This is a genomic window from Schaedlerella sp., assembly GCF_056796775.1.
This window is the reverse complement of record NZ_JBQIKP010000036.1, coordinates 1-51,118: the sequence shown is the minus strand read 5'-3', so window position 1 is coordinate 51,118 and position 51,118 is coordinate 1. Positions and strand designations below refer to the sequence as shown.

Genomic DNA, 51,118 nt, shown 5'->3' with positions numbered 1-51,118 from the left:
GACCGCTTTGCGGAGATTGTGGAAGATATAAATATGTTTCGTGAGACAGCACTGAGAGAATTACTGCCGTTGGTACAGGTAGCGGAAGCACTGGCACAAAGTATGATGTGACAACGACTAATCCGCCATATATGTCAGTAAGTAATGGTGGAGCAAAACTTATAAAATATGTGCAAAAGAATTACGAAGAAGGAAAAGCTGATTTTTTTGCTGTTTTTATTCAGCGATGCTTGCGAATGACTAAAACTAAAGGCTATGCAGCTTTGATTACTCAGCACGCTTGGATGTTTTTGGGCAGCTTTGAAAAATTGCGTACCTATTTATCGGCATATAATATTACGAGTATGGCACATTTAGGAGCACGAGCTTTTGAAGAAATAAGCGGAGAGGTTGTTCAAACGACAAGTTTTGTTATAAACAATTCATACCTTTCCGATTTCAAGGGAGTTTATGTTCGTCTTGTAAGTGGAATAAGTCAAACTGAAAAAGAAGAAATCTTTTTATCTGGAAAGGAACGATATTCAGCAAAAGAAGAAAACTATGAAAAAATACCAGGAAAAACAATAGCTTATTGGACGAGTAAAGAAATGTTAGCAGCGTTTGACAATAAAATTCTTTATGATGTAGCTCGTCCAAGACAGGGAATGGCAACGACAAATAATGATTTGTTTTTAAGATTTTGGCACGAGATTCCTTTTGGGAAAATGGGGATTGGTTGCACATCTCAGGAAAATGCTCTGGAAACACATAAGAAATGGTTTCCGGTTACAAAAGGCGGAAGTTTTAGACGATGGTACGGAAATTTTGATTATGTCGTTAATTATGAAAATTCAGGAAAAACAATTTGTGACTATATAGATAATACACCTGGTGTTAGGGTTAAGTCTAACGGACGCATTATCAATAGGGATTTGTATTTTCATGAAGGAATGACCTGGTCTACAATAGCATCTGGTCCTTTTGGTATGCGCTATGTACCTTCTGGATTCATATTTGAAACAAAAGGCTCTATGTGTTTTACAAGCAAGGAGTTACTTCCATATTTACTTGGACTGTATAATACACCTGTAATTCAGTGCTTTTTGCAAATGGTATCACCAACATTAGATTATCATGAGGGTCCCCTTGGAAAAACACCGGTTATAATAAAGACTAACGAGGAAATAGAGCAGTTAGTAGAAAGAAATATTGGCCTATCTCGCAATGATTGGGATTCCTTTGAAACATCATGGGACTTCCAGCATCACCCACTGCTTCGTGAAGTTCCTACTATTTCCGGAGCCTTTGACCAGTGGCAGGCTGAATGTGACGACCGCTTTAACCAGTTGAAAGCCAACGAGGAAGAACTGAACCGTATTTTCATTGACATTTATGGCTTGCAGGACGAGCTGACACCAGAGGTCGAGGATAAAGATGTAACCGTCCGCAAGGCAGACCTTGGGCGTGATATTCGCTCTTTCATTTCTTATGCTGTTGGCTGTATGTTTGGTCGCTACTCTTTGGATGTGGACGGTCTTGCTTACGCTGGCGGTGAATGGGACAAGGTGAATTCCTCCGAAGGAGGAAGAGAAGGCTCCCTGGGATGTGCCAGCAAGTATGCGTCTTTCCCTGCCGATAAGGATAACATTCTCCCGATTTGCGACGATGAATATTTTGAGGATGATATTGTGGGTCTGTTCGTAGAGTTTGTGAAAACGGTCTATGGTGCAGAGACATTGGATGAAAATCTGAAATTCATTGCTGATGCACTGGGTGGCAAAGGACAGCCGAAAGATGTGATTCGCAATTACTTCCTTAACGATTTTTACGCCGACCATTGCAAGATTTACCAGAAACGCCCGATTTACTGGCTGTTTGACAGTGGTAAAAAGAACGGCTTCAAGGCACTGATTTATATGCACCGCTATCAGCCGGACATCATTGCCCGTATCCGTACCGATTATGTGCATGAACAGCAGGCTCGTTATCGTACAGCTATTGCCGATCTGGAACAGCGTATAGCCAATGCTTCCACAGGCGAACGTGTGAAACTAAATAAAAAGCTGACTGCTTTGCAGGCTCAAGATACCGAGATCCGTACCTATGAGGAAAAGATTCACCACCTTGCCGATCAGATGATTTCCATTGATCTGGATGATGGCGTAAAGAAGAACTATGCAATTTTTCAAGATGTTTTGGCTAAAATAAAGTAAAGGAGGGCTTGCTTATGATGGCAGATGAGAACATTAAAAATCCTAATGAGCTTGAGTTTGTTGTATTTTGCATTGAAAATGTTGCGGCAAAGCTGGGCGTGGATGCAGAGCGTGTTTATCAGGCGTTTACCGAAAAGAGCGATATTCTGAACGGTTATATCGTGCCGGAATATGAAGTGTTGCATACCCAGAGCCGGGAATATATCGTAGATGACCTCCTTGATGTGATAAAGGAAAGGGCTGTGGAAATCTCATTTTCTAATGGAGAGGTTCAAAGAGAACAATCATCTGGCATGACAGCAAACCCAATTTTACTTCAGAAAAAATATTGTCGTATCATCGAGTGCTTTGCAAAACAGCAGGGACTTTCACTGGATGCGGCATTGAACTTTTTCTATCATTCTGAGGTTTATCAGTTGATTCGAGATGGTGTATCGGATATGCACTGTATGAGTGACGCGTATTTGGTGGATGAACTGGAACAGGAATATAGTCGAAATATGGAATAATAGCTTGTCAATAAATTTTGGATTCAGTGAGTCCAAAATTTAGAAACACAAAAAATAATGTGAATATCTAAACACAGGGAGGTGCTGTATGACACTACAAGAAGTGGTTGCAAGATTTAATACAACTCCATTTTTGTTTGCAGGATCTGGTATTACTCGAAGATATTACGGATTACCAGACTGGGTTGGTTAAATTTATAAAATTCATGGCTCTGTACAAAATCCAGAATCTATTGTCATTAACAAAGCGGACTATCAGAAGTTTCATGACAAAGGCAAATATCTTGCGGCCAAACTGATGACGATTTTCATGGAATATCCGATTATTTTTATGGGGTATTCTATTTCAGATTCAGATATTCAGGCAATTCTTAGCGACGTTGTGGAATGCCTGCCATTGGATAAAATAGAAATGTTACAAAAACGCTTTGTGTTTGTTGAATATAAGTCGAATTTTATTGGAAGTGAGATAGCTTCACATTCGATGGTTATACACGGTAAATTGTTGGAAATGACTAAAACCACACTCTCAGATTTTAGCTTGTTATATGATGCTTTGTCTGTGAAAAAAGCGGCTTTGCCAGTTAAATTATTGCGCAGGTTTAAAGATGAGCTTTATACTTTTGCGTTGACTCAACAACCAGGATCAACGATGCAGGTTGCTTCGCTGGAAGATGGTCGTATTGACGAAAATATGCTTGCATTGTCGATTGGTTTGGCAACGACAGGTGTATATGGTTTGGCAAGAGCAGTAAACTCTGAACAATGGTATAGAAACATTATTTTACATGATTCGTTATATTCACGCGAACAATTATTGGAGTTTGTTTATCCAGAACTTGCAAAGAAAAAGTAGATATTGTACAATATCAAAACATTTTGGAAACTATATTTAGAGAAAATATTAATATTTTGAGCTCACTGGATAGTCCTAATCGTAGCAATCTTAATAGAATGATAAGAATATATGATTTCTTTAAATATGGGCAAAAAAAGACCCCGTGATTCAAGCATCTGCAAGCAGACACCATCACGGAGGCTCGGACAGTTGGAATACAGGCAACATAGCATCTGTAAACAGACACCATCACGGATGCACTATAAACCTATGCTTATTATATAAGGGAAAATATTTTTTGTCAACGACCAGATTTTGGATAAAGAAGGGAGGAGGATCATGACCATAGAAGAAATTCTTGCAGGGGAATTGAAGAATGTAGAGTTCAAAGAAAACCTGCCAGAGAAAAGTATTAAATATATGAAATCTGTAGTTGCCTTTGCCAATGGAACCGGAGGTAAAATCATTTTCGGAATTGCTGATAAGACCAGAGAAGTGATTGGCTTTGACAAGGAAGATGTATTCAAGAAAATGGATGCCATTGCCAATGCTGTGTCGGATAGTTGTGAACCGGCAATTATTCCAGATATTACATTACGGACAATTGACGGTAAGACTGTTATTGTAGCGGAAATTTCCGAGGGCAGACAGCGACCGTATTATATCAAGGCTCTTGGTAGAGAAGGCGGGGTATATGTCCGTGTTGCCGGAACTCCCCGTCTTGCTGACGAATACATGATCAAAGAGCTGATGTTTGAAGGAAGCAACCGCTATTTCGATCAAGCTTTGTGTACTGGATTAACGATTACAGATGAAGATATTGACGCTCTTTGCAAAGCCATGAAGGAACAGGCAGTGCAAAACGCTCATAATGAGGAACAGAAAGCATCTATCAAAGATGTTGGCAGACAGCAGTTGCGTTCTTGGGGAGTTTTGATTGAGCGTGACGGAATAGATTATCCGTCCAATGCCTTTGCCATTTTGACTGGCAACGGAGGACTTCATGTCACAACACAATGTGGTGTGTTCAAAGGTACAACAAAAGCAGTATTTGTTGATCGTAGAGAATATCCCGGCCCGCTTTGGGAGCAAATAGACGAAGCATTTCAGTTTGTTCTGCGGAATATTCATCTGGGTGCGACTATTGTGGGGATTTACCGGCAGGATGTTTATGAAATTCCACCGGATGCCATTCGTGAATTAATTATCAACGCTGTGGTACATCGCAGTTATCTGGATCATGGAACGATACAGGTTGCTGTTTATGATAACCGGCTGGAAATCACTTCTCCTGGCAAATTGCCAATGGGACAGACTGTGGAACGTATGAAGGAAGGTTATTCTAAAATCAGGAATGAAGCACTTGCCCATGCGTTTTCTTATATGAATTTAATTGAGCATTGGGGAAGCGGCATCCCGAGAATTATTGGCAAAGTAAAGAAAGCCGGATTGCGGGAACCAGAATTTATTGGTGGTGAAGTTGATTTGCGTATCAACATTTATCGAGACCAGAGCAATGATACAGTTGACCTTAATGACCGGGGTAGTGATCTCAATGATCCCAATAGTGCCGATAAAGTGCCGGGTAATATTTCAAAAGTGCCGGATAGTGCCGATAAAGTGCCGGATAATACTTCAAAAGTGCCGGATAATGCTATCAAAATGCCGGATAGTGAACAGGAACAACGTATTTATAAATATGTACTGGAAAATGGTTCTATAACAACAAATAAAGTGATGGAACTTCTTAATGTGAAGCAGCGTAGAGCAAGGGTTATTTTGCAGTCGATGATTGAAAAAGATTGGCTGAAAAAAACGGGTGCAGCAAGAAGTACCATTTATTTGAAGAACACAGAGGGGAGGTAACGCAGCATGGATACCGACAAAGTAATACAAGACTTGAACCGGCGGTTTGCTGCCCCTTTGCCGGAATTTTATCAGCGTCGTATCATCTTCTGGTACGACAAAGATAAAGAATTTGAGGACAAGTTGGACGAGGTGGTCCTTGAAAATGCAAAGGTGATTGCACTGACTGGTAACAATGCGTTTTCTGTGAAAAAACTGCTTTCAGTGGATGATTTGACTACCAATTATCTGGTTTACAGTCCATTGTCTTATGACCGCCCAGATGATAACTGGCTTTTAGATATAGAGCTTTACAGCGAGGAGTTCCGGGCAGATTTGATTTCTATTTGGATGGATGAGATGGGACTTGCATCGAATCCGGCCATGAGAAAGCAGGTCAAAAATTATCGTGCCTATTTCAATGCGAAAGACCGTCGTTTGAAAATCAGCACTCAGAATAAAGTTCCGGCAACTCCGGCACAGCTGCATATGGCTGTGATGGCGGCAATCTGCGGATTGAAGGACGCACAGCCGAACCTGATTTTACGCAGTGTGTTTCGGGGAGGACTTGTTTTGAACAACAATGCAGTTTATCAGGATTTTGTAAAGTATCATGCAGACGGCGCATTCTGGGCGATGGTTCGTCAGGGATGTGGATTTGCTGAGGAAGAACCTGATCTTGGACGGCTGGCAATTCATTTGCTGCTGACTGCTGCTACCCGTACTATGCGGCAGGAATATCTTGCCGGACTGGACGGATTTATTTCCATGCCGCACCAGGCGTATTGTTACGATTTCATTTCGGAATGGTTTCATAGCAAAGATATTCAGCAGCTTTATGATGTGGCAAGATATGTGGAAGATGAAGCACGTCTGCGTCAGCGGTTTGAAAAACTGACGGTTGACGATCTGGTAGGTACAGAGTGCTTCCCGTGCATCAACGAAGTGATTTTGACAAAGCTGATGACCGAAATCAGCGACCATATCATTGATGTGGATACCATTATTTCAACCGTAGAGAAACGTAGAACCTGTGCATGGTATGAGCCATTTGAGAATTTTTATGACGGTATTTTGCAGGTTGCAAATATGCAGAGCTTCTTCAAGGAACACTCTGCCGGATTCCATACCGCAGAAGCAAAGGGCATCTGGAAGGAATACACCGAAAGCTATTATCAGATGGACACTTACTACCGTTTGTTCCACCTGAGTTTCCAAAAGAGCCTGGAGACTTCCAATATTCTGCTGGACGATCTGTTCAAGCACGTTGTTGATAAAGTGGAAGGACTTTATACTCACTGGTTCTTAGGTGAACTGGGTAACAACTGGTCGGATGTGTGTGCAGACGAACTGGCAGCCTATGGCAAGGTTCTGGAAGTACCGCAGCAGGAAGAATTTTATTGTTCTCGCATCAAAACTTCAGATACCAAGGTATTTGTGATTATTTCGGATGCTCTGCGTTATGAAGTGGCGGCAGCGATGGCAGATCAGCTTCGCAGAGAAACACAGAGTAAGGTTTCTCTTGGCAGTATGCAGAGCATCTTCCCTTCTATCACGAAGTTTGGTATGGCAGCACTGCTTCCGCATAAGGAACTGACGGTAGAACTTCGGAACGATATTTTGACTGTGCTGGCAGATGGGCAGTCTACGGCAAGCGGCTATCGTGATAAGGTCCTGAAATCAGAAGACCCGACGAGTGTAGCATTGAAATATAATGACATGATCGCCATGAAGCGGGCAGAACGGAGTGCATTGGTGAAAGGAATGGATGTAGTTTACATCTATCATGATACCATTGATGAAGCAAGCCACACTTCTGATACCGCTGTTTTTGCCGCCTGTGATAAAGCGATTTCAGAACTGAAAAATCTTGTGCGTATTATTGTAAATGAATTTGGCGGTACGAATATTTTGATTACAGCTGACCATGGATTCCTTTATACATACAGCCCGTTGACTGAGGATGACAAAGTAGGAAAAAATGAGTTTTACGATGTGGACAGGGAAAGCATAAATGATCTTAAAAAAGAAAGTGCGAAACGCTGTGTGGAGTATGGCAGACGATATGCAATCATGCAAAAAGGCGTACAGCCAAACTACTTATTGCCTGTGAAGTTCCTGGACGGGAAGTCTGACTTTGGCGGTTTTGCACCAAGAGAAAGCATTCGCATTAAGATGAATGGCGGCGGCATGAACTTTGTGCATGGCGGTATCAGCTTGCAGGAAATGGTTGTTCCGGTCATCGAGTATCACTATCTCCGCAACGATTCTATGGAGTATAAACGTAATAAGCAGAAATATGATACGAAGCCGGTAACGGTTAATCTGTTGTCAGCAAACCGTAAAATCAGTAATATGATTTTTTCTCTGAATTTCTATCAGAAGGATGCTGTTGGTGCCAACCGTGAAGCAGCTGCCTATCAGGTTTACTTTACGGATGAAGATGGCAGGCAGATTAGTGATGTTCAGAAGATTATTGCAGATAAGACAAGCGATAATGGCGCAGAGCGTACTTTCCGTTGCCAGTTTAATCTGAAATCTCTGAAATACAGCAATACTGCTGCTTATTATCTGGTCATTGCAGACGAACAGGGATTGCAGATGCCACAGCGTGAGCCATTCCAGATTGACATCGCTTTTGCGGTGGATGAGTTTGATTTCTTTAGCTAATTGTTCAGCTGGACTATGAAGTGGAAGAAATTATTCAGATTGCTTTGGAAATATTTGATAAAGGAGTATAATAAATATGTTATGGTCTATTCGCAGGGGAATTATATTCTTTGTATTCGGTATTTTTATTTTTTTGAAACCGGATTTGATATGGAAAATAACAGAATAATGGAAATCTTATCGTGCAGATGAACCCTCTGATTTGTATGCTTAAAAATTAAATCAGAACCACCCGAAAAGCCGTTGCATGGACAAAAACCCAAGCAACGGCTTTTCCTTATCTCAGCGTCGGCAGCAGGAAAGCTGATTTCCCTTTGGAAAAAACGGCTCCCACCGCGAATCATTCCAGTACTTTCACAAACGCGTCCGCCCTTGTACAGGGTCTCCACTCCTCTGCATCCGCCGGTTTCCCGGTCTTCATAAAGTTCACCCAATACTCCAGCATCTCCCGGCTCAGCTTCCGATCCTGCTCCTCAAAGGGCCGCCAGCATCGGTCCAGCGTGCCGAACATATACCAGAGTTCTGCGCAGTGGAACGCCCCCCAGTCGTCCCCCGGCAAATGCCGCTTAAAGTAATACACATAGGAAGGCTGGTTCCAGAGTTCCTCTGTTTTTTGGCTCCACTCAATGCACCCTTTGTAAAGCGTCGTCTTCTCCCCTCTTTCCAGCATTTCGGGCGTGACAAAAAGGTCATTTTCCGTAGTGCCCAGCATATACGGAATCTGCTTTACATGTCCGTTCTCCAAGCAATCCGTTGTATTTTCCGAAAATACATATCCGTCTGCAACCGGCATGAACAGGATTCCCTCCTGCTTCCCGGCGCTGTATGCTTCCGCCAGCAGTTCCAGCCGGTCTGCCGGCATGGCCCGCAGCTCCTCCAGCGAACCCGCCTTTGTCTCTTCCACAAATTCCCGGCCGATCTCCATACTCTTTTCCCAGGCACGGCCAGCAAGCGCTTCGTTGTTATGTGCCCCGCCGCTCTGGAAGATAGCCTTTGCGATCCTGTTTCCGGTTAATTCCGTAGATACAAGAAACTGTGTGCTCATGGCCCCGGCTGACTGCCCGAACACCGTAATATTGTCCGGATCTCCGCCAAATGCCTCAATATTGTCATAGACCCATTTCAGCGCTTCTATCTGATCCAGAATACCGTAATTCCCCGATACGCCATGTTCATTCTCTGCGTTCAGCCAGGGGTGTACCAAGTTCCCCCACATTCCAAGACGGTACGCAATGGTAACCAGGATCACTCCCCGCCCGCAGTATGCTTCTCCGTCAAATTCCTTTTCCCAGCTCCAGCCGCTTCCAAAGCCGCCTCCGTGCACCCAGAATGCAACCGGCAGTTTTTCTCCGGCCTGCTTCGCAGGTGTCCAGATATTCAGATAGAGCATATCTTCACTCATCTCCGGAATATACCGGGGATCATCGTAAAATTCTTTCAACAGCTTTTCCTTCCAGAAGGGAACCTCCCCTTCCGTATCATTCTCCTGCCAGCCCCGGGCACGAAACCTGTCTGCACGGTACACGCCCTCCCAGGGTTTTACGGGCCGGGGCGCCTTCCAGCGGAGTTCCCCGACCGGCGGCTCTGCATATGGGATTCCGCAAAACAGGGAATATCCCGTTTTCTCCACGCCTTCTATCACACCATATTTCGTTGTTGCCAGCTTCATATTGATTATTCCTTTCCAGGTTTTTCCTCTCAGAATTTATTTGCAGAGCTTCCTGCCGCAGGCAGCCTGCAGCCACGGCTCCGCACGTTCTCTACTGCCCCTTTAATATAGTCTCCCTGCGATCCTTGAGCGTCTGGCGGATAACTGTCATTTTCTCTTCATTCAGGTCAAAAAGCAGCATCGGGACGATCGCCGCTGCCGCCGCCACAAGGGGAACAATATTGACGCCTGTATTGATCCCGGTCAGCGCACGCTCCGTCAGGTCTGCGCCGTTGGTATACCCGAATGCCGCCATGACCATCAGCCCGATGGAACCCGCAATGGCCGCGGAGATCTTCGTCATCAGCCCGTTAAACGCAAATGCCACTCCGTCGTTGCGCACACCGGTTCTGTATTCATAATTGTCCAGTGCATCGACGATCATAGCGCCCACACATGCACTGTACCCGCCGCCAAGTCCATAGACCAGATTTGCGGCAATGGTATAAGGAATATTGGTATATGGGCCTGCAAACATCATGATCAGTCCGATAATCTGGATGATCTGTGATACAATGACCACCTTTTTCTTTCCGTACTTCCCGATCAGCGCCGGGACAAAGGGGATCAGCACCAGGCCCACCAGCCCGCTTACGGACATCAGTACAGATGCCCAGGCCATATTGCCTACACAGAACATATAATAATAGAAAGCGGTGCTTGCCCTTCCGATCTGGCTGAACATTGCGCAGAACATGTATACATAAACGCACAGCAGGTTTTTATTGGTAAAAATGGATTTTATAAATCCAAAAAAGGACGTTCCTTTTTCACCCTCTTTAGCGGCTGTGATCTCTTTTGCCTTCGCAATGTCCGGATTTTCTTTACAAAGCCGCACCATCAAAAGAACCATCGGCAGGGATACTACCGCATAGACTATGGCGGTTTTCTGATAGCCTGCTTCCTGCACGCCGTTTCCAAGCATCAGGATCAGGGGCATGGTACACATTCCCAGCACCGTACTTCCAAGTCCCCCTGCCCACATACTGGATGCGAACAGTTGGTTCAGCCGCTTCGGGTTGTCCGTCATCCGGGAAGGCAGTGCGTTAAACGGCACATTCATCACCGTATAAGCCATACCCAGCCCGATATAGGTCACATAGGCGTAGAACAGCTTTCCGCTGTCTCCGAATCCAGGCACGCTGAACGTCAGAATGGTAAAGACCACCAATGCAGCGGCACCAGCGATCATATAGGTACGATATCCTCCCACCCGGGTATATGTCTTATCCATCAGCGCCCCCATCATCGGGTCATTGATTCCGTCCCATACCTTCGCCACGAGCAGAAGCGTTGCCACCGCCGCCGCGGACAGTCCGAATACGTCGGTATAAAAATATGCCAGGTACATGTTGACCATCGTAAAGGATAGCTGGCACGCAAAATTCCCCATCCCATATGCCCCGACTTGAATCCGTCCGACATTTTCTTTTACTCTGTTTCCGGTTTCCATAAAAGAAATCCTCCTTTTCCTTTGTTTTCTTATTATTTTAAGATTTCTTTTCCCGAAAAACTAATCCTCAGCCTTTGAAAAATGTCCTTTCCTTGAAAATGCTGATGTCCGGATAGATCAGAGACGCAAAAATCATCTATATATTTGTCGATTTTTGCTGTTTTTCCTTCTCTGAACCGATAATCTGGATTTCCGGCCATCTCCGCAGACTTGTTTCTCCCTTTTTAAGGATAATCCTTGCTGAAAACCAGGATCAGCGCCATCTCGTTGGCCTCCAGCATCACATCCAGCTCCAGTATCCCTCCTGTAACCTCCTGATACAATACCTCCATCCGTGGAATGCAGATCTTCTGCAGGTATGCGATCTCCGATCGCAGCAGGTCATTGGCGTATCCCAGCTTTTTCCACTCCGCCAGAACATTGCCGGAGGCTTCCCCCACCCGGTAAATGCATATTTTTTTCTTTCCGTTTTTCATCCCCTCCAGGGCAAAGGTCAGCTCCAGCCTATGGCTGTTCCGGAATACGAACGGCAGCTCGCCGGGCGCCAGCCGGTCCTCGTCCTTGAGCTGATAACCGTAGCTGAACTGCTTCGCGTTAAATGTCAGGATCTGGACAGAGTCCCCATGCTGGGATGTGGCGATGTAGTGTTCTCCTTTTCCAAGCATCCGCTCGCCCAACTGCTTCCAAAATTCAAACGCATAGTAGGCCGGCTTCGGCAGAGCGTCCCTGGTGATCAGTCCGGTGGCGCCGATCAGCGGGGCCGCAGAATCAAAATACTGAGAGGGACAGTCGCTGATCCCCCAATAGCTCACCCGGCAGATCCTGTCCGCGACATCCACCATCTGCGTCAGCATATGGCATGCCTTTGCGCAGCTATCATTGTAAATATTCCGTTCCGAGAGAGAGGTATTCCATTCAGATACCCATACCGGTGTTTCCGGATAGCCTGCCTCTCTCATGAGCGCATAATAATTTTCCATATCCTGTTTTACAAAGTGGGTATCCGAATCAATGCTCAAAAGGCTGTACTGTTTTCCTGTCTCCTTCTTTTCATCCCATTCCACCTGGTATGGATAACTGATAAATGTCAGAAAATCCGGCCGCTCCTCCCGATCCTTCCACCAGAGGAGCTGTTCCTTTAGCACGTCCCGGCTGAGCTCAGTATTCAATCCGCTGCCCCCGATCTTCGCTTCCGGAGCATAAGTCTTGATGATGCTCCTCGTCCGCTCATATAAAAGAAAATACGGAATCTGTCCCGCGCCGGTCACCTGTTCCACGTCGTACCAGATCTCAAAGCCCCATCTGCCGACCTCCTTTGCCGTATAGCGGTCTGTCAGATGCTTCATCAGCGCTTCCAGGGCACGCTCCCACTCCTCTAGGGACAGAAAAACCGGATCTGTCCTGATCTCCTCCAGCCTTTTATCCGAACCGATACTGACGATCATCTTTTTCTGCCGCTCCGGAAGCTCAAATACCGGAACTGCGTCCTGCTCCAGCAAAAAATCCAGTACCGTATCCATTTTTTCAAAATTCATCTGTTCCGTCCCGTGGCCGGACCGTATTTTCAGCTCCGGATCAAACGGGTTGGACAGCCGGATGCATTTCACGCCCAGATTTTGTATTACCATGGCCACATGCTTCTGCACCCTTGCCTCCAGAAGATTGGCAAACATCCCGGCATTCATGCAGTACAGCGCCGAATCCCCGAAGGGACTTCCCTTCCTTGTATCGATCAAAATTCGTTTCCCCTTCGTCTCTGCCTTTTTCTTATAAGAGGCGGAATCCTTTAAATAGGCCGCCAGCCCATCCAGATCTGAAGCGTTCATTTTCTGTACCGGTGTGTTTCTTTCCTGCCGGAATTGTTTGGGACTTAAGGAAAATGCCTGCCTGAAATTTTTATTAAATACGGACAGATTGGAATATCCGCAGTCATAGGCAATCTCCGTGACGGTCTTATTGGTGGACAAAAGCTGTTCCTTTGCCTGTTCCAGACGGAGATTTCTCACATATTCCGTAAATCCGGTTCCCGTCTCCCGTTTGAAAAACCTGGAAAACGCAGATTCCGACATGTACCATCTCGCCGCTGTCTCCGCCAGATTTAACGGCTGGCCGTAAGACGTTTGGATATAGTCCATCACTTCCCCGATCTTATCACCCACCGGCGCGGTCTTTCCGGGACTTGCCGCCAGATACTGGGTTTTGATTCCCTCCCACAGCGCATAATACAGGCTTTCCACCCAGAACCCATCCGGTGCTTCCGCATATTTGCTCAAAATCGTTTCCAGGATGTAGCGGATTCTCCCATAATCCTTCTCCGGCTCTCTGACACTGTTGCATAAAAACAAAAATGGCTCCTGCTTCAGCGCGTTTTTCAGCACATAATAGTCCATATATATCTTACAGACCAGCGCGCCCTTATGGCCGCTCCAGCCGTGCGGTTCTTCCGGATTGATCAATATCACATCCTTTGGAAACGCCTGAAAATCTTCTCCCCGGATATGGATCTTGGCCTGTCCTGTCAGCACATAGATCAGTTCTGCGCTTCTGTGGGAATGGCAGGCTTCCCCGCCTGCCGATGTAATCTGTATCTTGTTCATTTCCTGTTCTCCTGACTGTTGTTTGTAACCAATTTGCGTAGCAAATTGATTGCCTTCTGAATGCAACCACTCGCACAGCAAGTGATTGCTTGCCCGCCAACTGCGAAGCAGACTTTAAATGCGGGCAATACCCGTATCATTTATTTATACGATACTTTACACTCCCCCATTGTCAAAACCAGTTTCTGCGTCGACTCGATTGCTTTCTGTCTGTATATGCTGCCCTCTGCCGGGCAGAAAATATATTATTTTCTTAGTTTATATCTTTCAGCATATCTGCGCTTTTCTCCCTGCTGCTTTTTGAGGCGAAAAATTTTATCTTTTTCCACACAAGAAAACTGCCATGACAAAAATCATAGCAGTTTTCTTGTTGCCTTCTTCACCATCTCCGGATAACCGGGATTCGGTGTGGATACCGTCACGACATCCGGTGTGGCAAAGAGGTCATAGTTACTTCTCTGCTTTTTTCTCCGTGTTACACGTGGTCAGGCGTTCTCTGACCGCCTCCATATATCCTGGCTTGTCCAGGTCATACAATGCAAGCGGGATGATCCCGATCAGGAATACGATTCCGGGAAGCAGGTTTGCCGCCAGATTGATCCCGGTCTGTACATGGGGTGTGATCTCTCCTCCGCCCACATATCCAAATGCTCCCATGACAAGAAGGAACACCGAATTGGCGATTGCGGTCGCAATCTTGATTGCGGTACCGTTAAAGGAAAATGCCATACCGTCATTACGGACGCCATACTTGTCGTCAAAGTCATCAATCGCGTCAACGATCATACCGCTTCCGGATGGACCTGCTATATATCCGGTTCCATAGATGATCATGCACAGGAAGTTGAACGGTATACTGGTGGACGGTCCGAAGTACAGCAGGAGCAATGCGGCTCCCTGAATCACCATGGAGATGATCGCGCCGTTCCTTTTTCCGAACTTCTCTACAAATTTCGGCGCAAAAGGCATCACCAGCGTCCCGACTGCCATCTGCATCATCATAAATACCGTGATCAGCGCAAAATTCTGTACACAGTGCATGTAAAAGAATACAGCCACCGAAATACGTCCTAAGATACCGAACATATTAAAGAAGGAATAGAACATGGCGCAAAGCAGATTCTTATTCTTTGCGATCATTTTCAAGCCGTCCAGAACCTTGCCCTGTTCTTTCTTTTCCACCGTCACCTTTTCTTTCGACATCACTGCCACTGCCCAGAACATCGGAAGCGCAACGATTGCCAGCAGGGTCGCCGTCTTCTGATATCCATTTGCCTGGTCTCCGCCGCCGATGAAGGTGACCAGAGGCAATACGGTCAGGTTCAGAACGATCTGCCCGATGGTCATGCCCATCATCTGTGCGGCATTCAGCCGGTTTACTTCCTTCGGATCATGAGTCATAACGGCCGGGAGCGCTGTGTACGGCACATTGGTCATGGTATAAGCCATTCCCAATCCGATATAGGTCACATATGCATAGATCAACTTGGCCGGTCCGCCGAATCCCGGAACCGTAAATGTCAGGATCGTAAATACGACCAAAAGCGGCGCGCCGGCAAATATATAAGGTCTGAAACGTCCCCATCTCGTGTGGGTTCGTTCCATGATGGTCCCCATCATAGGATCATTGATACCATCCCAGACCTTGGCGATCAGCATCAGCATGGCTACAGCCCCTACCCCGAGGCCAAATACATCCGTATAGAAAATAGAGAGATATGTACCTACCATGGTCCAGGACAACTGGGAAGCAAAATTCCCCATTCCGTACACAAAGTAATTTTTAAAGGTCAGCGGTTCCATACCATATTTGTTTATTTTTGTTTCATTCATAGCGCCCTCCTGACATTACTTTCTCTCAAGTAATGGTATATTTTTATTCTCATTCCTCCGTGCTACATGGCAGCAATGCTCTCCTCAAAGTTCTCATATTTTTCCATCATCTTCGGCAGTGTCTCCTTGTTGGCTGTCAGTTTCGGCACACAGACCTTGATCATGTTCTGGATCTCGTTGTAATGCTCATAAATTCCAATGGCCGTATTGCGCGCCCGCGCAATTTCTTTTTCAGGCCAATCTACCTTCACCCTCTCTCCTTCCACGGACAGCTCTCCCCAGATCCCGCAGACCGGGCACTCCACGTGGGGCGTCCCGTTCATACTAAGCAGCGGGTTATGGCAGACCGGACAAACTCCATCCTCTCCCACCCAGGTATCCACTTCCTCGTATGGTTTTCCAACAGACTCTGCCACAGCCTTTCCAAGCTCCCCGCATTTTGCCATCAGAGCCGGATCCAGCAGCGGATGCCCTGTCCTTCCCTGATCATATGCGTCCACATGACCCACGCACTTCATGCAGAAGGAAAAGCTGAACAGATCCAGCATAGGAAGCCCCAGAGATACCCAGTTATGAGTCTGCGCGCCTCCTACGGAAATGAATCCGGTATAGCGGTCTTTAAAATATCTGGGATCCAGCTCCGGTTTGCCTTCTTCCCTACGTTTCTTATTTACTTCCAGAAGCGCTGCCCTGTCATGGGACGGCCCGAAACGGTCCACAAAATTCTTAAACTGCCCTACGATACCAACCGCATAGACCGGCGCGCCGATAATGATCCCGTCCGCTTCCAGGCACGCCTCCTCCAAAACAGAAAAGTCATCCTTCATGCAGCAGTGGATCTCCACTTCCCCCTTGTCCCGCAGACGGCTGCAGTAATCACATGCGCGGCAATGTCCGATATCCATTCGGATTGTATTGATAAACCGCACCTCTGCTCCTGCTGCCTTCGCAGCAAACAGTGCCTCTTTTACCATCACATCACAGCGCTGATTCCTTCTTCCAAAGGAAATTCCCAGTACTTTCATTTCATCATCCTCCATGTTTGTTGTGTTATATTTAAGTTTACAGCTTTAGCAAAAATTTTCTTTCGTGTATTTATCTGAAACCAGCATCAATATTTAATACAATTTTTAGGGGAAAGCCATAAAAACTAAAAATCATCATAGAGATTTTAATATCTGTACCAAATATCCAAAAGCCGGATTTCCTGAGGCTGCATCACATGTTCCAGTTCCAGGGTCCCATCCGTTGCCTGAACAGTCCTGATTTCCATACTGGGGATTGCCCGCCTTTTCAGATATTCGATCTCATCCTTCGCAAGGACCTTTTCGTACCCCATCATTTTCCAGATATTCTGAACCGAGCCATTTTCGTGATTCACATAATGGGACTTTACCTGATACGTTCCATTGTTTACATTTTTCAGACAGATTTTCAGTCTCAGCGGTTCCATATCCTCCACAAACTGATCCATCTCGTCGATCTGGATCTCTTCCTCTTTGCAGAATGCGTATTTTGATGAAAAGCTTTTATAATTATGGCAGACCGCAGTGAACCGTCCCCGCCCATTTGCAGTAACGACACTGTTCTCATTTCTGCATACTACATGGCTTTGCAGCTTATTCATGAACTGAAACGCATAAAAAGAGGGCTTCCGTATACCATCTCTGGTAATCAGTCCGGAATCTCCGTTCAATACGGACGTAACGTCCGAATGACCTTGCTGTATACTTTCCTGTCCTGCCGGAAACGTATCGCCCTGTGCTCCTGTGGCAGCATAGTCCGACCCGATATCCAGTCCCTGCCAATATCCCATAAAATCTGCATTACCCAGCATGCTGATACAGGTTTTTACTATATAGGCTCCCTGCGCAGAGCTGTCATTGAACACATTATGATTCGAGTCCGTAAAATTCCACTGAACAATGTGTATCTCCGGAATCTGGAAATCTTCCTCTTCCATCGTGTCCCGGATTAACTGCATCTGATTTTTCATGTAGCTGCTGTCAATAGATTTTCTTCCATAAATAAGCTCGTCCTCAGCAATCGACATATCCTGACAGGAACGAAAGGACAGGAAATCCGGCCGGAACTTACGTTTCTTCCAGATACGGAAGATCTTGCGGAAGAAGGAATTTCCATACCCCAGCAAAAGCCCGGCGCCTCCCACCCGAATTTCCGGGGCAATCTCCTTAAATATCCGGCAGATGGCCTCAAATGCCTGGTAATAGGCTCCGTCCTCCGCTGTCATTCCAAGGCCGGAAGCCTTCCCGAATTCAAAATACCAGCCCTCTATCTCTTCCAGGCCATAGCGGTTGATCAGATGCAGATAGAACGCCCTTATCATTTCACAGAACATCTCATAATCCCACGTTTCTTTCCTTTTCGCTCCATCCTTCCCCGCCTCTTTTACTTCTGTTCCTCCCCCCAGTTCAATGTACGGCTTCATTTGATGATCAATGATAAAATCCAGCACCAGATCCAGCTTTCGGAAATTCATTCCCCCTTTTTCGTCTGCACACTGTTTCCGGGAGAGCAGATTCCAGATCCTTGCATATCTCATGCCGGTCTCCTGCTGAATCTGTATAAGCTGATCCTGCACCTCTGACTGCAGAAGTGTATATGCTTCTCCCACATTCACCGCCCGGATCCAATCCGCATTTTGAATCTCATAATAGCTGGCATCCGCAGTATAAATCTGCTGTCTGCTGCCGTTCTCCTGCTGTCCCGTCTGTCTGTTCCTTAAATATTCGTGTACCAGATCCAGACTTTTTTCTTCCAGCCCATACTCCTGGTGAACTGGAGGCATATTCTGCTGCATCCTCTTACGGTACTGGCTGGGCGCCTCACGGTGAATGCTCCGGAAGCTCTTGATAAATGCCGCTGATGTTGGAAATCCGTTATCCATCGCAATACGTGTAATACTTTTATTTGTATACAGCAGTTCATCTACCGCATGGAACAGACGCACATTATTCAGATATTCCAAAAAGGTAAGCCCTATATGTTTTTTAATATATTTTGACAGATACACATTTGACAGATACAATCTCTGCGCAAGATCATTCAGGCTGATCTGCGTCTGATAGTTTGCCTGGATATAATTCTGTATCTGCCGGACCCGGATCTGATTCCTGGAATCCTCTTGATTCGTCCATACCTGATCTGCTTTCACCATAAAATAGCTGACCAGATGATACAGCAGTTCATAATAAAGCGAATTCAGATATAATGCGCCTTTTTCCTCCTGATCGGAGCAGCAGCTTAAAATCCGGTCCAATAATTTCCGTACCTCTTCATATGCATCATTTCTGTCCACCACCGTATTGCACCAGAACATCAGCTGCAGCGTACCCATATGCTCTGCCAGAATATGAAAATCAATAAAAAATCTTGCCGCTAAAATCCCCTGCGTTCCCACGCAGGAATGTCTTTTATTGGCATTGATCAAGATAAAATCCCCTTTTTGGAGTTGATACGCCGACTCATCAATTTTAATCTCCATTTTCCCTTTCATCACATAAATGATCTCCAGATCCTGATGGTAATGCACCGATGATTCTTCCTGTCTGATAAAAAAGAACTGCATTAGTTTTCTTTTGTTTTCCATAGTCCTCTCTTCCGCCGCGATCATTTCATTGGTTTTGGATTCCGTTTTTATAAAGCAAGCGGGACTGTCACTGCCGGCTATATACGGCGTACAGTCCCCTATTTTCTAAAAAACTTCGTTCAGTTTTATTCAAATACGATTGTCTCACCCGTTGCGGCAGACTGATAAATAGCCTCGATCACACGGGTAACGATTGCTGCCTGCTCCGGAAGGACCGCGGGATCCGTTCCCTTTGTAATACATTCCACCCATTTTGTCATGTCATATTCCCACATGTCATACTTCGCTTCCGGGCTTGTGATCTCTGTTTTCATTTCTCCGCCAACCATCTTTGTGATACGAACGCTGTCTTCAAATCCAGGGCCGACCATATCCGCGCCGGCAAGCGTTCCGGCTACGGAGCAGATGATTCCGGGAGCTTCCTGCAGCATGTTTGTACGCCATGCTGTCTCAATATAGAACATTGCGCCGTTTTTCATTGTGATCATGGCCATTGCGGTATCTTCTACATCGAAGTTGTCCGGATCCCACGGCCCAAGCTGATTTCCCTCCGGGAAATTTTTCATCTTATCAAAAGTGACTCCCCGAACGCTTGCAACATCATAATTGTTTGTCAGCCACATGGGAAGGTCAATGGAATGAGGACCTCCGTCCATTAAAACTCCGCCGCCGTTCAGCTCCTTGTTTGTGTATACACCGTATGCCGGAAGGCGGTTCGGGCGGAGCTGGGAAGAACGGATATAGTATACGTCTCCGAATTCACCTGCTTCATACATTCTCTTCATTTCCATCGGAGCCGTATTATAACGCCACTGTGTACCGCTTGTGAGCTTTCTGCCTGCTTTTTTCTGTGCCTCAAGCATTTTCTGCGCATCCGCGTAGGTACATGCAAGGGGTTTCTCACAGTAAACATCTTTTCCGTGTTCAAACGCGCAGATCGTCATCTCGCAGTGAAGCGGATTCGGAGTACAAACGTGTACCGCGTCAACATCGTCTGCCGCGCACATTTCTTTGTAATCCGTGTAAATCTTTGCTTTCAGGCCGAAATCTTTATTGGCCTTTTCACATCTCTCCGTAAGAATATCGCACAGCGCAACGACCTCTACTTCATCCGAATGCTTGACAAGCTGTGTTAAATGCTTTGTCGTTCCAATCTCACCAATACCAATTACTCCGATTCTTTTCTTTGCCATTTCATTTTCCTCCATAGATTTTTTTATATTCTTCCGACTGTACGGCCGGATATTTCTTTTATAATATGTATGGTGCAGCGCCGCATTCATTTGGCTGAAAATGAATGGTACAGTACACCAGGGTTTCTTCTGTTATGCAGGCAGCACTTTGCAGGATGCGGCCACCTTCTCATCGCGGTTCTCGAATGTAAAGAATTCCAGGCAGAAGTTTCCTTCATAGCCAAGTTCCTTCACGGTATTCAAAATAAACGCATAATCAAGCTCTCCTACTGTCAGTTCCGCTCTCATCGGCGCCCCTGCCCCGTGAAGATCTCCGATCAGCTCCAGGTTCGCCTTGATCGTCTCCGTAATCTGTCCTTCAATATTCTGGAAGTGGAACATGTCATAAAGAAGCTTTACATGTTCACTTCCTACGTTCTTAATTAAGCCAAATGCCTGTTTCGAGCTTGTAAAGAATCCGCCCGTCAGCGGCTCAACAAGTACTGTTACCCCCTCTTTCTCAGCAATCGGAGCAAGACGCTTCAATGCGTCCTCCATCGCCGCAAGAACCTCCTCTGCGGAAAGATCTTTCGCATAATCAGCCGCATTCAGGATCAGCCTGCCGCACCCGATCTGCTTAGCCTTTGGCACACTCTGTGTAAAAAGGGAAACCAGCTCCTCCGTCTTAGCCGGGTCTCCCAGAAGAGATGCTCCCGCGGAAACGCATGCGCGGATCTCAATCCCCAGTTCCTTTCCCGCCGCGGCAATGCGGTCCAGATCTCTTCCCTCCAGGTCAAACATTTCAATCCCCGTTAATCCGTTCTTTTTTGCCAGTTTCATGCCCTCAATGATTCCGTCCGTATCCGGCCAGACAGGCCCCTTTTCGCCGACTGCCACAAACATAATGTCTGCACATAAACTGTACTTCATCGCTTTCCTAACTCCTTTCGTTTTCTCTTTGTTTATGTCTCCATTATAAGACAAGGATTTTTCATCGGCGTTCTTCCTCAGCAACAATGTTCCACAAAAAAAGAATCTGGTTTCAAATTTGAAACCAGATTCTTTTACCCGTTTACATACTTACCGAATATATTTCATCCGGTATATCTCACTCAGCATCAGAAAATACAGGTCAAACAAAAGTACCCCTGTTACCACCTTTTCCCTGCTGCCCCGGAACAATTCCCTATCCAGATACTTTTTATACCGCTTTGACGCGCCATATACCTTCGCCCCTTTTGCCTTGATATTGGCAAATACCGGCTCCATGTCCATGGTCTCCACATGTTCAATCATATTGACAATGACGATACTCTGCTCCGTCAATGTACCGCTGTCCTCCATCATATCCGGAAGCAAGCAGTAATATCCTGTCTCCTTCCCGTCCATGGCAAGATTCTGCTGCAGCGAGAGTATGGCGCTGTTTTTATAAGGTGTATAGAAGACCACCTTATCCGCGTCGCTCAGTTCCTCTGCAATCCGTTCCGCCTCACCTGCATCGATCTGATCCCGCAAGATCTCACAGGTTTCTATGGCCTGTGCCAGCATGGCATCCTTCACACTTACGGCATCCCGGCTCTGTTCCGGCGGCAAGAGCCGGTTGTAGTAGGTATACTGCTTCACCGCCCGTTTCAATTCATGATGAAAATCCGTAAAATTCTGGTATCCCAGCTTCTGCACCATCCGCCACACTGTCGTCCGGGATGAGTTCGTCAGCTCCGCGACATCATAAATACTGCCGTCCGCCGCTTCCTCCAGATTCTCGAGGATCCCTCTGCAGACATTCCGGTATGTACTGTCAAAGGAAAGGTGATTGTATAATTCTGTCAAACTCTGAAGAACATTCATATCCTTTTCCCCTTTGCAGGCAATTTACAAATCAGATTTTCATGTGTACAGATTCCGTATCATTTTTTACGCTTACACGGTCCCGATTCACCCAGTCTGTATCTATCATGGTATCACAAAGAATTTTGCTCTTGATGAAAAACATTGCAGCAGTTATTCCGCTTGAGTTTTCCTCATTTCAGACAAGACAGCAGTCGCTGAATATAATAAAGAAGGACAAGTTTACGTTACCTGCCCTCCAATATTTAACTGTTATTATACCGGCCGAATGCCCTGCAGCAAGGTACAGGGCATCCGAAATCATAACTGCTGCATATCACGCCTGCGTGAAATCCAACTCCAACTCGCCAATTATTCCTCAAATGCGATTGATTTTCCGGTCTTTGCGGATTCTCTTACCGCATCCATCAGACGGAGTACCCGTCTTACCTGTTCCGGTTTTACAATGATCTCTTCTTCTCCATTGAATGCTTTCAGGAAATGCTCAAAATAATTCCTGTGCGCCACGTTTACTTCCGGCAGCGGTTCTTCGGAAAGAAGTCCCGGCTCCGGCGGTCCGAAGCTTCTTGTGGGACCTGCGGCAGTCATCGTGATCTTGCCCGGTACATTCTCCAGCAGATGCGCGGTGCGGACAATCTTGCCTTCTCCGCCGAATCCGTCAATGATTGCGGAGCCTTTCTTACCGCCGATGAACCAAGCGCGCTTCGGTGTCAGGTAATAGGTTCCCAGCTCGATCTCTGCGGTCACGCCGTTTTTGAATTTCAGGATGATCTTGAAATAGTCGTCTACGTTTTCATTGATGACATTCTGTACATCCGCATAGAGGGATACTACCTCAGACTTCACCATATCCAGCATCTGGTCGATCAGGTGTACGCCCCAGTCATAGAGCATGCCTCCGCCCATCTCTGGATAAATATGCCAGTCATGCATGTTGCCGTTTACGCCGTAGAGCTGGGATTTGATGATGTACATATCCCCAACCAGGTTCTTGTCATAGACTTCTTTCATGATCCGGTAGTCTTTATCCCATCTTCTCTGCTGATGCACGGTAAAGAGCACGCCGTTGTCTTTACATGCCGCAACCATTTCGTCATATTCCGCAATGCTCATGGCAGCCGGTTTCTCACAGATCACATGCTTTTTCGCTGCCGCCGCCTTCTTCACCATCTCCGGATGGCTGGGGTTCGGCGTGGATACCATCACAACATTGATATCTGCGTTGGCAAGCATCTCGTCAATGTTTGCGTATGTCTCCACGCCCTCCGGCGCGTCTTTGAGCTGATCCGGATTCGTATCCGCTACCGCTACCAGGTCGATCTCGTCAAATGTACTCATCATATCCGCATCGCAGTGGCCCATAAAACCAAAGCCAACGATACCTAATTTTATTTTTTCCATTATTTTCTTCCTTTCCGATTTACGAAGTTTCTGTTTTAAAGCTTGCTGCAAGCATGCTTGCACGATCTGCTTTCACAGAGTGCTGCTGTTCTTCTCATCCGTCCGGAACTGCAGGTCTCAGACTCGTCTGCTTTGCAGACTATCCGCTGCTTTCGCAGCTCCTGTCTGAGACTGATTGGGCGTCCCGCCCAATACCACTCTGTGAAAACAGCTCTTTGCAAGCATGCTTCCACGATCTGCTTTCACAGAGTGCTGCTGTTCTTCCCATCCGTCCGGAACCGCAGGCCTCAGACACGTCTGCTTTGCAGACTATACGCTGCTTCGCAGCTCCTGTCTGAGGCTGATTGGGCGTCCCGCCCAATACCACTCTGTGAAAACAGCTCTTTGCAAGCATGCTTGCACGATCTGTTTTCACAGAGTGCTGCTGTTCCTGACTTTTAATCAAAGTATACTTCTTTCCCGGTCTCTGCGGATTTGTAGATTGCTTCCAGGATCTGGGTCACTACAAATGCCTGCTCCGGTTTTACAAGGGGCTCGCCGTCGTTGATAATTGCGTTCAGCCACTGCTCCTGCTCTCTCACTGCCTCTGCTGCCGCGCCGCCCTCGAAGAAGTCTACCACGCCTGCCGGGGAGATGGTCTTTTCCATCAACTGGTTGTGTTCTACCGTGTTATAGATCAGCTCGTCCTGGGGATAGCTTCCGCCGTGATGGATCTCTGCTCCGCCCTTGGTTCCGCACAGTGTGGTGGACGCTTCCATGGACTTCAGTACGTTCAGCGCCCAGGATGCTTCCAGATAAATGGTCGCTCCGTTTTTCATCTTTACCAGTCCGAACGCAGAATCCTCTACCTCAAAGGTCTCCGGATCCCATGGGCCGAATACGTTTCCTTCCGGGCCGTCCGCCTGGCGTCCCAGCTTGTAGAATACCTGTCCGGATACGGAAGCCGGCTCGTAGTTGTTCATCATCCACAGTGTGATGTCCAGCGCATGGGTTCCGATATCGATCAGCGGACCGCCGCCCTGCAGCGCCTTGTTCGGGAATACGCCCCAGGTAGGAACCGCTCTTCTTCTCAGCGCATGTGCCTTTGCAAAGTAGATATCCCCAAGTTCCCCTGCTTCACAGGAAGCGTGCAGCGTCTGGGTATCGTCGCGGAGACGGTTCTGGTAGCCGATCGTAAATTTCTTGCCGGATTTCTTCCATGCGTCCAGCATCTTCCGGGCATCCTCGGTATTGTGCGCCATAGGCTTTTCACACATCACATGCTTGCCTGCCTCAAAGGAAGCAACCGTGATCGGGCAGTGCGCCACGTTGGGGGTACATACGTGAACCACATCGATCTCGATGCTCGTATCCGCCAGCATCTCCTTATAATCGGTGTAAACCTTCGCGCCCTCTGCGCCGTATTCTTTACATGCCTTCTCCGCCCGCTCCGGAATGATGTCACAGAACGCTACCATAACAGCCTTATCCTCATTCGCCTTGATTGAAGGCATATGCTTCTGATTTGCGATACCGCCGCATCCAACGATTGCTACTCTCAATTTGCTCATTGTTTTGTTCTCCTTTTGTTTTTACTGTTCCGCTTTCGCTGATTCTATTATAAGTTGTTTCCGCAAAGGAAACATTCCTTCAATTGTCCTGTTTTTATATGATATTTTAGCTATGTCCTGCCCTCATACGAAGGCAGGATAAAAAAGAAAGGATTATTTTTGATACGACTGTAAATCGTAGTTACTATTCACAGTAACAAATCGTAACATCAGATGACAAAATTCCGCAGATATCTCTGGCTCAGTACAAGGGAATCTTCCACCTTCTCCTTGGTTCCCTCGAATGCCTTGTCCTCGACTTCGATACAGGTGCATCCGTCATAGCCGATGTCCGTCAGCGCAGAAACATATTTGCCCCAGTCCACATCTCCCAGTCCCGGAAGCTTCGGTGACATGAAGTCAAGCGGATATGCCATGATGCCGCAGTCGTTCAGGCGGTCCGGATAAACCTTGATGTCCTTGTAGTGTACGTGGAAAATCTTGTCCTTAAATTCATAGATCGGCTTGATATAGTCGATCATCTGCCATACAAAGTGGGACGGGTCATAGTTGATTCCCAGGTTGTCGCTGTTCAGAATCTCAAATACCTGTCTCCAGATCTTCGGAGTGGTCATCAGGTTCTGTCCGCCCGGCCACTGATCCGGTCCGAAGAGCATGGGGCAGTTCTCGATGGCAATCTTCACATCATTCTCTTCCGCTGTTTTGATGATGGACGGCCAAACCTCTTTCACCAGTTCCAGGTTTTCCTCGATATTCTTTGTCTGATCCCTTCCGATAAATGTGGTCACCATGCCGATTCCGAGCTTATGGCTCGCCTTGATCAGGTTTTTCAGATGAGACACAGCCGCCTCACGCTTCTCCAGATTTCCGTCCATGGTATTGGGATAATATGCAAGAGAAGAAATCTGCACGCCCTTTTCTTTGCTGTAGTCCGTGATATGCGCAGCATATGTATCATCCTCCAGTACACGCTCCGCGTCAATGTGGCTTACGCCCGCATATCTTCTCTCCGCCTTCCCCTGCGGCCAGCATGCCACTTCCACACATTCGAATCCATGGTCAGATGCAAAATCCATCATTTCCTCATACGTCCATGTGTCCAGAATCGCACTTACAAATCCTAATTTCATAGCTTTTTGTTCTCCTTTTCTTTTTCTCTTGATCTTGAGTACATTATAATAGAAAGAACGAGGAAAAACTTTCGTTTAATTATCCAGATTTATTCTCATATTTAGACTTTTTTGTACCCTCCAAAAAAGGCAGGACAAAAAAAGATATACTTTTTTTGTCCTGCCTTTCTTCAGACAACCGCCTCTATCAATACTTTATCGCCGCATACAATCTTGTTGACGCCGATCTGCTTTTTTTTATTAAAGTTGAAGCTGACCATATAGCCCCGTTTCAGATGATATTCTTCCAGATATTCCGAAAGCTGTGCCTCTCCCCGCCGGTTGTACTCTTCCCCATGCCAGATCTTCAGTTCCACGATCTTTTGCTCTCCGCAAAAGTCAATAATCAAATCTGTGCGCCTGTTCGACCTTGTCTTTGACTCGATGTAGTAATTTCCCGTTCCATTGATAATTGGTTTCATATAAAGCAGGAAGATACAGCGCCCATTGTCTTCCAGAAAATGTTCATGACACGCCCCGAACAGCTCCGAATAGTGACTGACAAACCTTTGAAGAACCCGTTCCATATCCAGTTGTCCACTGACAATAAATTGGTTCTTCTCATTCGCGGCAATCTGTGAAATCTCTATTTGCCTGGCCTTTTCCGCAAGAAATCCATTATAAAGCCGTGTTTCAAATATCCGGTTTGAAACAACGGCAATCCCGTTATTCAATGTAACAAATCCGAACATGACAGCCATCCGTATCCCCGTATCTCCGGGCACATATTCGACCATCCTGCCTTTCAGCAACAAATCCTGCAGCATCTGCTTCAGCTCCGGAAAATCAATCAGCTTATTGTCGAGAGACTCGAACAACGTATTTTCCTCCTGAAGAAGCATCCGAATTGCCGCCAAAAATCCTTCCCTGGTCCATGCCGAATTTTTATCCGGAAATTCCCGGCTGCCTGCTGTTTTTTCATCGATCAGCTTACAGATTTTGGATACGAGAAACGGATACCCGGATGAATATTCGTATATCAAAGCCGCCAATTCCCGAACATTCATCCCTGTCCGGTTATCCTGCTCATAATCTTCCAGCATTCCCGCAATCCCATTTTCAGGCAGGCTCATGTCGATATCAAAATCTGCCGCAATATTCCATGGACTATTTGTCTGATGTTCTGTTTCTATGCGTATTTTTAGCTTCAGACTCTTTATATCATATACTCCAGCCAGAATCACAGACTGGAAAATCGGCATTTCATCCCGGTCTATATAATATCCTCTCAACTGTGCCAGAAAGTCTAAAAACACCTGATTATTTGCAGCACAGTCCACTTCATCAATCAACATGACGATCGGCTGCTCTGCCGCCCCGCAGATCTGGCTTAGATATCCAAACAAATCAAACAAAGTAAATGTCCTGTGGCTTTTGCATACTATTTCCCACAGTTCGTTCAATTGTTCCTCCATTTCATCTGTTTTGTCTGCACATTCTCTCCTCAGCAAACGAATAAAGTAAGACGCAAATGCCAGCGAAAACATATTTCCATTCTCGAATTTTGCCGCATCCAGTTTTTGAAAATCCAGGCTGAGCACAATATACTCTTCCTGCAGATATCTCTTTAATGCCCGCAAGGTTGTGGTCTTCCCATATTGCCGTGCACGGTGAATCGAAAAATATTCTCCTCTGTCTACAAGCTCTTTTATCTTTCGAAGGCGCTCACTAATATCTACCATATAGTGCAGATTCGGTTTGCAGTCCCCACTCACATTAAATATTTTTCCCATTGCCGCTTCCTCCTCTCCGCCGCAGCCCTGCTCTGGACAGTTATAATTATACTCTATCGCAGCAGGAAAAGACAGCTTCAATTTTCCTTTTACTGCAATAAAATATCGAACCCTTTCCCTCGATCTATTTTCGCACACGAATAAATCCTCTCCAAATCCATATACTTTTCAGGTATGCATAAACTGAACCGAAGCGGCAAACCCCCGTTTTGAACTTACAGGTATTTTCAAAGTCAGAAAGAAGTAACCTGGGATTGTGCAATCTGCCCAAAAACACATCTGAATTTTCTATCAAATTGCGTCCTTTTTTGAAAAGAACGAAAGAACTTTCAGAACCATGTGTATCTATTGAAAATATTTTCTTCAATGCTATACTGAATATCAGAAGCGATAAACAAAGCCCGAAAGGGCGGATTCATCAACATTCTATGAGATGAAAGGAGTAAGTCTATGAGGGAATGTGTGGAACAACTAAAAGGGAAGCTGGTCGTATCGTGCCAGGCTCTTCCCCACGAGCCGCTGCATTCTTCCTTTATTATGGGAAGGATGGCGCTGGCCGCAAAAGAAGGGGGCGCAATGGGGATCCGCGCCAACACCCGGGAGGACATCCGTGAGATCCAGTCGCAGGTAGACCTTCCGGTCATCGGAATCGTAAAAAGAGACTATGAGGACAGCAGCATTTACATCACTCCGACCATGAAAGAGGTGGATGAGCTGATGGAGGTCAAACCGGAGATCATCGCCCTGGATGCGACCGGCGGCCTGCGTCCCGGCAATCTGACGCTGGATGATTTCTTCCACCAGGTAAAGGAACGCTACCCGGATCAGCTCTGGATGGCGGACTGCTCGACCATTGAGGAAGCTCTCCATGCGGACGAGCTGGGATTCGACTTTATCGGAACCACTATGGTAGGCTACACCCCCCAGAGCAAGGGAGACCAGATCGAGGCAGACGATTTCCGGATCATCCGGGAGATCCTCGCCAACGTGAAGCACCGGGTCATCGCGGAGGGCAACATCAACACACCGGAAAAGGCGCGCCGGGTCATCGATCTTGGAGCCTTCTGCGTTGTCGTAGGCTCATGCATCACAAGGCCCCAGCTCATTACGAAATCATTTGCTGAAGGGTTGGAAGTCTGAGGCAGCGCTGATCCGTCAACAACATTTACCAGGCAAAAAAATGTGACGGAACCATGCCAGGCTGAATGACAGATTCAATCCGGCAAAACACTGTACCAGATAATTTTTATATATATCGCAATGCAAAACAGCAGAAAAACGTAAACAGAGTTCCAACCCATTGATCTGTTCGCAAAATTCTTACAGCCGCACAGTTGGAAAACGTTTTCTGCATCCACATTAAAAAAAGGAGAAAAATCATGAGAGATCTTAACAAATACAAAGGAGTCATCCCCGCATTTTACGCTTGCTACGACGAGAACGGAAATATCAGCCCCGAGGGCGTACAGTCACTGACCAGATATTTTGTAGAAAAAGGCGTGAAGGGCGTCTATGTCAATGGTTCGTCCGGAGAATGCATTTACCAGAGTGTAGAAGACCGGAAGATCGTCCTGGAAAATGTCATGAAAGCCGCTGACGGCAAACTCACCGTGATCAACCATGTGGCATGCAACAACACCAAGGACAGCATGGAACTGGCGAAGCATGCGGAGAGCCTGGGCGTAGACGCCATCGCTGCCATCCCCCCGATCTATTTCCGTCTGCCCGAGCATGCCATTGCAAAATACTGGAATGATATCAGCTCCGCCGCACCGAATACAGACTTTGTGATCTACAACATCCCCCAGCTTGCAGGCGTAGCCCTGACGATGGGATTGTTTGCCGAAATGCGCAGAAACCCGAACGTCATCGGCGTGAAAAATTCATCCATGCCGGTACAGGATATCCAGATGTTCAAGCAGGCCGCAGGTGAGGATTACATCATTTTCAACGGTCCCGACGAGCAGTTCATCAGCGGCCTTGCCATCGGCGCGGAAGGCGGCATCGGCGGAACCTACGGCGCAATGCCGGAGCTGTTCCTGAAGCTGGAAGCCCTGGTGAAGGCAAATGAGATGGAACAGGCAAGGAAGCTCCAGTATACGATCAATGAGATCATCTACAAGCTGTGTTCCGGTCACGGAAATATGTACGGCATCATCAAAGCCGTTCTGAAACTCAACGAAGGCCTGGAACTGGGCGGGGTAAGGGCGCCTCTGGCTTCCCTGATCGAGAGCGACGCGGAAGTGGTCAAAGAAGCAGCACAGATGATCCAGAATGCGAAGGCGGAATATGGCTGTTAAGCCTGCATTCCGGAGAAAATGCAGAAAACTGCTACCGCCAGCTTTTCTGCATACGATGGCATACAGGAAGCCTGCTCCGGCAGACTTTCTGCAGAGGATAATATCTATAGCCGGCACGGTAATCCATACCCTTATGCCGGCTGCGAATGAGAAAAAGGAGGAGAATTTATGCAAGGCTTTACAATGATAGATCTGGTTATTTTAGTTGTGTATCTGGCTGCAGTCCTGTTTGCGGGTCTTCACTTCGCAAAGAGAGAAATGAAGGGAAAAGAGTATTTCAAGGGAGACGGCACCGTGCCCTGGTGGGTGACTTCCGTATCCATCTTCGCAACCCTGTTAAGCCCCATATCTTTCCTGTCGCTTGCGGGAAATTCCTACGCGGGAACCTGGATCATGTGGTTCGCGCAGCTCGGTATGCTGCTTGCCATCCCGCTGACCATCAAGTTTTTCCTGCCGATCTACAGCAAGCTGGATATTGATACTGCCTATCATTATCTGGAACTGCGGTTCGAAAGCAAGGGGCTCCGCGTATTGGGCGCAGTCATGTTTATCATTTACCAGGTAGGACGTATGTCCATCATCATGTACCTGCCCTGTATGGTACTGGGAAGCCTGACCGGAATCAGCGTCAACCTGCTGATCATCATCATGGGTGTGATCGCGATCATCTATTCCTACACCGGCGGCTTAAAATCCGTACTCTGGACTGACTTTATCCAGGGCTCCGTACTGCTCATCGGCGTCACCTTTGCGCTGGTATTCCTTCTGGCACACATTGACGGAGGAATCGGAGCGATCTTCGGCGCATTTGCCGCAGACCACAAATTCCTGGCAGTAGACCAGCCCATATTTGACATCAATATCTTAAAAGACAGCGTATTCATCATGATCGTAGGCGCGGGCTTCAACACCATGGGCTCCTATGTATCCAGCCAGGATATCGTACAGCGTTTCACGACCACGACAGATACGAAGAAGTTAAACAAAATGATGCTGACCAACGGAGCTCTTTCCATCTTTATCGCAACCGTATTCTATCTGATCGGAACCGGACTCTATGTGTTCTATCAGCAGAATACCCTTCCGCCGGCAGCGGCGCAGGATCAGATTTTTGCGTCCTACATCGCGTTTGAGCTTCCGGTCGGAATCACCGGCCTGCTCCTTGCAGCGATCTATGCGGCATCCCAGTCCACCCTGTCAACCGGGCTGAACTCCGTAGCCGCAAGCTGGACCCTGGACATCCAGGCAAGGCTTACCAAGAAAGAATTAAGCTTTGAGACGCAGACCAAGATCGGCCAGTACGTATCCCTGATCGTAGGTATTTTCTCCATCATCGTATCCATGGTACTGGCAAACGGCGGCGTGAAGTCCGCATACGAATGGTTCAACGGATTCATGGGACTGGTGCTCGGAATCCTCATCGGAACCTTCATCTTGGGCGCATTTACCAAGGTGGCAAATACCTTCGGCGCAACGCTGGCATTTATCGCGGCATCCGCTGTGATGGTAGGTATCAAGTATTTTGCTCCGGCAGGCTCGGTATCCATCTGGTCCTACTCCCTGATATCCATTGCGGTATCTCTGGCAGTGGGGATCCCGGCAAGTATCATTTCCCGGAAGATGACAGGCGATACCTCCGTACCGGCGCCCAACACAACGGTCTTCAAATAGAAAACCGAACCCATCTTTACAAAATACCCGGGCATACATCCATCGTCGCAGGACGTACCTGATCAGGGTGCGGCCTGCAGCGGTCTGCCCGAAGAACAGGAGAACAGATATGATATTCGGAAATATACAGAATTTAAAAGAATATGCATTCCTGGAAGACGCGGTTAAGGAATGCTTCGATTACGCAGGCTCGCACGACCTGAAAGCCTATGAAAAAGGAAGCCATGAGATTGACGGAAAACGTCTCTTTGTGAACATCGTTGAGTATCAGACCGTAGAGGCAGAAAAACGTTTCTGGGAGGCCCATCGGGAATACCTGGACATCCACCTGATGCTGGACGGCACCGAACAGATCGACCTGAATTTTATCCAGGATATGGATGTGAAGGACTATGTTCCGGCGGATGATTTTCTTCCCATGGAAGGCTCCAAGAACAGCTCCGTTGTACTCAAAAGCGGGGATTTCCTGATCTGCTTTCCAAGCGACGCCCACCGCACGGCCGTTGCCGCCGAAAAATCAGAAACCATAAAAAAGGCAATCTTCAAGGTACACATTTGATGTTGCTGTTCACACGGCGTCGTGCACCCTGCTGCACGACATCCGGCCAATACAGTAACACCATCTGATGTTACAGGTCACACCTTGACCAGGCGTGCCCTGTAACTCAGGCCGTCATTTAAAATTGCCTACGGCAATGGACGGCCTGAATCCCAGCTTTTATGTGCATCCTCCTGACCAATCAGCGTAGTGATTGGTCAGGGTGTGACATGTAACCATCTGATTCATGTTTCATACACGTTACTATAAATCAGATTGCCGAAGCAGCAGTAATATATTATAATAGAGGGGCACACATATGAATAAATATGTAACTATAGATATCGGCGGCACCGCCATCAAATACGGCATCTTAAGCGAAGGCGGCGAATTTCTCTGCCGCAGCCAGATGCGCACCGAAGCCTACAAAGGCGGCCCGTCCATTCTGGAAAAGGCAGTCGGCATTGCGGACGAATACATCGGCGCAAATCAGATCAGCGGCATCTGCATCTCTACCGCAGGCATGGTAGACACAGAGAAAGGCGAGATCTTTCACGCCGCTCCGCTGATTCCCCATTATACGGGCACACGGTTTAAAGAAGTGATGGAGCGGCGGTTTAAAATTCCCTGTGAAGTGGAAAATGACGTGAACTGCGCCGGCCTGGCGGAGTCCGTGTCCGGTGCGGCCAAAGGCTGCTCCCCCGCCCTCATGCTGACCATCGGAACCGGCATCGGAGGCTGTATCATTGCGGACGGCAAAGTATTCCGCGGCTTTAGCAACAGCGCCTGTGAGGTGGGGTACATGCACATGGCCGGAAGTGATTTTCAGACACTGGGGGCAGCAAGTATCCTCACCAGAAAAGTTGCCGAATGGAAAAATGAACCGGCGGAGGTCTGGAACGGATACCACATCTTTGAAGAGGCAAAAAAGGGCGACGGGCTCTGCGTCCGTGCAATCGAGGAAATGGCCGATGTCCTTGGCCAGGGAATTGCGAACATCTGCTATGTGATCAATCCGGAGACAGTGGTCCTGGGCGGAGGAATCATGGCCCAGGAAGAATATCTGAGGCCCCTGATGGAACACGCCCTGGAAAAGTACCTGATCCCGAGCATTTGTTCCCGCACAAGGATCGCATTCGCAAAGCACAGAAATGATGCCGGAATGCTGGGGGCGTTCTATCACTTTATGCAGCGCCGCTCTGTATAAAAGAAAATATGCCGCTTTGCGGCCGATACGGTACTCACAGCAAATGCATTTTGCTGTGAGTATCTGTACAAACATGTTTCAGCAAATACATCCGTCTCAAAACAACAGGTAAGGAACCAATGGAATATTATGTAAAATCCGTAGTACCCATGATCGAATCGAATTATGATAACTTTACAATGGTCGAAAAAACGATCGCAGATTTTTTTATACAGAACCGCAGGAAAATGGATTTTTCCGCAAAATCCATTTCCGAAAAGCTGTATGTATCTGAAGCCTCGCTGTCCCGCTTTGCCAAAAAATGCGGTTACCGGGGGTATCGTGAGTTCGTATACCAATACGAAGAGACTTTCGTAGAAAAACAGGAATCCATGACCGGCAATACAAGGATGGTCCTCAACGCCTACCAGGAGCTTTTGAATAAGACCTACAGCCTGGTAGACGAGGCCCAGATTGCCCGGATCGGCCGGTATCTCAACCAGTCTGGCCGGGTCTTTGTGTGCGGCCGGGGGAGCTCCGGCCTGACAGCCGAAGAAATGGAATTACGTTTTATGCGGATCGGGGTAGACATTGATTCCATCAAGGACACCGACCTGATGCGCATGCAGGCCGTGTTCCAGGACTCAAACAGCCTGGTATTCGGAATCAGTATCAGCGGGGAAAAGGAGGATGTGCTCTACCTGCTCAGGGAGGCCCACCGCAGAGGCGCCAAAACGGTCATCCTGACCGCCAAGAACCGGGGCATCTTCGAAGAGTTCTGCGACGAGATCGTGCTTTTGCCCTCCCTCCGGCATCTGAACCACGGCAATGTGATCTCCCCCCAGTTTCCCATTCTGGTCATGCTGGATATCATGTATTCCTATTATGTGGGACAAGACAAATTTGCCAAAGAGCTTCTTCATGACAATACGCTGCGGGCGCTGGAGGAAGGGGAACACAAACGTCGGGAAGTGATCGAATGAGCCGGTGATGTAGCATCACCGGCCCTCTCTTTTATATTCCCCTTTCCTGAAAAATCCGGTAAAGCTCCTCCGCCTCTTCGATCGAGTTGACCCATCCGTATTCTCTCAGATCCACCCGCCAGCCCGCATCCGTCTTCTGCACCCGGACGCCCTCCGACTCCAGAAGCCGCTTCTGGGTCTCCGGAGTGTCAAAAGCCTCCGCGCCGCTTAAGATCCCCTTGGCATTCACAATCCGATGGGCGGGGACACTCTTCCCCGCCCGTCCCCGCCGCAGGGCATAACCAACCTGCCGGGCATTGCCCGGCTTTCCGCAGAGCAGGGCGATCTGCCCGTAGGACGCTGCCCGGCCTGCCGGAATCCGCTCACATACCAGTTCCATCCGTTTATAAAAATCCATCATCAATCACCAGATTTCGATTCTTTAACTCATACTCCGTACCTAACAGCAGATTTCCAAAAAAATGCTCCAGATATTCCGTAGTTGCATGGATACCCCGCGTCAGATCGTTGTAATTCGCACGCACAAGGGCATTTCGAAAATACCAGGAATGCTCTGCAAACGCATCATTGTTGATATGGAATCCAAATGTTTTCAGATATTTCACAATAAATACGGCCGTAGTCCTTGTATTCCCCTCGCAAAACGGATGAATCTGCCAGATATCAGAAGTAAATTTTGCCAGATGCCTTACGGATTCCTGCAATGACAGCCCTTTATAAGAGAATTGCTTTTCCTGTCCAAAATCGTATTCTAACGTCGCGTTGATGCTGTCTGCCGACGCATAAAATACACTTTTTCCATGAAGCACCCATTCTTTTTTCGTAATGTTATAGGTGCGGGCCATTCCTGCGTGATCGTAGATACCAAAGAAAAGACGCTTATGAATCATCCTGTATTCCGCCGGTGAAAACTGGAATGTCTTTTCGCTGAGAATCTGGGTGATCCGTGCAGCAACCCTGTCTGCCTCCTCCGTACCCTTTTCCTCTTCCCTGCGCTCCGTCCGGGTCTCGTAATAGCTGTCGATCCGTTTCTGCGCAGTATCAATATCAATATATCCCTCAATATGCTCCTTCGCTGTCTCCAGCAGATATGCCGATGTTTGCAGTCCATCCACATCCTGCAGGCCGATTGCCGTTTTCCACGCGCAGCTCTTTTCCGCTTTCCCGGCTTCTCCCTGCCGGATATACTCTTCCAGGTCGAATTGCCATGGCTTTGAGGCGTTCTGTTTTTGATTCATAATCCACCATCCTGAATTTTCCTTGACGTTCCTCGTAAAAGTAAAATTATTATATCATACGGATCTTCAGGGTTCAATTCCTTGTTTTTGACTCCAGAAAGCAGTTGATTTTTCTTAAATAAAACGAAACCATTTATGTTCTTATCACACAGATATTTTTATATACAGTGCCTGCCATGTATTGATATTGCCCGTGCTCACTGCCTCGCGGCAATCGCCAAATATCCATGCAGGCATGGCTGCTTGGCTCATTGCTTCGCGGAAATAAAAAGTCCTGCGACTGCCAGCACCGTCCCCCCGGCCGACATCCAGGTGACCGGCTCTTTCAGAACCAGCGCGGAAGTCACAACCGTGATCACCGGAACCATATAAATATAGACGCTTGTCCTCACCGCCCCCAGTACATGCACCGCAAAATTCCACGTAGCAAAGCAAAGGGCAGACGCCCCCAGCCCCAGATAGAGGAGATTAAACATAACCGTTCCATCCGCAAACCTCTCCGCCCCGATCTTACAGTCAAACACAAACAACGCCGGAACCATAAACAGTATCCCATAAAAAAATGTCCTGCGGGTGGCAAGGATCACCGGATAGCCGAAGTCTCCGATCTTTCTCATCAAAATAGAATAGCAGGCCCACACAAAAGCCGCAAGAAGCGCCAGTATATCCCCTGCCGGATTCAGCTCCGGCCCGGAACCGTTCAAGCTGATCATCAGGATGCCGGACATCGCCACCCCGAATCCTATGAAAAAAGCAGGCCCCAGCTTCCCCTCCGACTTCATGAACAGCCTTGACAATATTGCCGTAAAAAACGGAGCCGCCGAGATGATGACCCCCACATTGGATGCAAGCGTACAGGTAAGCGCGATATTTTCCAGAAGATAGTACAGGCAGATCCCGCACAGCCCGGCCAGCGCAAAAACCTTCTCCTGCCTGCGGCCCACGCCTTTCATCCTGCGCGGACAGGCCAGGATCAAAGCCCCGAATCCTATGACAAAGCGGAAAAACAAAATCTCCACCGGTTGAAAATCTGCCAGAAGGATTTTCGTCGATATAAATGTCGTTCCCCAGATGATAATCGTAAACAGCGCCGCCAGATGCCCGGCTGATTTTCTACTCCCCATATGCGCCGCCCTCCTTTTCACAAAAGATTTCACGGTAGATTCCCGGCGTAAGCCCGATAAACTGGTTGAAATAATTCGAAAAATGGCTCTGATCCGAAAAGCCCGTCTCTATGGCCGCTTCCAAAGGCGTCATCCCCTCCGCAAGCAGTTTTTTTGCTTCGTTGATGCGGATTGTCTCCAGATAGCGGTAGGGCGTAACTCCCTTCGACTTTGTAAACGCACGGAGCAGCGTGGATTTACTCAGCCCTGCATAGCGGCAGATCTGATCCAGATAAATCCGTTCCTTAAAATGCACCTCCATATATCCGCAGGCTTTCTCAATCTCCGTCCGGCACTCCGGGCTGCACCTGTCAAAAGGCTGACCGCAGTTTTGGAGCAGGAGCGAAAGCAGAAACAGCAGTGTTTCCTCTTTTCCCAAATCACCGGTTCCCGTCATGACCATCTCATGCAGCAGACACAGACAGCTGCCTGCTTCCTCATCATAGATGACATTCTTTGAAAAGCCCGGAAGCTCCCGCCTTCCGGTCACCTCCTCCGCCAGGTCAAGCATAACCTCCCTGGAAATATTGAGTCCCCGGTAATCAAATGTCTCCCCGCCGCTCTGCAGGCACGCATGGCTGTCGCCCGGGTTAAAAAGCAGGATGCTGCCCTTTTCCAGCGCATATTCTCTGTCCCTGCAGAAAAGAACGCGCTGCCCCGCCTCCACAAACCCGATGACATAATGTCCATGGAAATGGTTCGGAAACGGCTGCACGATCCCTTCAAAGCGGTAGGCTTCGATCCTTAGTTCCTCGTCGTATACTGCGGTCCGTGTCTCCTTTTTCATAGCGGATCTCCTCCATCGCAAATCTGTACGGCAGCTCTCTTTCCTGAACATTCCGCCGTCTTCCGGCAGTTTTTAGATGCAGGCGGCTTTTTCACCGCATCTTTTCACAGGATATTTTACATTGCCGGCACAATCATTGTACCCCTTATTCCAGGCTCTGTCTTGTAAAATATCTTCATGTTTCCGGTCAATCTCTTTTCCTTTCGCAGTCAAATATCCATTCGTGCAGGAATCCAAAGCTGCTTCGCATATGGAACAGACGATCGCTTTATGTAATACTTTTTTAGGTGAAATCACACGATATAGAATCTTAACAGGAAGATGTGAATTTTCATTCTGTCAATATTTTCTGAAAATATTCCACCTGTACGGTTGGATGCTCTAAAGAGCCTCCAACCTACTCATCCATTCGCAAAAACCGTGCTGACGCACTCTTACGTCTGCTAACGCAGCCGTTTTTTGCTCATTCAAGAGTAGGCTGCTAATCCATAATCTCAGTTTTATTGCAATGAATTGCATAAAACTGAGATTATGGATTGCAACCGTACAGGTGGAAAATATTTGCTTTCCCGCAGCACTTTCTGTATAATAAACATAGTTTTTGTCATTCGGCCATCGTACTCAAAAGACAGGAGGAAGATTATGATCTCAAATATTGTTTCATGGATCAGTGATTTTATGTACGGCTATCTGCTGATCATCTTATTGCTGGCAGGAGGTATTTACTTCACGGTTCGGACTCGCTTTGTTCAGTTCCGCATGATCGGGCAGGCTTTCCGGGCCATCATGGAAAAGCCGGCCGGCGGGGACGACAAGGTTTCCAGCTTCCAGGCGCTCATGGTTTCTACGGCATCCCGTGTAGGCACCGGCAATATCATCGGCGTGTCAACGGCCATCTGCCTGGGCGGCTTCGGATCTGTTTTCTGGATGTGGATCATTGCCGTCATCGGCGCTGCCTCCGCTTTTATCGAAAGCACCCTGGCCCAGATCTACAAAAAACGCGGCCCACACGGAAGCTACGGCGGGCCTGCCTATTATATTGAAGCCGCCCTCCACAGCCGTCCGCTGGCGCTCGTATTTTCCATATGCCTGGTTCTGACCTATGGATTCGGCTTCAACATGCTGGCCTCTTACAACCTGCAGTCCACCTTCGCATCCTACAGCTTTTATGATCCGGATCTGACCCCCTGGATCATCGGGCTGGTACTTGCGGTCATTGTGGGATACTGCCTGCTGGGCGGCGGACAGCGTATCGTCCGGGTCACCAGTGTGATGGTTCCCATGATGGGACTTGCCTATGTGCTGGTCTCCCTGGTGGTGATCGTTATGAACATTACCTATCTGCCCGCCGTGATCTCCCGCATCTTCAGGGAAGCCTTTGACTTCCAGCCCATTATGGGCGGCTTCAGCGGTTCCTGCGTCATGTACGGGATCAAGCGGGGACTTTACAGCAATGAAGCCGGCGTCGGCTCCGCGCCCAACGCGTCTGCTTCCGCAGATGTGAACCATCCTGCTGCCCAGGGCCTGGTGCAAGTTTTGTCTGTGTTCATCGATACGCTTCTTTTGTGCTCCGCAACCGCATTTATGTGTATGTGTTCCGGGATTGAGCCCACAGAAGCGCTCTCAGGCGCGCCGTATGTACAGGAAGCGCTGCAGAGTACGCTGGGGATGTTCGGGCCTCTCTTTATCACCGTATCCATGGTCCTGTTCGCGTTTACCACCCTGTTGGGAAATCTCTTTTATGTGGATCATGTTTTCAATTATATGTTCGGACATACGCCCGGCAAATGCTTTATGATCGTCTATCGGATCATCGCCTCGCTGGTGATCTTCGCGGGTGCCGGATTGAGCGCCGACCTTTTGTGGGATATCGCCGATGTGACTATGGGCTTCATGACCATCATCAATATGCCGGTGATCCTCCTTCTCGGCAAATACGCTCTGAAAGCCTTACAGGACTATGAGGAGCAGCTTCGCAGGAAGGACACTCCTTTCTTCTGTGCAAAAGAAATCGGGCTTCCCCACGATGTTGATTATTGGACATCAAAACCCTTGCGGTAATCAAGACATGGGGACATGGATCGGGGCGGTATCACACCGCCCGCTCCGCCCCCATCAGACGGCCTAACTGCTCCACGATCCCCGCGTTTCCATTGACGGAGATCTCGCCTACCTTCCCGCAGATCCGCTCCAGATACTCCAGTTCCTTCAGCTTATAGAGTGTCTGATTTTCCTCCATCAGCTTCGCCGTGTTGAGCAGCGACCTGGTGGATGCCACCTCTTCCCGCCTGGAGATCACATTTGCCTGGGCGGTCTTTTCCGCCACCAGCACGGAGTTCATGATCGCCCGGATCTCGCCTGGCAGGATGATGTCCTTGATCCCGGCCGTCAGGAAATGCACACAGAACATCCCCTCCCTGTCCTTTAACGCCTCATAGATCTCTGCGGAGATCCGCTCCTTAGCCTCCAGAATCTCATCCAGCTTATAATTCCCCACGATCTCCCGGATCGCAAGCTGCACCGCGGAGTACAGCTGCCCTTTCAGATCCGAGATGGCTGCGGCAAATTCTACGGCATCCCGGATCTTATAGATGCAGGAAACGTTCATCCTGATTCCGATCTTATCCTTCGTGAGGATCTCCTGCCCGACAATATCCAGTTCCCTCTGCTTCATGTCCAGCACCTTATAGGAAATGCTGTGCTTGTAATTCCAGAAACGGTAGATCCCCCTGGAAAGCGGCTTCTGCAAAACGTTGTCATAATACACCAGCCCGGTCTCCCCTTCCCCGACCTTTACCTCCGTATAGAGCTTTCCGGGAACCAGCGAAAGCATCTGCCTGGACACCTCGGGCCCCGTCATCGTTTCCGTCATCGGCACGATCCGGATCTCATGCTTGTCAAATACATTCCAGAAGGTATACTCCTTCCGGTTTGCATAGGAGGAAAGTTTTCCGTTTATGTAGAGAAATCCAATGGAGCCGTCCGGAATCTCCATGTGTACGGTGGCCTCCAGAAATGCAGGATCTCTCGAAAGAACCGGATAGGGAACGTCCATATAATCCACTTCCCCTGTCATCTCCTCAATCTCCACCCTGTAACCTGCTATTTTAGAAAAATGGTACGTCCCGGCGGTGATCATTTTCTGAAAGATCCCGTTCTTTAATACAAATCCTGCCTGATTATCCTGAATCATATACTTCATTGCTGTTTCCCTCCGATCTATTTTCATTCATTTCCATTTTATCAATACTTTTCTAGCAGCAGTTCACGGCCTGGCCGGCCGCAAATGGTAACCTTTTATCCCTCATCCTTCAGCCGGATGCGGAGGCATGGCTGCTGGTGCAGCGCCCCTTCCGCCCGGTCAGACATCTGCATGGCCGGATGGAATGCGGGCTGCAGCGCAGCACGGTTTGGCAGCAGTCCGGGAGGAAGGGCAGGCCCGCGCCCCGATATCCCCGCTGTGATCCTGTGATCCGCTGTCAGATCCTGCGGACCCGGAAGAACCGGTGAAATATCTTCTGCGGGCTGCTGTTCCCCCTTTCTTCTCAGGAACTGCCGCAAAATAATTCCAGCTGTGCGGTTGGAATTATTTTGCGGCAATTCCTTACTGCGGTATCCCCGTCCTGCTGGCAGCAGGCCAAACTGCATGGCAGCGGTTCGCGCTGCCGTGCCGGATTTCGGGATAAAAGCATTTTCCTGAGCGGATTCGAACCGCAGGCTTGATTGCCTTACCATCATGTTGTGTACTCTACCCACTGAGCTACCGTTTGCACGGAAGGGAGTCGAACCCTCGACACCACAAATCCTTCTTAACCTCCAGGTTAAGAATCTGCAGGAGCAATCCCTATTGCAAAAAAGCAATTTCCATGGGACTGCAGTCGTATCTGAGGCATTGCCGAACAGATACGGATTATATATGATATACCTAACAGCACGCTGCAGGCACCGCCGGGCAGGGAGTGTCTCCCGATACCCGCGCGATATAATTATATGAAATATATTCCAAAAGATCATTTCAAAAAAGTTGCGAACTTTCTGTGACCTGCTTGATTTTTCTGCCGTCTATAAAGTATACTGTTAATGCATCATGCGGCACGGCTGCTTGGCTTGCTGCTTCTCGGGAATAAAATTGGGAAAGTAGGAAACTCAATATGTTGAAAATATGGTATTACGGCGGGACCGAATATATGAATGACGCTCCTGCCTATTTTGATAACGTATATGAAGATGAATGGATTGAGGATGCTTTTGTCAAAGAGATGATTCAGGATGTTGACCATTCCGCTGTCATCAGCGCTCATATCATCGAGAGTCCTGTTTTAGGAGCAATTACGCCGAAAGATTTATCCGGCGGAGTATAGGTTCTGATCCTGATGCTGAAAGACGATTCGTTTGTATACAATTTGTCCAACTGCGGAAATAACTGCGCAAAATGGGTTTTAAAGATCGCCGAGTCAAAAGACCTGACCGTATATCTGCAGCACATCATCCGTTTTGAGGGTACATTTGAAATCCAGATTATGAATACAGGAAAAATCGTCCGCAATCCGACAGAGTATGTGGATGGGTTATTGGAAGCGGAGGCCATGCAGGATGAAGGGTAGTTATCATTTCAGGGTAAAAAGCAAAAAAGTACTGTTTGAATTTTCTATAAAAAGAAATATTACGATAATCAAAGGAGAAAGTGCCACCGGAAAAACAACGCTGCTCCATATGATGTATGAATATCTGAGGGTTGGGAGAGAATCCGGATATTCTGTAACCACAGATGCCGATTATTATGTGTATCTGCGCCGTGAAGTCGGACGTACCTGGGAAGAAGCATTATATCCATTAAAAGATACGATTATATTTATTGAAGAAAATAATCATTTTGTATTCTCGAAAGAATTTGCGGAATTTGTAAAAATCTCCGGAAATTATTTCGTACTGGTTAGTCGTTCCCCGCTGAAAATGCTGCCTTACAGTATCCATGAAATATATGAGATTGTAACTGATGGAAAGCATACAGATATAAAAGAATCTTACCATCAGCTAAAGGAATTATACAGCAATTATCCTGTTGCTGAGAATAATAAAATGGAAATCATCATCCAAAATCTCAGAGAGGAGCCCCCCGAAACATGTCCGACTTCCACGAACTGATAAAAAGTTTCCCAAAAACCAGGGACTACGTACGGGACTTCTTCGTCTACGGCTTCAAAACCAGAAACGATTTTAAGGAAAAGAGTCCCCGGACTTATGACAATGAGCGAAGGCGTCTGGAAAGCTGGCTTGCCCCTTACGTGCGCAAAGACTACGCCCCCGGCGGCTCCAGCATTTCCCTTGCCATTGACAGCAGCCTTCTGGACACTAACCCGCTGTTTCGAGTCTGGAAAACCAAAAGCTTCACAGACAACGATATCGTCCTTCACTTTCTGATACTGGATCTGCTTCAGGACGGCCGCCCCCACACTTTGGAAGAGATCACGGACAGCCTGCTCACGCAGTATGAAGCCCTCTTTGATATCCAGACTGTCCGCCGAAAATGCAATGCCTACGAAAAGGAGGGCCTGCTCGTAAAAACAAAATCCGGCAAAACCGTCCTGTTCTCCCTGGACAATTCCCTCGCCCGTTGGCTTGGCTCCAACAGACAGGTTCTGGACGCCTGTTCTTTTTTTCAGATGGCCGGCCATTTCGGGATCATCGGAAATGAACTCTCCCAGCAGTTTGACCATGAGAACCGCTCCTTCCGCGTGAAACACAGCTTCTTTGTACATACCCTGGAAGACGAAATTCTCCTGGAGCTTCTGAATGCGATGAACCAGCATAAAGCGGTACGCATGGATCTGAAAAGCTCCCGCCATGGAACCGTAAGCACTGCGGAATGCGTCCCTTTGCAGATCTTTATCAGCACCAGAAGCGGCCGCCGTTTCCTGTGCGGATATCTCTGCAGGAGCAGGCGTTTCTCCTGCTTTCGCCTGGATGCCCTCAAGCATGTGGCTCTGCTGGAAACCGCCGAAGATTACGGCCAGCTACTGGACAAACTGACCCAAAACCGCCCCAGCCTCTGGGGCGTATCCTTTCAGGGGGGAGGAGGCCGCCGGCTGGAAAGCCTGTCCATGATCCTCCAGGTGATTGAGCCCGGGGAAGGTTATATCGTTGACCGCCTGAAACGGGAAGGCCGGGGCGGCAGCGTTACAAAGGTCGGGGAACATGTCTATCGGTACGAGACCCATGCCTTTGACTGCAATGAAATGCTGCCCTGGGTCCGCACCTTTACAGGCCGTATCCTCTCGTTGGAATGCAGCAACAAGCTGGTCGAACAGCGATTTTACCACGATCTGCAGACCATGTATCGAATGTACGACATATAGGAGAACAGCACAAATGGAACTTTTTTCAGAAATTTACAGTTGTTATTATCAGGTTCTGCGGCATCTTTTGTCCGGTCAAAGCGCTCTTACCATACAGGATATCCGCAGCCGGATCTGCCGGGAAGGCTTCGAAGAAAGCCTCCTCTCCATCATTCCCAAAATCGAAGACGGAACCTGGAATCTGTTTCAAAAAAATGGCGGACTCTATCTGTCCAGACTCCGCACCGACTTTCTGACGCCCCTCTCCGCCCTGGAAAAATCTTATCTGAAAGCCCTCTTATTCGATCCCCGCATGGGATTATTCCTGGAACCGGAGCAGTTAAAAGACCTGCGTCACATGCTCTCCGACGTCCCTCCTCTCTGGCGGCCGGAACAGTTTTACTACTACGACCGTTTTTCAGACGGCGACCCTTACCAGGATGAACGCTATCGCCATTGTTTCCGAATATTGCTCCAGGCGCAGAAAAACCGGCAGTATGTGGATATCGATTACATTTCGCCAAGTGGAAACCGTCTGCACCACCAATATGTCCCCGCCCGGCTGGAATATTCCGTAAAAAATGACAAATTCCGCCTTCTGGCCCTGAATCCAGGAAAAAACGGAAGAATGAATCTGGAGCTTTTGAACCTTTCCCGGATTCAAAGCGTCCGGCCTGTGGAGAAAATACTTTCTTCCTGCATGGACCTGAATACGCTGATCCGCAATTCCTACTATAAAGAGCCTGTAACACTCCATATCGTCAACAGACGCAACGCTCTGGAACGGGCTATGCTGCATTTTGCCAACTATGAAAAAAATACCGCAAAAATAGATGAGGACACCTATAAATGCCTCATCTATTATAACCAGAGTATGGAAACGGAACTGCTGATCGAAGTCCTGTCCTTCGGCCCCATGCTAACCGTGATGGGGAATAAGAGGTTCCTCCGCAGCCTGAAAGCAAGGCTCCGGCGGCAGAGGGCATTAAGTATGCCCGTGATTTCGAGTTAAAGTTTTACTGCATTTTCTTTTGAAGAACAGCCTCCAGCCTGGCAAAATCACAGCATCTCCGTTTAAGAAGATTAAATATTTCTCAGTTCCGCAGATAACGATAATGCCTATGAATGGACGCTTTTCTTTAGAAATCTGTGGTGAAACCGACATAACATGTTCATCGGCTTTTGCTTAATCCCGAATGTATTTTATTTCAACCAAGTATAGATTCAGACGTTTTTGCTTCATATTTTTCTCCTATTTTAAAAGGCTGCGTATAAACGCAGCCTGAATGGTTTCCACTTTCGGTAGGACTCACCGCTTTTATCGCTTCCACTCACAGTAGGACTCACTGCTTTTATCGTTTCCACTTTATGGTAGGACTCACCACTTTTTACAGAAATGCGATATAATCGTATTTCTATATGATAAGCTCTCATAAAAAAACAATCAACGCCTATCACCTCTTATAGTATATAAAAAGGCTCACCGTATGTCAAGACATCATACAAAACTAAATCAATTATCACAATTAGAATAATATCTACGGTTCATTCACTCCCCCTTCCTCTCGTTCAAAAAGGCTGCGTATAAACGCAGCCCGAATGTATATCGCTTCATGACAGAATTTTTTTATTCTATGCTTTCCGCTTCTTTCTTCGCCTTATCCCTTGCAACCAGTCTTTCCCTGACTGCATCCATATATCCCGGCTTATCCAGGTCATACAGCATCAGCGGGATGATTCCAATAAGGAATACGATACCAGGCAGTAAGTTTGCCGCCAGATTGATACCGGTCTGTACATGCTCCGTAATGTCTCCGCCGCCTACATATCCGAACGCGCCCATAACTAACAGGAATGCAGAGTTTGCAATTGCGGTTGCGATCTTGATTGCAGTTCCCTGGAAAGAGAATGCCATGCCGTCATTTCTGTAACCATACTTGTCATCAAAATCATCAATAGCATCGACCATCATGCCGGCACCACAGGGACCTGCAATATATCCGGTTCCATAGATGACCATGCATAAAAAGTTGAACGGAATGCTCTTCGACGGCCCGAAGTACAACAGGATCAAAGCCGCGCCCTGAATAATCATAGAAATAACTGCCGTCTTCCGTCTGCCGAATTTTTCCAGGAACTTCGGCGCAAAAGGCATTACAATCGTACCTACTGCCATCTGCATCATCATAAATACAGAAATCAGGGCAAAATTTCCTACACAGTGCATATAGAAGAATACTGCTACAGAAATGCGTCCAAGAATACCAAACATATTAAAAAATGAATACATCATTGCGCAAAGCAGGTTCTTATTTCTGAACACCAGTTTCAGCCCCTCGCTGACCTTGCCCTGATCTTCCTTCTTTACCGTGATCTGCTCCTTAGATAATACAGCTACCGCCCAGAACATCGGCAGCGCGATAAGTGCCAGAAGCGCCGCTGCTCCCTGATACCCGGCAGCCTGATCGCCTTTTCCGATCCAGAGTACCAGATTCAGCACAAACAGATTCAGTACGATCTGTCCGATCGTCATACCCATCATCTGTGCCGCATTCAGCTTATTAATTTCTTTTGGGTCACGTGTCATAACGGTCGGCAGTGCTAAATATGGCACATTTGTCATAGTGTATGCCATTCCCAGGAAAATGTAGGTGACATAGGCATATACCAGTTTCGCAGTGCCCCCAAATCCCGGCACGGTAAATGTCAGAATTGTAAATACTACCAAAAACGGCGCCCCGACAAAAATGTATGGGCGGAAACGTCCCCACTTTGTATGAGTACGCTCCATCAGTGTTCCCATCATCGGGTCGTTGATACCATCCCAGATTTTTGCGATCAGCATCAGCATTGCAACCGCCCCTACACCAAGTCCGAAGACATCCGTATAGAAAATAGACAGGTATGTGCTGACCATGGTCCATGACAATTGGGATGCGAAGTTACCCAGTCCATATACAAAATAATTGACAAAAGTCAATGGCTTTGTGCCGTATTGGTTCAAATTTATGTTGCTCATAGTGCCCTCCATCTCATCTTTTCTTCTGAAAGATATTTGCTCCTTCTTCTCTCCGTATGTATTTCGTTCCCATTCTTACGCTGTTACATATTTTCATTCGTTTCCTCGAATTTCTCATATTTTTCCATCATCTTCGGCAGCGTCTCTTTATTCGCAATCAGCTTCGGCACGCAGACCTTGATCATGTTCTGGATCTCGTTATAATGCTCATAGATTCCAATATTTGTATTCCGCGCGCGGGCGATCTCCTGCTCGGACCACTCTACCTTCACCTTGTCTCCGTCCACAGACAGATCTCCCCAAATGCCGCAGATGGGGCATTCCACATGGGTAGTTCCGTTCATACTGAGGAGCGGGTTATGACATACCGGGCATACGCCTTCCTCTCCAACCCAGGTATTCACTTCCTCATATGGTTTTCCAAGTGATTCTGCTACCGCTTTGCCAAGCTCTGCGCACTTTTTCATCAGTTCCGGGTCAAACAGCGGATGACCGGTTCTGCCCTGGTCATAGGCATCCACATGACCTACACATTTCATGCAGAAGGAAAAGCTGAACAGATCCAGCATCGGAAGCCCCAGGGATACCCAGTTGTGAGTCTGCGCCCCGCCTACGGAAATATAGCCTGTATAGCGGTCTTTAAAATATCTCGGGTCAAGTTCCGGCTTGCCTGCTTCGATCCGTTTTTTGTTCTCCTCGATCAATGCAGCCCTGTCATGGGACGGTCCGAAACGGTCCACAAAATTCTTAAACTGTCCGACGATGCCCACCGCATAGACCGGCGCGCCGATGATGATCCCGTCCGCGTCCAGACATGCTTCCTCCAGGATATGATAATCATCCTTCATGCAGCAGTGGATCTCCGTCTCCCCTTTGTCGCGCAGGCGGCTGCAGTAGTCGCAGGCGCGGCAGTGTCCAATGTCCATACGCACGGTATTGATAAACTGCACCTCCGCTCCGGCTGCCTTTGCCGCAAACAGTGCTTCCTTCACCATCACGTCACTGCGCTGGTTCCTTCTTCCAAAGGAAATTCCTAATACTTTCATGTTCTACCTCCATCGTTCTTTTGTTTTATGAAGATAGTTTACATATTTTTTATAATTTCCGCTTCTCTGTCAGTCTCTTAATATGGTATCAATTTTGGTCTATTATTTTGTATACAAAAAAGCCGGGACAAAAAATATAGCATATTTTTTGTCCCGACTCAGAAAGCTTCTATATCTGTGCTATTTTCCTTTTGACCGATCCATAAGCAGAAACAGAATCCCCGAAAGAATCCCGGTCAGCAGATACAATTCCCGGATCGCCAATACAGACGACAAGCCTGCAAGCAAAAATGATCCCACCGGCAGAGACCCGCAGGCCAGCGCGTTAAATATCCCGCTGATCCTCCCCACAAACGCTTCCGGCACGCTGCTCACAAAGATCACCTGGACCGTAACCCCGATCACGGAATTTAGCATTCCAAAGGCAAACGCCGCAATAAAATAGCCAAGATATTTTCCCTCGTTGAAAGGAATCATCCCGATCGCGAGATAGCAAAAATACAGCGGCCCGATCAGGATTCCTCCCCGGATCAGAACCTGTTTTTCCGGGATTCTCCGGGAGATCACAGGCAAAAGCAGCGCCCCGGATATCATGCCCGCCGTAATCGCCGTCCCGCCCACTGACATCGCAAATACGTCCAGCCTCAGGTATTCGCTGATATAAGCAGCCTGCAGATTTTCGATGGGAAGCATACACAAATTCTGTACCACACAGATCACACATACCATCATTGCCAGCTTACTCGTTTTAAAATAGACGAACCCTTCTTTGAGCGCGGCGGCATACCCCTTCATCTGAAACCGCTGCCCTTCCCCACTCTCCTCATTCACCCTCAGCAATAAAAGCAGAAGCCCGGAAGCCAGAAAGGTCACCGCATCCACAAACAGGGCCCCGCCGATTCCAATCCACCCTATGATGATTCCGGCGCAGCCCATGCCGATCAGCTCGGACGTTCTCCGCACCCCCTGGTCCATGGAAATGGCCGCCTTATAATGCTCCTTCCTGAGGATTTTGGGCAGGATTGCAAGCCCATTTGGAATCCGCAGCGCTTCGATGGAGGAATTTATAAATGTCAAAACAAGCAGATGCCACGGCTCTAACACTCCCAGCAGCATACACACACCTGTGAAAAAGACCACAGCTCCCCGGGCAATGTCACAGATGACAATGACTCTCTTTTTGCGGAAATATTCCGTCAGCGCGCCTCCCAGCGGCTGAAACAGCACCGTCGGGACCATATTCACCCCAAGAATGACAGACAGCCACGCCGCCGAGCCTGTCAGTTGGTAGACCATCCAGCTATAGGCGATGGCATCCACAGAGTCCCCAAACCGGCTGATCATATTTGCCAGAATCATATACCGGAAATTTTTTTCGTTTTTTATGATATCCGTATAAGCACCCAGTTTCATACTCATCACCTGTTCTCAAACCACCGCTTCGAAAATAATCTTGTCCTTGATCCGAAGCCGTTCCACACCAACCTTCTTTTTCTTATTGAAATTAAAGCTGACAAGATATCCCGGCTTCGCATGGTAAAGATCCAGGTAGTCTGTAAGCTGTTCCTCTCCTCTTTTATTATATTCCTGTCCCCGCCAGAGTTTTAACTCTACAATATGCTGCTCCCCGCAGTAATCAATGATCAAATCCGCGCGCCGGTTTGTCCGTGTTTTTGCTTCAATATAGTAATTTCCTGTTCCGTTGATGATCGGTTTGATATACAGGAGGAACAGACATCGCCGCCATGCGGATTCCCAAATTGCCTGGTACGTATTCGATCACATTTCCCTGAAGAAGTAATTCCAGAAGCATCTGTTTCAGATCCGGATAATCAATCAGCTTGTTGTCCAGAGAATCAAACAATGTATTTTCTTCTGTCAGCAGCATACGGACAGCCGTCAAAAACCCTTCTTTCGTCCATACCTTATTTCTATCAAATTCATTTTCATCTCTATAAACTTTTTCATCCATTAATTTACAGATGCGTGACACAAGAAAGGGATAGCCTGACGTATAATCATAAATCAATCCCGCAATTTCCTGAATATTCATTCCTGTATGGTGATCTTCCTCATAATCAGCCAGCATTCCTGCAATCCCATGTTCTCTCAGACGCAGTTCTATATCAAAATCTGCCGCAACGTTCCACGGGCTGTTCATCCTATACTCTTCTACGAACTTATTTTTCAGGTTCTTTATATCATATACTCCTGCAAGGATCACTGACTGAAATATCGGCTTCTTTTCTCTTATAATATAATATAATACCCTCTCAACTGAGCCAAAAAATCAAGAAACACACGATATTTTGAAGCACTGTCTGCCTCGTCGATCATCAGTACAATCTTTTTTTCTGAGTGCCGGCACCACTTACTCAGGCAGCGAAACAGGGTCGATAGCCTGTCATTTTGTACAGATCCATCTGCCAAACCTTCCATCTGTCCCCGTATATCTGCGGAAATATCTTTTGCCGCAGCACCCCCTAAAATTTCCATACAAAAGTTTTCAGTAAAGTCTTTTTCTGTCTCAAAGTCCGCGGCACTGAACATCTGAAAATCCAGGCTGATTACAATATATTCTCTTTGTAAAAGCTGCTCCCCTCAAATTCTGTTATTTAATAGTCAATGTTAACAACTTAGTATGTGCTTGGAATAAATGCCATCGAAACGTGTGAAAGAATGAGTGGTTGGAACATACAACCTTAAAAAATCGCAGACTTCCCC

40 protein-coding genes and 2 pseudogenes are annotated in these 51,118 nt (G+C 47.5%); 17 read left to right on the top strand and 25 right to left on the bottom strand.

Annotated elements, in window-relative coordinates; translation table 11 throughout:
• The first annotated feature begins 107 nt into the window (after positions 1-107).
• The 6 genes and pseudogenes from pglX (at position 108) to pglZ (ending at position 8,054) form a co-directional block, all read left to right on the top strand.
• Entirely contained in the window at positions 108-2,192 is a 2,085-nt protein-coding gene (gene pglX / locus ACTOY7_RS15395; protein WP_482672708.1) for a BREX-1 system adenine-specific DNA-methyltransferase PglX, read from the top strand.
• A gap of 14 nt (positions 2,193-2,206) precedes the next feature.
• Positions 2,207-2,419 (top strand): annotated as a pseudogene (locus tag ACTOY7_RS15390) (DUF3791 domain-containing protein); the annotation flags it as partial.
• Positions 2,420-2,485: 66 nt separating this feature from the next.
• Positions 2,486-2,701 (top strand): DUF3791 domain-containing protein, encoded by a 216-nt coding sequence (locus tag ACTOY7_RS15385; protein WP_482672496.1) that lies wholly within the window; start codon positions 2,486-2,488, stop codon positions 2,699-2,701.
• Positions 2,702-2,894: 193 nt separating this feature from the next.
• Positions 2,895-3,557, top strand: a complete 663-nt coding sequence (locus tag ACTOY7_RS15380; RefSeq protein ID WP_482672709.1) for an SIR2 family protein — start codon at positions 2,895-2,897, stop codon at positions 3,555-3,557.
• A gap of 321 nt (positions 3,558-3,878) precedes the next feature.
• Positions 3,879-5,405 carry an ATP-binding protein gene (locus ACTOY7_RS15375; protein ID WP_482672494.1) on the top strand — a complete coding sequence of 509 codons (1,527 nt, stop codon included), beginning with the start codon at positions 3,879-3,881 and terminating at the stop codon, positions 5,403-5,405.
• Positions 5,406-5,411: 6 nt separating this feature from the next.
• Positions 5,412-8,054 (top strand): BREX-1 system phosphatase PglZ type A, encoded by a 2,643-nt coding sequence (pglZ, locus tag ACTOY7_RS15370; RefSeq protein ID WP_482672495.1) that lies wholly within the window; start codon positions 5,412-5,414, stop codon positions 8,052-8,054.
• 340 nt (positions 8,055-8,394) lie between these two features.
• Here the strand turns inward: pglZ and ACTOY7_RS15365 are convergent, their stop codons facing one another.
• From ACTOY7_RS15365 to ACTOY7_RS15305, 13 genes are all read right to left on the bottom strand, one after another.
• Positions 8,395-9,723 carry a carboxylesterase/lipase family protein gene (locus ACTOY7_RS15365; protein WP_482671745.1) on the bottom strand — a complete coding sequence of 443 codons (1,329 nt, stop codon included), beginning with the start codon at positions 9,721-9,723 and terminating at the stop codon, positions 8,395-8,397.
• Positions 9,724-9,814: 91 nt separating this feature from the next.
• A complete protein-coding gene (locus tag ACTOY7_RS15360) occupies positions 9,815-11,215 on the bottom strand; it encodes an MFS transporter (RefSeq protein WP_482671744.1) in 1,401 nt (466 codons plus the stop codon).
• A 224-nt stretch (positions 11,216-11,439) separates the two neighbouring features.
• Positions 11,440-13,812, bottom strand: a complete 2,373-nt coding sequence (locus tag ACTOY7_RS15355; RefSeq protein ID WP_482671743.1) for a GH39 family glycosyl hydrolase — start codon at positions 13,810-13,812, stop codon at positions 11,440-11,442.
• A gap of 450 nt (positions 13,813-14,262) precedes the next feature.
• On the bottom strand, positions 14,263-15,645 hold the full coding sequence (locus tag ACTOY7_RS15350; protein ID WP_394682628.1) for an MFS transporter: 1,383 nt from the start codon (positions 15,643-15,645) through the stop codon (positions 14,263-14,265).
• A gap of 62 nt (positions 15,646-15,707) precedes the next feature.
• The gene (locus tag ACTOY7_RS15345) at positions 15,708-16,670 is read right to left on the bottom strand and encodes a flavodoxin family protein (protein ID WP_482671742.1); all 963 of its coding nucleotides are present in this window, start codon (positions 16,668-16,670) and stop codon (positions 15,708-15,710) included.
• 146 nt (positions 16,671-16,816) lie between these two features.
• The gene (locus tag ACTOY7_RS15340; protein ID WP_482672290.1) at positions 16,817-19,255 is read right to left on the bottom strand and encodes a GH39 family glycosyl hydrolase; all 2,439 of its coding nucleotides are present in this window, start codon (positions 19,253-19,255) and stop codon (positions 16,817-16,819) included.
• A gap of 125 nt (positions 19,256-19,380) precedes the next feature.
• Positions 19,381-20,448 (bottom strand): Gfo/Idh/MocA family protein, encoded by a 1,068-nt coding sequence (locus ACTOY7_RS15335; RefSeq protein ID WP_004082643.1) that lies wholly within the window; start codon positions 20,446-20,448, stop codon positions 19,381-19,383.
• 132 nt (positions 20,449-20,580) lie between these two features.
• Positions 20,581-21,357: a sugar phosphate isomerase/epimerase family protein gene (locus ACTOY7_RS15330; protein ID WP_285825770.1), complete on the bottom strand. Its 777-nt coding sequence runs from the start codon at positions 21,355-21,357 to the stop codon at positions 20,581-20,583.
• A 150-nt stretch (positions 21,358-21,507) separates the two neighbouring features.
• Positions 21,508-22,275 carry a MurR/RpiR family transcriptional regulator gene (locus ACTOY7_RS15325; RefSeq protein WP_004082650.1) on the bottom strand — a complete coding sequence of 256 codons (768 nt, stop codon included), beginning with the start codon at positions 22,273-22,275 and terminating at the stop codon, positions 21,508-21,510.
• Positions 22,276-22,626: 351 nt separating this feature from the next.
• Positions 22,627-23,739 (bottom strand): Gfo/Idh/MocA family protein, encoded by a 1,113-nt coding sequence (locus tag ACTOY7_RS15320; protein ID WP_482671171.1) that lies wholly within the window; start codon positions 23,737-23,739, stop codon positions 22,627-22,629.
• 374 nt (positions 23,740-24,113) lie between these two features.
• Positions 24,114-25,226 (bottom strand): Gfo/Idh/MocA family protein, encoded by a 1,113-nt coding sequence (locus ACTOY7_RS15315; protein ID WP_304972664.1) that lies wholly within the window; start codon positions 25,224-25,226, stop codon positions 24,114-24,116.
• A gap of 209 nt (positions 25,227-25,435) precedes the next feature.
• Positions 25,436-26,356: a sugar phosphate isomerase/epimerase family protein gene (locus ACTOY7_RS15310; RefSeq protein ID WP_004082652.1), complete on the bottom strand. Its 921-nt coding sequence runs from the start codon at positions 26,354-26,356 to the stop codon at positions 25,436-25,438.
• 170 nt (positions 26,357-26,526) lie between these two features.
• The gene (locus ACTOY7_RS15305) at positions 26,527-28,128 is read right to left on the bottom strand and encodes an AAA-like domain-containing protein (protein WP_482671170.1); all 1,602 of its coding nucleotides are present in this window, start codon (positions 28,126-28,128) and stop codon (positions 26,527-26,529) included.
• A gap of 450 nt (positions 28,129-28,578) precedes the next feature.
• On the opposite strand from ACTOY7_RS15305, the gene ACTOY7_RS15300 reads away from it, so the two are divergent.
• The 6 genes from ACTOY7_RS15300 (at position 28,579) to ACTOY7_RS15275 (ending at position 34,806) form a co-directional block, all read left to right on the top strand.
• Complete coding sequence (locus ACTOY7_RS15300) at positions 28,579-29,268, top strand: N-acetylmannosamine-6-phosphate 2-epimerase (RefSeq protein ID WP_004082656.1); 690 nt, start codon at positions 28,579-28,581, stop codon at positions 29,266-29,268.
• Between the two features lie 239 nt (positions 29,269-29,507).
• On the top strand, positions 29,508-30,428 hold the full coding sequence (locus ACTOY7_RS15295; protein ID WP_004082658.1) for a dihydrodipicolinate synthase family protein: 921 nt from the start codon (positions 29,508-29,510) through the stop codon (positions 30,426-30,428).
• 168 nt (positions 30,429-30,596) lie between these two features.
• Entirely contained in the window at positions 30,597-32,099 is a 1,503-nt protein-coding gene (locus ACTOY7_RS15290) for a sodium:solute symporter family protein (protein ID WP_004082661.1), read from the top strand.
• A 109-nt stretch (positions 32,100-32,208) separates the two neighbouring features.
• The gene (locus ACTOY7_RS15285) at positions 32,209-32,658 is read left to right on the top strand and encodes a NanQ anomerase/TabA/YiaL family protein (RefSeq protein ID WP_482671169.1); all 450 of its coding nucleotides are present in this window, start codon (positions 32,209-32,211) and stop codon (positions 32,656-32,658) included.
• Positions 32,659-32,956: 298 nt separating this feature from the next.
• Positions 32,957-33,844 carry an ROK family protein gene (locus ACTOY7_RS15280; protein ID WP_482671168.1) on the top strand — a complete coding sequence of 296 codons (888 nt, stop codon included), beginning with the start codon at positions 32,957-32,959 and terminating at the stop codon, positions 33,842-33,844.
• A 119-nt stretch (positions 33,845-33,963) separates the two neighbouring features.
• Entirely contained in the window at positions 33,964-34,806 is an 843-nt protein-coding gene (locus tag ACTOY7_RS15275) for a MurR/RpiR family transcriptional regulator (RefSeq protein ID WP_160282764.1), read from the top strand.
• 31 nt (positions 34,807-34,837) lie between these two features.
• On the opposite strand, the gene ACTOY7_RS15270 is transcribed toward ACTOY7_RS15275, so the two are convergent.
• The 4 genes from ACTOY7_RS15270 to ACTOY7_RS15255 all read right to left on the bottom strand — a co-directional run bounded on the left by ACTOY7_RS15270 (position 34,838) and on the right by ACTOY7_RS15255 (position 37,994).
• A complete protein-coding gene (locus ACTOY7_RS15270; RefSeq protein ID WP_300886505.1) occupies positions 34,838-35,203 on the bottom strand; it encodes an MGMT family protein in 366 nt (121 codons plus the stop codon).
• Positions 35,190-36,044 (bottom strand): Fic family protein, encoded by an 855-nt coding sequence (locus ACTOY7_RS15265; protein WP_482671167.1) that lies wholly within the window; start codon positions 36,042-36,044, stop codon positions 35,190-35,192. Before ACTOY7_RS15265 ends, ACTOY7_RS15270 begins: the two co-directional genes overlap by 14 nt.
• A gap of 248 nt (positions 36,045-36,292) precedes the next feature.
• Positions 36,293-37,168, bottom strand: a complete 876-nt coding sequence (locus tag ACTOY7_RS15260; RefSeq protein ID WP_482671166.1) for a DMT family transporter — start codon at positions 37,166-37,168, stop codon at positions 36,293-36,295.
• Positions 37,158-37,994 carry a helix-turn-helix domain-containing protein gene (locus ACTOY7_RS15255; RefSeq protein WP_482671165.1) on the bottom strand — a complete coding sequence of 279 codons (837 nt, stop codon included), beginning with the start codon at positions 37,992-37,994 and terminating at the stop codon, positions 37,158-37,160. Before ACTOY7_RS15255 ends, ACTOY7_RS15260 begins: the two co-directional genes overlap by 11 nt.
• 642 nt (positions 37,995-38,636) lie before the next feature.
• Here ACTOY7_RS15255 and ACTOY7_RS15250 point away from each other — a divergent pair.
• On the top strand, positions 38,637-40,055 hold the full coding sequence (locus ACTOY7_RS15250; protein ID WP_482671164.1) for an alanine/glycine:cation symporter family protein: 1,419 nt from the start codon (positions 38,637-38,639) through the stop codon (positions 40,053-40,055).
• Positions 40,056-40,086: 31 nt separating this feature from the next.
• Here the strand turns inward: ACTOY7_RS15250 and ACTOY7_RS15245 are convergent, their stop codons facing one another.
• Together ACTOY7_RS15245 and ACTOY7_RS15240 are read right to left on the bottom strand one after the other, a co-directional pair.
• On the bottom strand, positions 40,087-41,196 hold the full coding sequence (locus ACTOY7_RS15245; RefSeq protein ID WP_300886088.1) for a slipin family protein: 1,110 nt from the start codon (positions 41,194-41,196) through the stop codon (positions 40,087-40,089).
• A gap of 95 nt (positions 41,197-41,291) precedes the next feature.
• Positions 41,292-41,732, bottom strand: a complete 441-nt coding sequence (locus ACTOY7_RS15240; RefSeq protein ID WP_300886087.1) for a hypothetical protein — start codon at positions 41,730-41,732, stop codon at positions 41,292-41,294.
• Between the two features lie 413 nt (positions 41,733-42,145).
• On the opposite strand from ACTOY7_RS15240, the pseudogene ACTOY7_RS15235 reads away from it, so the two are divergent.
• The 4 genes and pseudogenes from ACTOY7_RS15235 (at position 42,146) to ACTOY7_RS15220 (ending at position 45,341) form a co-directional block, all read left to right on the top strand.
• Positions 42,146-42,598: pseudogene (locus tag ACTOY7_RS15235) on the top strand (DUF4869 domain-containing protein).
• 109 nt (positions 42,599-42,707) lie between these two features.
• Positions 42,708-43,139, top strand: a complete 432-nt coding sequence (locus tag ACTOY7_RS15230; RefSeq protein ID WP_482672570.1) for a Fis family transcriptional regulator — start codon at positions 42,708-42,710, stop codon at positions 43,137-43,139.
• The gene (locus ACTOY7_RS15225) at positions 43,118-44,350 is read left to right on the top strand and encodes a WYL domain-containing protein (protein WP_482671162.1); all 1,233 of its coding nucleotides are present in this window, start codon (positions 43,118-43,120) and stop codon (positions 44,348-44,350) included. Before ACTOY7_RS15230 ends, ACTOY7_RS15225 begins: the two co-directional genes overlap by 22 nt.
• Before the next feature lie 13 nt (positions 44,351-44,363).
• The gene (locus ACTOY7_RS15220) at positions 44,364-45,341 is read left to right on the top strand and encodes a WYL domain-containing protein (RefSeq protein WP_482671161.1); all 978 of its coding nucleotides are present in this window, start codon (positions 44,364-44,366) and stop codon (positions 45,339-45,341) included.
• A 615-nt stretch (positions 45,342-45,956) separates the two neighbouring features.
• Here ACTOY7_RS15220 and ACTOY7_RS15215 read toward each other — a convergent pair.
• From ACTOY7_RS15215 to ACTOY7_RS15190, 6 genes are all read right to left on the bottom strand, one after another.
• Positions 45,957-47,348, bottom strand: a complete 1,392-nt coding sequence (locus ACTOY7_RS15215; RefSeq protein ID WP_482671160.1) for an MFS transporter — start codon at positions 47,346-47,348, stop codon at positions 45,957-45,959.
• A gap of 83 nt (positions 47,349-47,431) precedes the next feature.
• Complete coding sequence (locus ACTOY7_RS15210; protein WP_482671159.1) at positions 47,432-48,394, bottom strand: flavodoxin family protein; 963 nt, start codon at positions 48,392-48,394, stop codon at positions 47,432-47,434.
• 180 nt (positions 48,395-48,574) lie between these two features.
• Positions 48,575-49,813 carry an MFS transporter gene (locus ACTOY7_RS15205; RefSeq protein ID WP_482671158.1) on the bottom strand — a complete coding sequence of 413 codons (1,239 nt, stop codon included), beginning with the start codon at positions 49,811-49,813 and terminating at the stop codon, positions 48,575-48,577.
• Positions 49,814-49,822: 9 nt separating this feature from the next.
• Complete coding sequence (locus ACTOY7_RS15200) at positions 49,823-50,041, bottom strand: GxxExxY protein (RefSeq protein ID WP_300885501.1); 219 nt, start codon at positions 50,039-50,041, stop codon at positions 49,823-49,825.
• Between the two features lie 31 nt (positions 50,042-50,072).
• Positions 50,073-50,555: a hypothetical protein gene (locus ACTOY7_RS15195; protein WP_482671157.1), complete on the bottom strand. Its 483-nt coding sequence runs from the start codon at positions 50,553-50,555 to the stop codon at positions 50,073-50,075.
• Between the two features lie 89 nt (positions 50,556-50,644).
• Positions 50,645-50,890: a hypothetical protein gene (locus tag ACTOY7_RS15190; RefSeq protein ID WP_482671156.1), complete on the bottom strand. Its 246-nt coding sequence runs from the start codon at positions 50,888-50,890 to the stop codon at positions 50,645-50,647.
• Positions 50,891-51,118 lie beyond the last annotated feature (228 nt).

What these genes read in the sequence shown, in the direction of transcription:
- ACTOY7_RS15330 (WP_285825770.1), bottom strand. Translation starts at nt 21,357, where the DNA reads ATGAAGTACAGTTTATGTGCAGACATTATGTTTGTGGCAGTCGGCGAA.
- ACTOY7_RS15255 (WP_482671165.1), bottom strand. Translation starts at nt 37,994, where the DNA reads ATGAAAAAGGAGACACGGACCGCAGTATACGACGAGGAACTAAGGATC.
- ACTOY7_RS15275 (WP_160282764.1), top strand. Translation starts at nt 33,964, where the DNA reads ATGGAATATTATGTAAAATCCGTAGTACCCATGATCGAATCGAATTAT.
- ACTOY7_RS15270 (WP_300886505.1), bottom strand. Translation starts at nt 35,203, where the DNA reads ATGGATTTTTATAAACGGATGGAACTGGTATGTGAGCGGATTCCGGCA.
- ACTOY7_RS15280 (WP_482671168.1), top strand. Translation starts at nt 32,957, where the DNA reads ATGAATAAATATGTAACTATAGATATCGGCGGCACCGCCATCAAATAC.
- ACTOY7_RS15215 (WP_482671160.1), bottom strand. Translation starts at nt 47,348, where the DNA reads ATGAGCAACATAAATTTGAACCAATACGGCACAAAGCCATTGACTTTT.
- ACTOY7_RS15355 (WP_482671743.1), bottom strand. Translation starts at nt 13,812, where the DNA reads ATGAACAAGATACAGATTACATCGGCAGGCGGGGAAGCCTGCCATTCC.
- ACTOY7_RS15245 (WP_300886088.1), bottom strand. Translation starts at nt 41,196, where the DNA reads ATGAAGTATATGATTCAGGATAATCAGGCAGGATTTGTATTAAAGAAC.
- ACTOY7_RS15295 (WP_004082658.1), top strand. Translation starts at nt 29,508, where the DNA reads ATGAGAGATCTTAACAAATACAAAGGAGTCATCCCCGCATTTTACGCT.
- ACTOY7_RS15335 (WP_004082643.1), bottom strand. Translation starts at nt 20,448, where the DNA reads ATGGCAAAGAAAAGAATCGGAGTAATTGGTATTGGTGAGATTGGAACG.
- ACTOY7_RS15360 (WP_482671744.1), bottom strand. Translation starts at nt 11,215, where the DNA reads ATGGAAACCGGAAACAGAGTAAAAGAAAATGTCGGACGGATTCAAGTC.
- ACTOY7_RS15325 (WP_004082650.1), bottom strand. Translation starts at nt 22,275, where the DNA reads ATGAATGTTCTTCAGAGTTTGACAGAATTATACAATCACCTTTCCTTT.
- pglZ (WP_482672495.1), top strand. Translation starts at nt 5,412, where the DNA reads ATGGATACCGACAAAGTAATACAAGACTTGAACCGGCGGTTTGCTGCC.
- ACTOY7_RS15260 (WP_482671166.1), bottom strand. Translation starts at nt 37,168, where the DNA reads ATGGGGAGTAGAAAATCAGCCGGGCATCTGGCGGCGCTGTTTACGATT.
- ACTOY7_RS15190 (WP_482671156.1), bottom strand. Translation starts at nt 50,890, where the DNA reads ATGGAAATTTTAGGGGGTGCTGCGGCAAAAGATATTTCCGCAGATATA.
- ACTOY7_RS15230 (WP_482672570.1), top strand. Translation starts at nt 42,708, where the DNA reads ATGATGTATGAATATCTGAGGGTTGGGAGAGAATCCGGATATTCTGTA.
- ACTOY7_RS15300 (WP_004082656.1), top strand. Translation starts at nt 28,579, where the DNA reads ATGAGGGAATGTGTGGAACAACTAAAAGGGAAGCTGGTCGTATCGTGC.
- ACTOY7_RS15205 (WP_482671158.1), bottom strand. Translation starts at nt 49,813, where the DNA reads ATGAGTATGAAACTGGGTGCTTATACGGATATCATAAAAAACGAAAAA.
- ACTOY7_RS15225 (WP_482671162.1), top strand. Translation starts at nt 43,118, where the DNA reads ATGTCCGACTTCCACGAACTGATAAAAAGTTTCCCAAAAACCAGGGAC.
- ACTOY7_RS15305 (WP_482671170.1), bottom strand. Translation starts at nt 28,128, where the DNA reads ATGGGAAAAATATTTAATGTGAGTGGGGACTGCAAACCGAATCTGCAC.
- ACTOY7_RS15240 (WP_300886087.1), bottom strand. Translation starts at nt 41,732, where the DNA reads ATGATGGTAAGGCAATCAAGCCTGCGGTTCGAATCCGCTCAGGAAAAT.
- ACTOY7_RS15210 (WP_482671159.1), bottom strand. Translation starts at nt 48,394, where the DNA reads ATGAAAGTATTAGGAATTTCCTTTGGAAGAAGGAACCAGCGCAGTGAC.
- ACTOY7_RS15290 (WP_004082661.1), top strand. Translation starts at nt 30,597, where the DNA reads ATGCAAGGCTTTACAATGATAGATCTGGTTATTTTAGTTGTGTATCTG.
- ACTOY7_RS15385 (WP_482672496.1), top strand. Translation starts at nt 2,486, where the DNA reads ATGACAGCAAACCCAATTTTACTTCAGAAAAAATATTGTCGTATCATC.
- ACTOY7_RS15350 (WP_394682628.1), bottom strand. Translation starts at nt 15,645, where the DNA reads ATGAATGAAACAAAAATAAACAAATATGGTATGGAACCGCTGACCTTT.
- ACTOY7_RS15195 (WP_482671157.1), bottom strand. Translation starts at nt 50,555, where the DNA reads ATGAACAGCCCGTGGAACGTTGCGGCAGATTTTGATATAGAACTGCGT.
- ACTOY7_RS15285 (WP_482671169.1), top strand. Translation starts at nt 32,209, where the DNA reads ATGATATTCGGAAATATACAGAATTTAAAAGAATATGCATTCCTGGAA.
- ACTOY7_RS15345 (WP_482671742.1), bottom strand. Translation starts at nt 16,670, where the DNA reads ATGAAAGTACTGGGAATTTCCTTTGGAAGAAGGAATCAGCGCTGTGAT.
- ACTOY7_RS15365 (WP_482671745.1), bottom strand. Translation starts at nt 9,723, where the DNA reads ATGAAGCTGGCAACAACGAAATATGGTGTGATAGAAGGCGTGGAGAAA.
- ACTOY7_RS15250 (WP_482671164.1), top strand. Translation starts at nt 38,637, where the DNA reads ATGATCTCAAATATTGTTTCATGGATCAGTGATTTTATGTACGGCTAT.
- ACTOY7_RS15220 (WP_482671161.1), top strand. Translation starts at nt 44,364, where the DNA reads ATGGAACTTTTTTCAGAAATTTACAGTTGTTATTATCAGGTTCTGCGG.
- ACTOY7_RS15310 (WP_004082652.1), bottom strand. Translation starts at nt 26,356, where the DNA reads ATGAAATTAGGATTTGTAAGTGCGATTCTGGACACATGGACGTATGAG.
- ACTOY7_RS15375 (WP_482672494.1), top strand. Translation starts at nt 3,879, where the DNA reads ATGACCATAGAAGAAATTCTTGCAGGGGAATTGAAGAATGTAGAGTTC.
- ACTOY7_RS15340 (WP_482672290.1), bottom strand. Translation starts at nt 19,255, where the DNA reads ATGGAAAACAAAAGAAAACTAATGCAGTTCTTTTTTATCAGACAGGAA.
- ACTOY7_RS15315 (WP_304972664.1), bottom strand. Translation starts at nt 25,226, where the DNA reads ATGAGCAAATTGAGAGTAGCAATCGTTGGATGCGGCGGTATCGCAAAT.
- ACTOY7_RS15265 (WP_482671167.1), bottom strand. Translation starts at nt 36,044, where the DNA reads ATGAATCAAAAACAGAACGCCTCAAAGCCATGGCAATTCGACCTGGAA.